This is a genomic window from Streptomyces sp. NPDC058683, from assembly GCF_042716195.1.
Taxonomy (GTDB): Bacteria; Actinomycetota; Actinomycetes; order Streptomycetales; family Streptomycetaceae; genus Streptomyces.
The window spans coordinates 114,247-156,291 of sequence record NZ_JBHXSK010000026.1; the positions used below are offsets into that span (position 1 = coordinate 114,247).

General features: G+C 70.0%; 26 protein-coding genes and 1 pseudogene (1 of these 27 only partly in view). 19 read left to right on the forward strand and 8 right to left on the reverse strand.

The features are described from left to right. Positions 1-2,567: the 3' portion of a GH92 family glycosyl hydrolase gene (locus tag ACFWXC_RS27880; RefSeq protein ID WP_384483028.1), read on the forward strand. It extends 709 nt beyond the left edge of the window; 2,567 of the gene's 3,276 nt are visible here — the last part of the coding sequence; the start codon falls outside the window, past its left edge; the stop codon is at positions 2,565-2,567. Positions 2,568-2,628: 61 nt separating this feature from the next. On the opposite strand, the gene ACFWXC_RS27885 is transcribed toward ACFWXC_RS27880, so the two are convergent. Continuing rightward, on the reverse strand, positions 2,629-6,372 hold the full coding sequence (locus tag ACFWXC_RS27885; protein WP_384483055.1) for a GH92 family glycosyl hydrolase: 3,744 nt from the start codon (positions 6,370-6,372) through the stop codon (positions 2,629-2,631). Between the two features lie 424 nt (positions 6,373-6,796). Here ACFWXC_RS27885 and ngcE point away from each other — a divergent pair, with 424 nt between their 5' ends. The 10 genes from ngcE (at position 6,797) to ACFWXC_RS27935 (ending at position 20,792) form a co-directional block, all read left to right on the forward strand. Next, positions 6,797-8,248: an N-acetylglucosamine/diacetylchitobiose ABC transporter substrate-binding protein gene (gene ngcE, locus ACFWXC_RS27890; RefSeq protein ID WP_384483029.1), complete on the forward strand. Its 1,452-nt coding sequence runs from the start codon at positions 6,797-6,799 to the stop codon at positions 8,246-8,248. Between the two features lie 30 nt (positions 8,249-8,278). Continuing rightward, positions 8,279-9,205, forward strand: a complete 927-nt coding sequence (locus ACFWXC_RS27895; protein WP_384483030.1) for a carbohydrate ABC transporter permease — start codon at positions 8,279-8,281, stop codon at positions 9,203-9,205. A 4-nt stretch (positions 9,206-9,209) separates the two neighbouring features. Next, positions 9,210-10,109, forward strand: a complete 900-nt coding sequence (locus ACFWXC_RS27900; protein ID WP_384483031.1) for a carbohydrate ABC transporter permease — start codon at positions 9,210-9,212, stop codon at positions 10,107-10,109. Positions 10,110-10,426: 317 nt separating this feature from the next. After that, positions 10,427-11,626, forward strand: a complete 1,200-nt coding sequence (locus ACFWXC_RS27905) for an ROK family protein (protein WP_384483032.1) — start codon at positions 10,427-10,429, stop codon at positions 11,624-11,626. A 133-nt stretch (positions 11,627-11,759) separates the two neighbouring features. After that, positions 11,760-12,854 (forward strand): substrate-binding domain-containing protein, encoded by a 1,095-nt coding sequence (locus ACFWXC_RS27910; RefSeq protein WP_351728966.1) that lies wholly within the window; start codon positions 11,760-11,762, stop codon positions 12,852-12,854. A gap of 322 nt (positions 12,855-13,176) precedes the next feature. Further along, a complete protein-coding gene (locus ACFWXC_RS27915; RefSeq protein ID WP_384483033.1) occupies positions 13,177-13,968 on the forward strand; it encodes an ATP-binding cassette domain-containing protein in 792 nt (263 codons plus the stop codon). A 44-nt stretch (positions 13,969-14,012) separates the two neighbouring features. Continuing rightward, positions 14,013-15,323 (forward strand): sugar ABC transporter permease, encoded by a 1,311-nt coding sequence (locus ACFWXC_RS27920; protein WP_384483056.1) that lies wholly within the window; start codon positions 14,013-14,015, stop codon positions 15,321-15,323. A gap of 287 nt (positions 15,324-15,610) precedes the next feature. Then, positions 15,611-17,527: a 1-deoxy-D-xylulose-5-phosphate synthase gene (gene dxs, locus ACFWXC_RS27925; protein ID WP_384483034.1), complete on the forward strand. Its 1,917-nt coding sequence runs from the start codon at positions 15,611-15,613 to the stop codon at positions 17,525-17,527. A gap of 247 nt (positions 17,528-17,774) precedes the next feature. Continuing rightward, positions 17,775-19,271 (forward strand): amino acid permease, encoded by a 1,497-nt coding sequence (locus ACFWXC_RS27930; RefSeq protein WP_384483035.1) that lies wholly within the window; start codon positions 17,775-17,777, stop codon positions 19,269-19,271. A 72-nt stretch (positions 19,272-19,343) separates the two neighbouring features. After that, positions 19,344-20,792: an ArnT family glycosyltransferase gene (locus ACFWXC_RS27935; RefSeq protein WP_384483036.1), complete on the forward strand. Its 1,449-nt coding sequence runs from the start codon at positions 19,344-19,346 to the stop codon at positions 20,790-20,792. A 265-nt stretch (positions 20,793-21,057) separates the two neighbouring features. Here ACFWXC_RS27935 and ACFWXC_RS27940 read toward each other — a convergent pair whose 3' ends face one another. Beyond that, entirely contained in the window at positions 21,058-21,429 is a 372-nt protein-coding gene (locus ACFWXC_RS27940) for an NTP pyrophosphohydrolase (RefSeq protein ID WP_384483037.1), read from the reverse strand. A 65-nt stretch (positions 21,430-21,494) separates the two neighbouring features. On the opposite strand from ACFWXC_RS27940, the gene ACFWXC_RS27945 reads away from it, so the two are divergent. Continuing rightward, the gene (locus ACFWXC_RS27945; RefSeq protein ID WP_384483038.1) at positions 21,495-22,511 is read left to right on the forward strand and encodes a hypothetical protein; all 1,017 of its coding nucleotides are present in this window, start codon (positions 21,495-21,497) and stop codon (positions 22,509-22,511) included. A gap of 7 nt (positions 22,512-22,518) precedes the next feature. Here the strand turns inward: ACFWXC_RS27945 and ACFWXC_RS27950 are convergent, their stop codons facing one another. Further along, positions 22,519-23,622 carry an LCP family protein gene (locus ACFWXC_RS27950; protein ID WP_384483039.1) on the reverse strand — a complete coding sequence of 368 codons (1,104 nt, stop codon included), beginning with the start codon at positions 23,620-23,622 and terminating at the stop codon, positions 22,519-22,521. A gap of 184 nt (positions 23,623-23,806) precedes the next feature. On the opposite strand from ACFWXC_RS27950, the gene galE reads away from it, so the two are divergent. The 5 genes from galE (at position 23,807) to ACFWXC_RS27975 (ending at position 33,553) form a co-directional block, all read left to right on the forward strand. Continuing rightward, positions 23,807-24,793 (forward strand): UDP-glucose 4-epimerase GalE, encoded by a 987-nt coding sequence (galE, locus tag ACFWXC_RS27955; protein ID WP_384483040.1) that lies wholly within the window; start codon positions 23,807-23,809, stop codon positions 24,791-24,793. Beyond that, positions 24,793-25,893 (forward strand): hypothetical protein, encoded by a 1,101-nt coding sequence (locus ACFWXC_RS27960; protein ID WP_384483041.1) that lies wholly within the window; start codon positions 24,793-24,795, stop codon positions 25,891-25,893. The genes galE and ACFWXC_RS27960 overlap by 1 nt, the downstream gene beginning before the upstream one ends. 37 nt (positions 25,894-25,930) lie before the next feature. Further along, entirely contained in the window at positions 25,931-27,502 is a 1,572-nt protein-coding gene (locus ACFWXC_RS27965) for a hypothetical protein (RefSeq protein ID WP_384483042.1), read from the forward strand. Between the two features lie 334 nt (positions 27,503-27,836). Next, complete coding sequence (locus ACFWXC_RS27970) at positions 27,837-29,054, forward strand: CDP-alcohol phosphatidyltransferase family protein (protein WP_384483043.1); 1,218 nt, start codon at positions 27,837-27,839, stop codon at positions 29,052-29,054. After that, positions 29,051-33,553 (forward strand): glycosyltransferase, encoded by a 4,503-nt coding sequence (locus ACFWXC_RS27975; RefSeq protein WP_384483044.1) that lies wholly within the window; start codon positions 29,051-29,053, stop codon positions 33,551-33,553. Before ACFWXC_RS27970 ends, ACFWXC_RS27975 begins: the two co-directional genes overlap by 4 nt. 65 nt (positions 33,554-33,618) lie before the next feature. Here the strand turns inward: ACFWXC_RS27975 and ACFWXC_RS27980 are convergent, their stop codons facing one another. Further along, on the reverse strand, positions 33,619-35,748 hold the full coding sequence (locus tag ACFWXC_RS27980; RefSeq protein ID WP_384483045.1) for a 3-hydroxyacyl-CoA dehydrogenase NAD-binding domain-containing protein: 2,130 nt from the start codon (positions 35,746-35,748) through the stop codon (positions 33,619-33,621). Further along, positions 35,745-36,962 (reverse strand): thiolase family protein, encoded by a 1,218-nt coding sequence (locus tag ACFWXC_RS27985; RefSeq protein WP_384483046.1) that lies wholly within the window; start codon positions 36,960-36,962, stop codon positions 35,745-35,747. Before ACFWXC_RS27985 ends, ACFWXC_RS27980 begins: the two co-directional genes overlap by 4 nt. Before the next feature lie 274 nt (positions 36,963-37,236). Between ACFWXC_RS27985 and ACFWXC_RS27990 the strand changes: the two are divergent. Further along, positions 37,237-37,410: pseudogene (locus ACFWXC_RS27990) on the forward strand (carbohydrate ABC transporter permease); the annotation flags it as partial. On the opposite strand, the gene ACFWXC_RS27995 reads toward ACFWXC_RS27990, so the two are convergent. Next, on the reverse strand, positions 37,377-37,640 hold the full coding sequence (locus ACFWXC_RS27995) for a hypothetical protein (RefSeq protein ID WP_384483058.1): 264 nt from the start codon (positions 37,638-37,640) through the stop codon (positions 37,377-37,379). The pseudogene ACFWXC_RS27990 and the gene ACFWXC_RS27995 sit on opposite strands and share 34 nt — an antisense overlap. Positions 37,641-37,708: 68 nt before the next feature. Continuing rightward, positions 37,709-38,947: a hypothetical protein gene (locus tag ACFWXC_RS28000; protein ID WP_384483047.1), complete on the reverse strand. Its 1,239-nt coding sequence runs from the start codon at positions 38,945-38,947 to the stop codon at positions 37,709-37,711. A 772-nt stretch (positions 38,948-39,719) separates the two neighbouring features. On the opposite strand from ACFWXC_RS28000, the gene ACFWXC_RS28005 reads away from it, so the two are divergent. Continuing rightward, positions 39,720-40,517: a TetR family transcriptional regulator gene (locus ACFWXC_RS28005; protein WP_384483048.1), complete on the forward strand. Its 798-nt coding sequence runs from the start codon at positions 39,720-39,722 to the stop codon at positions 40,515-40,517. Between the two features lie 132 nt (positions 40,518-40,649). On the opposite strand, the gene ACFWXC_RS28010 is transcribed toward ACFWXC_RS28005, so the two are convergent. Next, complete coding sequence (locus ACFWXC_RS28010) at positions 40,650-41,930, reverse strand: HRDC domain-containing protein (protein ID WP_384483049.1); 1,281 nt, start codon at positions 41,928-41,930, stop codon at positions 40,650-40,652. Positions 41,931-42,045 lie beyond the last annotated feature (115 nt).

The window sequence follows — 42,045 nt, forward strand, 5'->3', positions numbered from 1 at the left end:
TCGACCGCGCCTTCAAGGCGACCGGCACCTGGCAGGACGACAAGCTGACCCCGGGCTCCACCTCCGCGACCGGCGGCACGGGCGGCTTCACCACCGGCGGGCGGCCCGTCGCGGGCAAGGGCGCGGGCGGCTACGTCGAGTTCGAGCCCGGCAGCGGCCCGGTCGGCGTCAAGGTCGGTATCTCGTACGTCAGTCAGGCCGGCGCGAAGGCCAACCTCGCGGCGGAGAACCCGCCGAAGCGCTCCTTCGACGCGGTCGAGGACGCGGCGCACCGCGCCTGGCGCGACCAGCTCGGCGCGATCAAGGTCGGCGGCGGCACCGACGCCGAGCGCACCACCTTCTACACCGGGCTCTACCACTCCCTCCTGCACCCGAACGTCATCAGCGACGCCGACCGCAGATACACGGGCAGCGACGGCAAGGTGCACAAGGTGAGCCGGGGCCACCAGGCGCAGTACGGCACCTTCTCCGGCTGGGACATCTACCGCTCCCAGGTCCAGCTCCTCACTCTCCTCAACCCCCGCACCGGCTCGGACATCGCGCAGTCCCTCTACGAACTCGCCCAGCAGAACGGCGGGATCTGGGACCGCTGGCTGCACGGCGCGAGCGGCACCCACGTCATGAACGGCGACCCCTCGCCCACCGCCCTGGCCGGCATCCGCGCCTTCGGCGGCACCGACTTCGACCTGAAGGGGGCGCTGGCCTCCCTCGTCAAGGCGGCGACGGTCCCGACCGCCCAGGACCTGTCCTCCTCGGGCAAGCCGGTGCTCTCGGCGGGCCAACGCCCCTCCCTCGACAAGTACTTGAAGCTGCACTACATGCCGTCCGTGTCCAACGCCTGGGGCGGTGCCGCCGAGACGCTGGAGATGTCCACGGCGGACTTCGCGCTCTCCCAACTCGCCACGGCGGCAGGGAAGAAGAACACGGCGGCCGACTTCGCCAAGCGCGCCCAGTGGTGGCAGAACAACTTCAACATCGCCGCCGACCCCACCGGCGGTTACATCGCCAACCGCAAGGCGGACGGCAGTTGGGTCACCGGCTTCACCCCGGGCACCGGCAACGGCTTCGTGGAGGGCACGGCCGCCCAGTACACCTGGATGGTCCAGCACAACCCGGCGGGCCTCTTCGCGGCGATGGGCGGCACGGACAAGGCCCTGGCCCGCCTCGACTCCTTCTTCCATGAGGCGGACGGGAGTTGGGCCTTCACGGGCAGCGGCGGCGACAAGTCGGAGCTGGACAACGAGCCGTCCGTCAACGTCCCCTACCTGTACGACTACGCGGGCGCGCCCTACAAGACGCAGGAGACGGTCAGGGCGGCCATGAAGCAGCTCTGGACGACCGACCCCGCCGGTATCCCCGGCAACGACGACCTCGGCGAGATGTCGTCCTGGTACGTCTTCTCCGCGCTCGGCATGTACCCCCAGGTCCCCTCCCGCGCCGAACTCACCCTTGCCTCACCGCTGTTCGAGCGCATCGAGATCAGGCGCCCGGGCGCCAACGACATCTCCATCCGCGCGAAGGGCGCGGCGACCGACGCCCCGTACATCCAGTCCCTGAAGGTCAACGGCCGTAGCAGCGACCGCCCTTGGCTCTCCTCCTCGATCGTCAGGAAGGGCGGCACCCTCGACTACACCCTCTCCACCACCCCGAACCGCACCTGGGGCAGTGACCCCGCCGACGCCCCACCGTCCTTCCGCACCGGCGAGCAGCCGTACCAGATCGGCGTCGGCCCGACCACCGCGACCCTCGCCCCCGGCGCCACCACCAAGGTCAACATCCGGGCCCTGTCCCTGAGCGGCGGCACCGGCCCCGAGGTCCGCTACAGCGTCGAGACCCCCACCGGAGTCACGGCGACGCCCGCCCAGGGCACGGTCGTCGACGGCTCGCAGGACATCACCCTCACGGCCGCCGACGACGTCACGCAGGGCTTCTACGACGTGAAGGTCACCGTCACCTCGGGCGACACGTCGTACGAGCAGCCGGTGTCCCTCACGGTCGCCGCGCCCGGCACCCTCCTCGCCGCCTACGACAACACCGGTGTCTCGGACGACGTCGGTGACCACGACGAGGCCGACTTCGACGGCGGCGGCTGGAGCTACTCCCGCCAGGCCCTCGCGGCGGCCGGCCTCACCGCGGGCGCCCAGGGCACGGTCGACGGCCTGGCCTACACCTGGCCGAACGCCCCCGCGGGCCGCCCCGACAACGCGACGGCAGCGTCCCAGACCATCGAACTCACCACCCCCGCAAGCAAGTTGTCCTTCCTCGGCAGCGCCACCAACGGCAACCAGTCCGCCCGCGCGACCGTCACCTACACCGACGGCAGCACCGGCACGGCCGACCTCTCCTTCACCGACTGGACCGTCGGCGGCGGAGGCGGCACCGTCCAGTACGGCAACGAGACCGTGGCGAGATCCGCGTACCGCAACGTCGCGGGCGCCGACAAGGACCCCGTGGCGACCTACGTCTTCGCGACCAAGCCGTTCGAGGCGCCGGCGGGCAAGAGCATCAAGAGCGTCCGGCTCCCCGGGAACACCGACCTGCACGTGTTCACCCTCGCCACCGGCTGAGACGGAGAGACAGAGGGGGGCGGGCCCGAACGGGCCCGCCCCCTTTTCCGTTGCCGCTGTCTCAGGCCAGCAACTCCACCTCCGCCAGCGTCGATTCACCGTCCAGGACGAGCCGGTAGTGCGCGTACGTCCCGGGCGTGCGGACCGTGAACGCCCGGGTCTGCAGGTTCCAGGCGAAGGCCTCGCCCGAACGCCGGTCCACGGTGCGCCAGGTGGTGCCGTCCGTCGAGGCCTGAAGGGTCCAGCCCGTCGGGGCCCTGGTGTGGTCCGCCGGTGAGGTGAGCGTGTACTGGATCCCCTTGACCGACCGGGACACCGGCAGGTCCACCGACGTCACCGTCTGCTCCGTCGCCGACGTGTTGTCGAACAGGGAGCCGTCGCCCTTCAGGACGTCCGCGCGCGGGGTCGGGATCTTGTCGTCCTTGGCGATCGAGACCGGGCCGGCGCTCTTGCCCGTGCCCCACGTCGACGGCTTCGGGCCCATCGTGAAGTCGATGACCCCGCCCTTGGAGATGAGCGAGTGGGGGAGCGAGGTCGACGTCCAGATCCGGCCGTTGACCCGCACGCCCTGCACGTAGACGTTGGTCGCGCTGTTGCGCGGCGCCCGGATCACCAGGTCCCGGCCGTTCTCCAGGTGGACCGTCGCCTTCTTGAACAGGGGGGAGCCGATCGAGTAGTCGCCGCTGCCCATCACCAGCGGGTAGAAGCCGAGGGCCGAGAAGAGGTACCAGGCCGACTGCTCGCCGTTGTCCTCGTCGCCGTGGTAACCCTGGCCGATCTCGCTGCCCAGGTAGAGCCGGGAGACCGCCTCGCGGACGTAGGCCTGCGTCTTCCAGGGCTCGCCGGCCGCGTCGTACATGTAGATGACGTGGTGGGCGACCTGGTTGGAGTGGCCGTACATGCCCATCCGGACGTCCCGGGCCTCGGTCATCTCGTGGATGACCCCGCCGTAGGAGCCGACGAAGTCGGTGGAGGCCGTCTCGGGCGTCGCGAAGTACTCGTCCAGCTTGTCGGCGAGTCCGGACCGGCCGCCGTACAGGTTGGCCAGGCCCCGGCTGTCCTGCGGGGCCGTGAAGGCGTAACCCCAGCCGTTGGTCTCGGTGTAGTCGTAGCCCCACACCCGCGGGTCGTACGACGACGAGTCCACCCGCCACCTGCCCTGGGCGTCCTTGCCCTGGAAGAAGCCGGCCTTGGAGTCGAAGAGGTTCACATAGTCCTGGGCGCGGTTGAGGAAGTAGTCCGACTCCTCCTTGTAGCGCTTCTCGCCGGTCTTCTTGTACAGGGCCAGGCCCATCTCGGCGATGCCGTAGTCGTTGACGTACCCCTCCATCGCCCACGACAGGCCCTCACGGGTGTCGTCGCTGGTGTAGCCGAGGAAGGGGGAGGTCGACATGCCCTTGCGGCCCACGCCGGAGGAGGGCGGGACGACCGTCGCGTTCTTCACGGCCGCGTCGTAGGCCGCCTTCGCGTCGAAGTTCACGCCCTTGACGTACGCGTCCGCGAACGCCACGTCCGAGGAGGTGCCGGTCATCAGGTCGGCGTACCCGGGGGAGGACCAGCGCGAGGTCCAGCCGCCGTCCTTGTACTGCTGCACGAACCCGTCGACCATCTCGCCCGCCTGACTCGGCGTCAGCAGTGAGTACGCGGGCCAGGTCGTGCGATAGGTGTCCCAGAAGCCGTTGTTGACGTACACCTTGCCGTCCACGATCTTCGCGCCGGTGTGCGTCGGGGTGTCCTGGCTGGTCATCGGCGAGAAGGGGGAGGCGTACTGGTACTTCGAACCGACCTTCTCGAAGCCGGAGTTGGGGTACAGGTACAGCCGGTACATGCTGGAGTAGAGGGTGGTCAGCTGGTCCGCCGTGGCGCCCTCCACCTCGACCTTGCCGAGCAGCTTGTCCCAGGCCTTGCGGGCGTGCGCCTTGACCGTGTCGAAGGTGGCGCCGTCCGGGATCTCCTGGCGCAGGTTGTCCGCGGCCTGGTCGACGCTGATCAGGGAGGTGGCCAGGCGCAGGGTGACGGTGTGGTCGGAGCCGGCGTCGAAGCGGAGGTAGCCCTTGACCCCGCTGGAGTCGCCGCCCGTCACCGGCTTGTCGAATACGCCGTAGACGAACAGGCGGGTCGCGCCCGTCGACAGCCCGGACTTCACATCCGAGTAGCCGGTGACGACCCCGTGCTCCTTGTCGAGCGTCAGGCCCGCCTGCTCGGTGACGTTGTCGAAGATCACGCTCGTGTCGTCGCCCGGGTAGGTGAAGCGCAGCGCGGCCGCGTGATCGGTCGGCGTTATCTCGGCCTTGAGGCCGTTCTCGAAGCGCACCCCGTAGTAGTAGGGCCGCGCGGTCTCGTTCTCGTGCCGGAAGGCCAGCTCGCGTGCCTCCCGGCCGGTGTCCGGGGTGCCCGCGGCGACGGACGGCATCAGCTGGAAGGTCTGCCGGTCGCCCATCCAGGGGCTGGGCTCATGGCTCGCGCTGAACGCCTGGATCGTCGGCAGGTTGTCGTCGTTGTTCGCCCGTGCGTATTCGTACAGCCAGCTCTCCGAGGACGCGTTGGTCACCGGCGTCCAGAAGTTGAAGCCGTGCGGCAGGGCGGTCGCCGGGAAGTTGTTGCCGCGCGAGAAGCTGCCGCTGGAGTTGGTGCCGCGGGTGGTCAGCGCGTAGTCGGACAGATGCGCCTTGGGCTTCTCGGGGGCGACCCGTTCGATGTTCACGTCGTCGATCCAGCCCCGGAACTTGGCCGGGCCGGCGGGCGAGTCGTAGCCCAGCAGGATCCGGTCGACGGTCTTGCCGGACGCGACCGAACCGATCACCGACGAGACGGCGTTCCACTGGTTGACGTACAGCCCCTTCGATGCGCCCTGTCCGCGCGGGGACAGCGCGAACCCGTGCTGGTCCACCGCCCCGAGGCCGCTCAGATAGGTGCCGTCGGTGAAGGCCAGGTCCACGGAGACGTTGGTGGCGTCGTAGTCGAGGTCGCCGTCGGCCATCGAGGGGAAGATCCGGTACGACAGCTGCGTGTCCCGTCGGACCTTCACGTTCACGTCGAAGACCTTGTTGTACGAGTACGCCCGCCCGCTCGCCGTGTGCCGGCCCGCGTAGCGCAGCGCATGGGTCCCGGTGAAGCCGGCCCGTGCCTTCGCGGTCGGCGAGCCGCTCGGTCCCTTGTCGACCAGCGAGAGCATGTCCTGGGGGACCGGACCGCCGCTGCCGCCCGTGGAGAACTGGACGTCGGCGATCTGCAGGATGTCCGGCGCGCCGTTGTTCTTCGTGACGTCGAGCCGGAAGTGCCGGTACTCGGCGGGTGCCGAGAGGTCGTACGACCTGGTCTGGAACCGCTCGGTGAAGCCTTCGCCCGTGCGGGTGTCGACGGTCTTCCAGTCCTTGCCGTCCGCCGAACCCTGGAGGGTCCAGTCCGCGGGGTCGCGCTCGGCGTAGTCGTTCGCCGAGGTGACGGCGTACGTCACCAGCTTGATGGGCTTGTCGAAGTCGAACTCCGCCCAGCCGGTGGGCTGGAAGGTGAGCCACTTGGTGCCCGGCTCGCCGTCGACGAGGTTCTCCTTGACCTCCCCGGCGCCGGTGTTCTCGCCGCTGGCCCGCATGTCGGTCACATGGTCGGTGACATTGCCGGGGATGCCGGTGCTGTAGCCGCCGTCGACGCCGGAGGCGCGCGGGGCGCCGGCGGGGTCCGTGTCGACCGTGTCGGTCCAGTCCGGTGACGGATCGCCAGACTCGAACGAGGATGCGAACTGTGTCGCGGCGGTCGGTGCCTTGGCCGGCAGGGCGACCGCGGCCCCCTGGGAGCCCAGGGTCATGACTACGGCGGCCGCGATCACGACCGCCGTACCAGATCTGTGTCCTGTTCTTCGCTGCGTTCTCCGCTGCATCACAACGGGTACCCTCCCTGCCACATGAGACAACGTTGTCAGATCCGTGGCGCAGGAACCAGTAGGTGGTCAAGTGGTCCGTGATGTCAAGGGTGTTGGCTGCGGCATTCAGGGGTCTATGTCGGCTCTTTTTCCGGTAAGGCGTACACAGGTCGCTCAGATTTCCGACAGGTCTCAACTAGGAAAAGACCCATGGCCAACCTTGCATTCGATCTTGCCCCGCTGGCGTGAAGTGGACTATACCTGTCGGCGTTTCCTGAGTGACTTCCTGCACGGCCCAGCACTACCCGACCGCGGTGCCGGGGAGGATCCGGTTCACCGCCTGAGTCCTGGAGAGGGCGAGGACTTGAGCATGGGATCCACATCCGCAGCCAGTCATGGTTCCGAAGGCGTCGGCCGCCGCGATCTGATCAAACGGTCAGCCGCACTCGGCCTGATTTCGGTCCCCACCGTCGGTTTTCTCTCCGCCTGCGCCAGCAGTGGCGGAGGCGGCCAGTCCAAGGACAAGGCCGGCAAGAAGACGTCCAAGAACCCGCTCGGCGTCAACGACACCGCCCAGATGGAATTCGTCCTCTTCGACGGCGGTTTCGGCAAGGAGTACGCCGAGGACGCGGTGAAGATCTATGAGAAGGACTTCCCGAAGGCCAAGGTCAAGTTCGCCGCCACCCAGAAGATCCAGTCCACCCTGCAGCCCCGCTTCAACCAGGGCACCCCGCCGGACCTCATCGACAACTCCGGCGCCGAGCAGATGGACATGGGTGTGCTCGTCGGCAAGAAGCAGCTGGCCGATCTCACCCCGCTCCTCGACGCGCCGTCGTACGACGACCCGAACAAGAAGGTCCGCGACACGCTGCGCCCCGGCATCGTCGAGATGGGCCAGTTCGACGGCGACCCGGTCTGGATCATGTACTACGCCTACACCGTGTACGGCGTCTGGTACTCGCAGAAGGCCCTGGACTCGCTCGACGCGGAGTACCCGCAGACCTGGGACCAGATGATCGCCGTCTGCGAGAAGGCCAAGAAGAAGGGCATGGCCGGCTGGACGTACGCGGGCAAGTACCCGTACTACATCCCCTTCTCGCTGTACCCGATGATCGGCAAGGTCGGCGGCGTCGAGGTCCTGGACGCGATCGACAACCTGGAGCCCAACGCCTGGAAGCATCCGGCCGTCAAGGCGTGTTTCGAGGCCTACTACGAGCTCTACAAGAAGGGCTACATCCTCCGGGGCACCCCGGGCCTGGACCACATCCAGTCGCAGACCGCCTGGGCCCAGGGCAAGGCGCTGTTCATCCCGAACGGCTCCTGGGTGGAGAACGAGTCGGCGAACGTCATCCCGTCCGACTTCAACCTCGCCGTCTCCGCGCCCACGGGCATCGACAAGAGCGACAAGATGCCGTTCGGCACCATCTGGGCCTCCGGCGGCGAGCCCTTCATCGTCCCGGCCAAGGCCGCGAACGCCGAGGGCGGCATGGAGCAGCTGCGCATCATGCTCAGCGAGGCGTCCTCCAAGAACTTCACGGCGAAGGTGAAGTCGCTGACCGCGTACAACGGCGGCACCGACGGCATCACCCTCACCCCGGGCCTCACCTCCGGTGTCGCCGCCCTGAAGCTGGCCGGGTCGAACGTGGTCAACCCGCGGATGCAGGACTGGTACGTGCAGCTTCAGAAGGAGAAGATCGGGGTCGGCGGCCTCGGCGAGATGATGGCCGGCCGGCTCACCCCGGCGGAGGCCATCAAGAAGATCCAGGGCTATGCCGACGAGGCCGCCAAGGACGACTCGATCAAGCACTACAAGCACCAGTAATCAGAAACCCCTGACCGCACCGGAGTGGCGATGCAGCACGGCAAGTACCGGTTCATTGTGGGATTTCTGACGTTGCCCCTCGGACTGTACGCGCTCTTCGTGGTGTGGCCGTTCATCCAGTCCATCTACTACTCGTTCACGGACTGGACCGGCCTGAGCCCCGAATTCAAGATGGTCGGCCTGGACAATTACCAGAGGATGCTCCACGACGACATCTTCTGGAAGTCCTTGCAGCACAGCTTGATGTTCGCGGTCGTGCTGCCGCTGGTGACGATCAGCCTGGCGCTGTTCTTCGCCTTCATGATCAATGTGGGCGGTCGCAGAAGGAAGGGCGGCCCGGTCGTCACCGGTGTCCGCGGCTCCTCCTTCTACAAGATCGTCTATTTCTTCCCGCAGGTGCTGTCGATCGCGATCGTCTCGCTGCTGTTCGCCTTCGCGTACAACCCGGACAGCGGCGCGATCAATTCACTGCTTCGAGGCATTGGTCTGGACAATATCCAGCCGCTCTGGCTCGGCGACCCGAGTCTGGCGCTGTGGTGCGTGATGGCCGTACTGGTCTGGTCCACGGTCGGCTTCTTCGTGGTCCTCTTCTCGGCGGGCATGGCGTCCATCCCCACCGATCTCTACGAGGCCGCCCTGCTCGACGGCGCCGGCCGTGCGACGACCTTCTTCCGCCTCACCCTGCCGCTGCTCTGGGACACCGTGCAGTCCGGCTGGGTCTACATGGGCATCCTCGCGCTCGGTGCCGAGTCGTTCGCAGTCGTACAGATCATGACGACCGGACCGGGCGGCCCCGACTACTCGACGACCGTGATGGTCCTGTACGTGTACCAGAAGGCGTTCCGGGACGGTCAGGCCGCCTACGCCACCACCATCGGCGTCGCCCTGCTGGTCGTCACGCTCGCCTTCGCGGCGATCGTGATGCGGCTGGGCCGTCGCGAGCGGCTGGAGTACTGAAGCGATGACGACGACCGAGACCGACACCACCGTCACCAAGATCGACGTTCCCGCACCGAAGCCGCCCCGGCGCAAGCGCGAGGGCGGGGTCCTCAACGTCTTCTCCCACGGCGTCCTGGTCATCTGGGCGTTCATGGTGGCCACGCCCCTGCTGTGGGCGGTGATGACGTCCTTCAAGGACGACCGGTCCATCTTCAGCTCGCCCTGGGCGCTCCCCGACAAGCTGCACTTCGACAACTGGTCGCGGGCGTGGACCCAGGCCAACATGAGCGACTACTTCCTGAACACCATCCTGGTGGTGGGCGGTTCGCTGATCGGCACGCTGGTGCTCGGTTCGATGGCGGCCTATGTCCTGGCCCGCTTCGACTTCCCGGGCAACCGCTTCATCTACTTCCTGTTCGTCGGCGGCATGAGCTTCCCGATCATGCTCGCGCTGGTCCCGCTGTTCTACGTCGTGAACAACATGGGCCTGCTGAACACCATCCACGGCCTGATCCTGGTCTACATCGCGTACTCGCTGCCGTTCACGGTCTTCTTCCTCACGGCGTTCTTCCGCACCCTGCCCACCTCGGTGGCCGAAGCGGCCTTCGTCGACGGCGCCTCCCACACCCGCACGTTCTTCCAGATCATGCTGCCGATGGCCAAGCCCGGCCTGATCAGCGTGGGGATCTTCAACTTCCTGGGGCAGTGGAACCAGTACATGCTCCCGACGGTCCTCAACACGGACCCCGACAAGCGCGTCCTCACCCAGGGCCTGGTCCAGCTGGCGGTCAGCCAGGGCTACAAGGGTGACTGGTCGGGCCTCTTCGCCGGCCTGGTGATGGCGATGCTCCCGGTCCTGGCGGCGTACATCATCTTCCAGCGCCAGGTGGTGGCGGGGCTCACGGCGGGAGCTTTGAAGTAACGGAACGTTTGCTCCCCGAAAGGGGCGCGGGGCTGTGTTCCCATGCGGCTCCGCCGCGTCGGCGCGACCAGCCACGGCGGCGCCGCACCCACCCTCCACGCGCCCCGCGCCCCACTGACCAGTGGCCTAGACATGTCGAAAGCATGTCCCTCAGGCGACCCCCGAACCGCCAACGATTTCTGTCAAGGACTTGACGGCGGTAACCCGTTCAGCAGAGCTTGGAGTTCATAACTTGTAAGTGACCCGGTCCCAGTGATGTGACTTGGGTCACGTTGGCGGCGCCGTGGCCGCCTCCGATGGCGGGAGTGGATGGGTCGATGGAGACTCCGGGGTCGCAGTCGTCGCTGCACCGAGCCAACCTGGAACGTGTCGTACGGGCCGTACGTCTGGCCGGATCGCTCACGCAGGCGGAGATCGCGCGCACGACCGGCCTGTCGGCGGCGACGGTCTCCAACATCGTGCGCGAGCTCAAGGAAGGCGGAACCGTCGAGGTCACGCCCACGTCGGCGGGCGGCCGCAGGGCCCGCAGCGTGAGTCTGAGCGGTGACGCAGGCATCGTCATAGGGGTCGATTTCGGCCACACCCACCTGCGCGTCGCGATCGGGAACCTCGCCCACCAGGTGCTGGCCGAGGAGTCCGAGCCGCTCGACGTGGACGCGTCGTCCAGTCAGGGCTTCGACCGGGCGGAAGAGCTGGTCAACCGCCTGATCGCGGCGACCGGCGTGGACCGCTCGAAGATCGCCGGTGTGGGCGTGGGCGTCCCCGGCCCGATCGACGTCGAGTCGGGCACCCTCGGCTCCAGCGCCATCCTGCCCGGCTGGATCGGCGCGAGACCCGCCGAGGAGCTCAGACTCCGCCTCGGCGTCCCCGTGCACGTGGACAACGACGCCAACCTCGGCGCCCTCGGCGAGCTGGTCTGGGGCAGCGGCAAGGGTGTCCGTGATCTCGCGTACATCAAGGTCGCGAGCGGTGTCGGCGCCGGTCTGGTGATCAACGGGAAGATCTACCGGGGCCCCGGCGGCACGGCAGGCGAAATCGGACATATTACACTTGACGAATCCGGCCCGGTCTGCCGCTGCGGCAACCGCGGCTGCCTGGAGACCTTCGCGTCGGCCCGCTACGTGCTGCCGCTGCTCCAGCCCAGTCACGGCACCGACCTGACCATGGAGGGCGTCGTGCGGCTGGCCCGGGACGGCGACCCCGGATGCCGTCGGGTGATCGCCGACGTCGGCCGGCACGTGGGCAGCGGAGTGGCCAATCTCTGCAACCTGCTGAACCCGAGCCGGGTGGTGCTCGGCGGCGACCTCGCCGAGGCCGGAGAACTGGTCCTGGCGCCCATCAGGGAGTCCGTGGGGCGCTACGCGATCCCCAGCGCCGCCCGGCAACTCTCGGTGCTTCCCGGGGCACTTGGCGGCCGCGCGGAGGTGCTCGGCGCGCTCGCTCTCGCGCTCAGCGAGATGGGCGATTCGACCCTTTTGGACGGCACGTTGCCTGCCGTTGCACCTGCCTTCACTTAGAGAACGAATAGCGCCGTTGCCATCTCGTTAAGTATTTACTTCTTGACGCCGCAGTCACGGCCGAGTTGACTTCCAGCCACCTCGGCCGCAGCGTTGCGGCCCTGTCAGGGAGGCACCCCCAATGAACGCAACGATGCGTAGAGTCGTGATCGGCACCGCCGCGGTTTCCATGGCGCTGTCGCTCGCCGCCTGTGGCAAGGCCGGCGATGACAAGAAGAGCGACTCGTCGAGCAGCAGCTCTTCCGGTGGCAGCAAGACCATCGGCCTGCTGCTCCCCGACAGCGTGACCGCGCGCTACGAGAAGTTCGACAAGCCGTACTTCGAGGCGAAGGTCAGCTCGCTGTGTGCCGACTGCAAGGTCGAGTACGCGAACGCCGCCGGTGACGCCGCCAAGCAGGCCCAGCAGGTCAGCAGCATGATCACCAAGGGCGTCAAGGTCATCGTGATCTCGTCCCAGGACGCTGCTGCCATCAAGTCCTCCGTGCAGGCCGCTGTCGACAAGGGCATCAAGGTCGTCGCGTACGACCGCCTCGCCCAGGGCCCGGTCTCGGCCTTCGTCTCCTTCGACAACGTCAAGGTCGGCGAGCTGCAGGGCCAGGCCCTGCTGGACTCCCTCGGCTCCAAGGCGACCAAGAAGTCGAAGGTCGTCATGATCAACGGTGACGACGCCGACCCGAACGCCGCGCAGTTCAAGGAAGGCGCCCACAAGGCGCTGGACGGCAAGGTCGACATCGCCTACGAGCAGTCCGGCCTGTGGAAGGACACCGTCGCCGCGCAGAAGGTCAAGGCGGCCATCACGCAGCTCGGCGCCAAGAACATCGCGGGCGTCTACGCCGCCAACGACGGCATGGCCGGTGGTATCGCCACCACCCTCAAGGGCGCCGGCATCAGCGGCATCCCGCTGACCGGTCAGGACGCGGAGCTCGCGGGCATCCAGCGCATCGTCGCCGGCACCCAGTCCTCCACCGTCTACAAGGCGTTCAAGCCGGAGGCCGAGGCCGCCGCCACGATCGCGGTGGACCTGCTCCAGGGTAAGAGCATCGACTCGCTCGCCACCAGCACGCAGACCAGCGGCTCCGGCGACAAGGTGCCCTCGCAGCTGCTGACCCCGGTGTCGGTCACCAAGGCCAACATCACGGACACCGTGATCAAGGACAAGCTGTACACCGTCGCGGACATCTGCACCGCCGAGTTCGCCAAGGCCTGCAAGGCCGCCGGCCTGCAGTAGTCCCGCCCTGGAGCCGTCCGGCTCCGGCCTCAGCGCCCGGGTGATCGCAGTACGACACCCGGGCCCCGGCCGCCCGGCGCATCCGGCCCTTCCGCAAGGGCCCCGTCCGTCCGGCGGTCTCGCGAAACCCCTCCGACGCCCGCTCCGGCCTTCATACCCCGCTGCCGGAGCGGGCGTCGGACGGACCCGTTGCCAAGCGCAGCGGATTCGCGCATGTTCATCTTGTAAACCACGTGCGTACACCGACCAACCTGAGGTACCGCACGGCCCTCCGCGCCTGGTTGCCAGGCGCGGCATCCCCGCCGGTCAGGCGGCGAAGGAGATGGTTCACGTGTCCGCTACGCCCGTGCTGGCGTTGCGCGGAGTCTCCAAGCGATTCGGTGCGGTCCAGGCCCTCACCGAAGTCGATCTGGAGGTCCACGCCGGAGAAGTGGTCGCCCTGGTGGGCGACAACGGCGCAGGAAAGTCGACCCTGGTCAAGACGATCGCGGGTGTCCACCCCATCGATGAGGGCGTCATCGAATGGGAGGGCAACTCCGTCAGCATCAACAAGCCGCACGACGCCCAGGGACTCGGCGTCGCGACGGTCTACCAGGACCTCGCCCTCTGCGACAACCTCGACGTGGTCGGCAACCTCTTCCTCGGCCGTGAGCTGCTGCACCGCGGCGTCCTCGACGAGGTGACGATGGAGAAGCAGGCGCGCGAGCTGCTGAGCACGCTCTCCATCCGTATCCCGAGCGTCCGCATCCCGATCGCCAGCCTCTCCGGCGGTCAGCGTCAGGTCGTGGCCATCGCCCGCGCCCTGATCGGCGACCCCAAGGTCGTCATCCTCGACGAGCCCACCGCGGCCCTCGGTGTCGAGCAGACCGCGCAGGTCCTCGACCTGGTCGAGCGGCTGCGCGAGCGCAACCTCGCCGTCATCCTCATCAGCCACAACATGGCCGACGTGAAGGCGGTCGCGGACACCGTCGCCGTGCTGCGTCTGGGCAAGAACAATGGTTTCTTCCCCGTGAAGAGCACCAGCCAGGAAGAGATCATCGCGGCGATCACGGGTGCCACGGACAACGCCGTGACCCGTCGTTCGGAGCGTCGCACCCCGGAGGCGGCAAAGTGAGCGAGACGTCGAACAAGACCGTAGCGGGCGACGAGTCGCCCAAGATCGAGAAGGCCGAGGCGGCCGAGGCGGCCGAGGCCCCGACCACGGTGGCCCCCGCCGACGACCCCACGGCCGCGCCGGTCACGGTCGTCGACCCGCGCCTGCTGGTCCGTGAAGAGGGCTTCAAGGGCTACCTCACCGAGTTCAAGCGCCGGGTGAAGGGCGGCGAGCTGGGCTCGCTGCCGGTGGTCATCGGCCTGATCATCATCTGGACCATCTTCCAGCTGAAGAACAGCCTGTTCCTCAGCGCGGACAACCTCTCCAACATCAGCTACTTCCTCGCGGCCACCGGCATGCTCGCCATCGGCCTGGTGTTCGTGCTGCTGCTCGGTGAGATCGACCTGTCCGTCGGCTCGGTGAGCGGACTCGCCTCCACGGTGTTCGCCGTCTTCGTGGTCAACCACGGAATGAACCAGTGGCTGGCGCTGATCCTCACGATCATCACCGGTATCGGCATCGGCGCGCTGCACGGCTGGTTCTTCGCGAAGATCGGTGTACCCGCGTTCGTGGTCACCCTGGCCGGCTTCCTCGGCTGGAACGGTCTGATGCTGTGGCTGCTGGGCGACAGCGGCACGATCAACATCCCGGCCGACAGCGGTCCGGTGCACGTCCTCGGCCAGAGCTCCTTCTTCATGGACCAGGCCATCATCGGTGCGTACCTGCTGGCCGGTCTCGGTGTCGTGCTGTCGGCCCTGGGCCAGTTCAACGAGCAGCGCCGGCGCCGCGCGGCCGGTGTGCCGTTCCGGCCCACCAGCGAGATCCTGGTCCGCGTCGCGCTGCTCGCGATCGCGTCCTTCGTCGCCGCGGCCGTGCTGAACAACGCGTCCGGTGTCTCCAACGCGCTGGTGATCTTCCTCGCGTCCCTGGTGGTCGTCGACTTCGTGCTCCGTCGTACGACCTACGGCCGTAAGGTCTTCGCGGTCGGTGGCGGCATCGAGGCGGCCCGCCGTGCGGGTATCAGCGTGCCGATGGTCCGGATCACCGTGTTCGCGATCTCCGGTGGTTTCGCGGCCATCGGCGGTATGTTCTTCGCCGGTCAGACGGCGAGCGCCACGCTCAACGCCGGTGGTGGCAACACGCTGATGCTGGCGATCGCGGCCGCGGTCATCGGTGGTACGTCGCTGTTCGGCGGTCGCGGTACCGTCTGGTCCGCCCTCCTGGGCATGCTGGTCATCCAGTCCATCCAGACCGGCCTCGACCTGCTGAACATGAACACGTCGATCCAGTACATGATCACCGGTGGTGTTCTGCTGGGTGCGGTCGTCATCGACTCCGTCTCCCGCAGGAGCCAGAAGGCGGCGGGGCGCGGATAGCGCCGACCGTTGGGGGGTGCGGTGGGATTGTGGGTGATCTGCCGTCGTGGCTGGTCGCGCCCACGCGGCGGTAGCCGCAAATGAATACAGCCCCGCGCCCCTGAGGTTTCCGACTGTGCCCGGCACTGGACAGTGCCGGGCACAGTCGTGTCATAAGAAGGGCTCTCGGTGGGTACGGCCGTTCGCGTGACGTATGACCCACAGCCCGCGCGTCGGCCGCCCGGGCGGAACATTAGACTCGACAAGCCCGGCAACAGCTCGATCAGCTCTACTGCAAGGAGGCACGGGTGCCGCTGCTGACCCGTATCAGGGGACCGCGCGATCTGGACGGGCTCAGCCCCGAGGAGCTGGTCCAGCTGGCAGAGGAGATCCGGAGCTTCCTCGTGGAGGCGGTCTCCAAGACCGGCGGACACCTGGGTCCCAACCTGGGCGTGGTCGAGCTCACCATCGCCCTGCACCGCGTCTTCGACTCGCCGAAGGACAAGGTGCTGTGGGACACCGGCCACCAGTCCTACGTGCACAAGCTGCTCACCGGCCGGCAGGACTTCTCCCGGCTGAAGCAGAAGGGCGGCCTGTCCGGCTACCCCTCGCAGGCCGAGTCCGAGCACGACGTCATCGAGAACAGCCACGCCTCCACGGTCCTCGGCTGGGCCGACGGCATCGCCAAGGGCAACCAGCTGCTCGAACGCGACAGCCACGTCGTCGCCGTGATCGGTGACGGTGCCCTCACCGGCGGTATGGCCTGGGAGGCGCTGAACAACATCGCCGACGCCAAGGACCGCCCGCTGGTCATCGTCGTGAACGACAACGAGCGGTCGTACGCCCCGACCATCGGCGGCCTCGCCAATCACCTGGCGACCCTGCGTACGACGGACGGGTACGAGCGGTTCCTGGCCCGGGGCAAGGACCTGCTGGAGCGCACGCCGGTCGTCGGCAGGCCGCTCTACGACACCCTGCACGGTGCCAAGAAGGGGCTGAAGGACTTCATCGCCCCGCAGGGCATGTTCGAGGACCTGGGCCTGAAGTACGTCGGCCCGATCGACGGCCACGACATGGAGGCCCTGGAGTCCGCCCTCGCCCGGGCCAAGCGGTTCGGCGGCCCGGTGATCGTGCACTGCCTCACCGAGAAGGGCCGCGGCTACCAGCCCGCCCTCCAGGACGAGGCCGACCGCTTCCACGGCATCGGTCCCATCCACCCCGACACCGGCCTGCCGGTCAAGGCCTCCGGCGCCGACTGGACCTCCGTCTTCGGCGACGAGATGGTCAGGCTCGGCAAGGAGCGCGAGGACATCGTCGCCATCACGGCGGCCATGCTCCAGCCGGTCGGCCTGAAGAAGTTCGCGGACGCCTTCCCGGAGCGGATCTACGACGTCGGCATCGCCGAGCAGCACGGCGCCACCTCCGCGGCGGGCCTGGCCACGGCCGGGCTGCACCCGGTCTTCGCCGTGTACGCCACCTTCCTGAACCGCGCCTTCGACCAGGTGCTGATGGACGTGGCCCTGCACAAGTGCGGGGTGACCTTCGTCCTGGACCGGGCCGGCGTCACCGGCACCGACGGCGCCTCCCACAACGGCATGTGGGACATGTCGATCCTCCAGGTCGTCCCCGGTCTGCGGCTCGCCGCCCCGCGCGACGCCGACCAGGTCCGCGCCCAGCTCCGCGAGGCCGTCGAGGTCGACGACGCACCGACGGTCGTCCGCTTCTCGAAGGGCGCGGTCGGCCCGGCCGTACCCGCCGTCGGCACGGTCGGCGGCATGGACGTGCTGCGCGAGCCCGGCACCGACACTCCCGACGTGCTGCTCGTCTCCGTGGGCGCGCTCGCCCCGATGTGCCTGGAGATCGCCGGTCTCCTCGACAAGCAGGGCATCTCCACCACCGTCGTGGACCCGCGCTGGGTGAAGCCGGTGTACGAGGCGATGGCCCCGCTGGCCGAGCGGCACCGGGTGGTCGTCACCGTCGAGGACAACATCCGCGTCGGCGGCGTGGGCGCCGCGGTCGCCCAGGCCCTGCGCGACGCCGGCGTCGACGTCCCCCTCCGCGACTTCGGCATCCCGCCCCGCTTCCTCGACCACGCGACGAGGGCCGAGGTCATGACCGAGATCGGCCTGACGGCCCCGGACATCGCCCGCCAGGTCACCGGTTTGGTCGCGAAGCTGGACGGTACGACGACGGAGGTCGACTCGGTGGAGCCCGCTAGGGATTGAAACGTCCTAGCTGAGGCGCCCCTCCAGGGGCGCGGGGCCGTATCGATATGCGGCTCCGCCGCGTGGGCGCGACCAGCCCCCACCGTCCCGCACCTCCCGACGCACCTCAAACCACCCCAACGGGTCGGTCTCCCCACTCCTTCAAGTGGCGAGACCGACCCGTCTGCGTGAACCTGCCCTTGCCGGGGCATACGCATCCCCGGCCCTCTCGATCATGTCGAGGACGACAAACGTGGGAGGTAGGCACGTGGCCAGCACGCTCTTCAGGACCAAGAACGTCGAACAGTCCATCAAGGACACCGAGGAACCGGAGCACGCGCTCAGGAAGTCCCTGTCGGCCCTGGACCTCACGGTCTTCGGCGTGGGTGTCATCATCGGCACCGGCATCTTCGTCCTGACCGGCACGGCCGCCAAGAACACCGCCGGCCCCGCCGTCGCCCTCTCCTTCGTCGTCGCCGGCGTCGTCTGCGGCCTCGCGGCGCTCTGCTACGCCGAGTTCGCCTCCACCGTCCCGGTGGCCGGCTCCGCGTACACCTTCTCGTACGCCTCGCTCGGCGAGTTCCCGGCCTGGATCATCGGCTGGGACCTGGTGCTGGAGCTGGCGCTGGGCACGGCGGTGGTCGCCGTCGGCTGGTCGGGGTACATCCACTCGCTGCTCGACAACGCGGGCTGGCAGCTGCCCGAGTACCTCAGCGGCCGGGACGGCGCCCACGGCTTCGGGTTCGACATCCTCGCCGCCGCCCTGGTCCTCGTCCTCACCGCGATCCTGGTCGTCGGCATGAAGCTCTCCGCCCGGGTCACCTCGGTCGTCGTCGCCATCAAGGTGGCCGTCGTCCTGGTCGTCATCATCGCGGGCGCCTTCTTCATCCACAGCGGCAACTACGACCCGTTCATCCCGAAGGAGCAGCCGGTCCCGGCGGGCGGCAACCTCAAGGCTCCACTGATCCAGCTGATGTTCGGCTGGGCGCCCTCCAACTTCGGTGTGATGGGCATCTTCACCGCCGCGTCCGTCGTCTTCTTCGCCTTCATCGGCTTCGACGTCGTCGCCACCGCCGCCGAGGAGACCCGCAACCCCCAGCGGGACGTGCCGCGCGGCATCATCGGCTCCCTGATCATCTGCACCGCGCTGTACGTCGCCGTGGCGATCGTGGTGACCGGCATGCAGAAGTACAGCTCGCTGTCCGTGGACGCCCCGCTCGCCGACGCGTTCAAGGCCACCGGGCACCCCTGGTTCGCGGGCCTGATCAGCTTCGGCGCGGCCGTCGGCCTGACCACCGTGTGCATGATCCTGCTGCTCGGCCAGTCCCGGGTGTTCTTCGCGATGAGCCGCGACGGGCTGCTGCCGCGGTTCTTCTCGCACACCCACCCCAAGTTCCGCACCCCGTACCGGCCCACCATCCTGCTGGGCGTCGTCATCGCGATCGTCGCCGGCTTCACCAGCCTCAGCGAACTCGCCGAGCTGGTGAACATCGGCACCCTCTTCGCCTTCATCATCGTCGCGATCAGCGTGATCATCCTGCGCAACACCCGGCCCGACCTGGAGCGGTCCTTCCGCACCCCCTGGGTACCGGCGCTGCCGATCGTCTCCGTGCTGGCCTCGCTGTGGCTGATGCTCAACCTGCCGGCCGAGACCTGGCTGCGGTTCGCCATCTGGATGGTCATCGGCTTCGTCGTCTACTTCCTCTACGGCCGCTCGCACAGCCGCCTCGCCGGACAGCAGCGGACCCCCGCCGACGCTCCGTAATCGTCAGGCTCGCCACCCCGGCCCCGTATGTCCCGTCCAGGTGGGACTGCGGGGCCGGATAGCGTGCTCCCCATGCTTGTCACCCCCCTCGTCCCGTCACGGTCCGTAGGCGTACGGAAGGGGTACTGGCCGCGGCTGCTGCCGCTGCTCGCCGTGCTGGCCTGCGTCACCCGGGTGCCGTCCTTCCGCCGGCCGCTGTGGAACCCGGACGAGGGCTTTCTCGCCGTACAGGCGCGCATACTGGCGAGCGGCGGCCGGCTGTACGAGACGGTCGTGGACCGCAAGCCGCCGCTGCTGCCCTGGCTGTACGAGGGGGTGTTCGCGGTCTTCGGATCCGGGTCGCTCACCCCGGTCCGGGTACTCGCCGTGCTCGCGCAGCTGGCCACCGCCGTACTGCTCGCGTCGATCGCCCGACGGCGGTGGGGCGACCGTGCGGGGTGTACCGCCGGGGCGCTGTACCTGCTGGTCTCCGTGGGGCTCAACCCCGAGGACGCGCAGGCGGCCACCTTCGAGGTGTTCATGCTGCCCGCCACGGCCGCCGCGATGTGGTGCGCCGACCGCCGCCGCTGGGGCGCCGCCGGAGCGGCCGTCGCCTGCGCCTTGCTCACCAAGCAGACCGGCGGCGCGGTCCTGCTGCCGGTGGTCTACCTCCTCAACCGGTACGGCGGCCCGCGCGCCGGCCTGCTCCGGCTGGCGGCCGGCGTCGCCCTGCCCGTACTGGGCGCGGCCCTGCTCACCGACCCGGCCGGCTTCGCCTTCTGGACGGTCACCGGATCCGGCGCCTACGCCTCCTTCACCGGCTCCGAACTCCACGTCCTGGCACGGGCGTTGACCAACACGGCGATCCTCGTCGTGGCCTGCGCCGGGCTGCTCCCGCCGGTCGCCCGCGCCCTGCGCATCGCCCGTACCGGTGCCGCCGACCTGTGGCTGTGGCTGGCCGCGTCGGCAGCCGCCGTCACCCTCGGCTTCCACTTCTTCGGCCACTACTTCCTGCAGCTCACCCCGCCGCTCGCCCTGCTCGCCACGGGCGCGCTGCAGATCCTGCCCAGGGAGCGCACCTCGGCCGCGATCCGCACCTCGGCCTGTGTCTGCGTGCTGTTCCTGACCTGGGGACTGCTGGCCCCGCGCCCCGAACTCGCGCACGCCCAGCGGCTCGCGCTCGCCCTCGCCCACCGCACCGGCCCCGGCGACCGGGTGCTGGTCTGGGGGATACACCCGGAGACGTACTGGCTCGCCGACCGCACCCCCGCCACCCGCTATCTCACCGCCGGCCTCCTCACCAACTTCAGCGGCGGCCGCGACGGTCCGCAGGTCGGCGAGAAGTACGCGGTCGAGGGCACCTGGCCGGTCTTCCGCGCCGAGCTGGCCGACCGGGCACCGGCCCTGGTGATCGACGACTCCCGGGGCAATCCCTACGGCCCCGACCGAGTCCCCACCCTGCGCCGGCTGCTCGCGGCCGACTACGAACAGGTGGACGAGGTGGACGGGGCGTTGCTGTACGCAAGGGTGCCGGCGGAGTAGGACCGGGGAACGACGGGCGCGGGCAGGCCCGGCTCCGCGGAGCGGCGGGTGTGGCTGGGCTCGACTCAACGGAGTGGCAGGTGTGGGCGGGGCCGGTTCCGCGGTGCGGCGGGTGTGGCTGGGCTCGACTCAACGGGGTGGCAGGTGTGGGCGGGGCCGGTTCCGCGGTGCGGCGGGTGTGGCCGGTGGCCGGCTCGATGGTGCGGCGGGTGTGGGCAGGCCCGGCTCCGCGGAGCGGCGGATGTGGTCGCGGTGCAGTGTCGGTTCAGTGGAGCAGCGCGCTCGGGCCGATCACCTCGGCGCCCAACTCCGTCACTCGGCGCCGTAGTTCGCGGTCGGCGGTGACGACGAGGCGGGGGCGGCCGGGGTCGTCGGCGGTCAGCTCGACGATCCGGTCGTCGCCGCTGCCGGACGCCGGCTCCACCCGTACCCCGGGCACCGACTGCACCCCGCGGGCCGCGCCCTCGACGACGAGCACCAGTTCCACCGGGGTCGGATGGCCGGGCAGGCCCCGCTCGGCCAGCCGGTCGCGCAGCCGCTCGGCGGCCCCCTTGCGGTCCCGCCACCAGCCGTCCGGCCGCGACCCGACGACGTTCGCGCCGTCGACGATCACCAGCAGGGGAGCTTCGTCATCCATACCCCCAGCCTCGCACGCCCGGGGCCCGGGCCACTGCCCCGAACGGCCCCGCTTAGAGTGAAGCGGTGAACGGCGACTGGCTCCTTCGCGGCCGTGACGGCCGGCTCAGTGTCTATCTGCCGTCGGGCGATGCGGTGCTGTGCCGGGCGGAACGCGGCCCCGGCGGTCCCTGGGGCGCCCCCCGGAAGATGGGCGGCGACCAGCGGCTGCACCCCGGTTTCTCGGTGGGCCGGGGTGCCAACGGATACGCCCACCTGGTCGCCTGGCGGCCCACGGTGAAGGGCGAGTCGGGGCTGGTCCACGCCACCCACTACCAGCCGCGTCTGGCCGCCCTGGACTGGCAGCCGATCGGCCACCCCGGCAAGAAGGGCGAGGTCACCGGCGCCCCGGCCGTCGCGGTGGACGCGCGGGGCCGTGCCCATGTCTTCGTCCGCAACCGGGGGCGCGGGGTGAGCATGGTCGCCCAGAAGGAGAAGGGCGGCTGGGAGCCGTGGCGCGATCTGAAGGGCCGGCTGGTCGAGGACGGGCTGGCGGCGGTGACCGGCGAGTCGGGGCGGGTGGAGGTGTACGCGGCCGTACCGGGCGGGATCGTGTACTGGCGGCAGGAGGAGGCGGGGAAGCCGCCCGTACAGCTGGAGGCGCTGGAGGCCCCGGTCCGTCCGGGCACCCTCGCCGCCCTCGCCACCTCCCCCGAGAGCACGACCCTCTACTACAGCGACGAGGCCGGTGACCTCTGCGCCTGGCGTCCCGGCGGCAAGCCCTACACCCTGCTGCCCTCCGCCGGGCCCGGCCCGGTCGCCGCGGTCCGCTGCGAACTCGACGGATACGACTGCACGCTGCTCGCCCAGCGCTCGGCGAGCGGCCGGGTGGCCTTCGCCGCGTACCCCACGGAGGACGAGCGGGCCGGTGCCTGGTGGACCGAGTCGGGGCCGCAGCTCCCGGCCGACGCGACGGTCGCCCTGACCACGGACGAGGACGACCGGGTCACCGCGGCGGCCCTGTCCCCGTCCGCCGGGCAGCTTCTGCTCACCCGCCGCAAGGACGAACCGGGGCTGGCGCTGGAGGCCTGGCGCGAGGTCTGACGTGACGTCAGCTGCCGCCGGTGGCGGGGGACTTCTTCGCCGACCCGGGGATCGCGGTGTCGGTGCGGATCGCCTTCCACAGCGTCGAGGCCTGTGGTTCGGCGGCCACCACGCGGTTCGGGTCGACCTTGTCGTACGCCACCGGGAGCATGATCGTCTCCATGGTGGAGGGGTTGACGCCGTTCAGGCTGCGGCCGAACTCCGCGAGCTTGGTGAGCGAGGCGAGTTCGGAGTCGGTGGTGAGCGCGGCGGTCAGCTTGTCGGCGATCTTGTACGCCTTGACCGGGCTGCCCAGCAGGTCCTGCCGCTGGATCTCCGTGAGCAGGGCGATCATGAACTGCTGCTGGAGGCCGATACGGCCGAGGTCGCTGCCGTCGCCGATGCCGTGCCGGGTGCGGACGAACTGCAGGGACTCGGTGCCGTCCAGCCGGTGGGTGCCCTTGGTGAGGTCGAGGCCGCTGGAGGTGTCGTGGATGTCCTGGTCGACGGTGACGGTCACCCCGCCTATCGCGTCCACCAGGTCCTTGAAGCCGGCGAAGTCGACCTCGACGTAGTGGTCCATGCGGACCCCGGACATCTGCTCCACCGTCTTGACCACGCAGGCGGGACCGACCTGGGAGTAGATGGAGTTGAACATCACACGCTGTGCGGAGGCGACCGTGGAACCGTGCGGACTGGTGCACTTCGGGCGGGTCACCAGGGTGTCACGGGGGATGCTGACCGCGACGGCCTGCTTGCGGCCCTCGGGTATGTGCATCACCAGCGCGGTGTCCGAACGGGCCCCGGAGACCTTCCCGGTGTTCAGCTTCGCGTTGGCGCCGGCCCGCGAGTCCGAGCCGAGGATCAGTATGTTCTGTCCCGAAGTGGGGAGTTTCTCCGGGCGGTCGTCGCCGATCGCCCTGTCGATGTCGACGCCCTTGATGTTGCCGTCGATGCCGCTGTAGAGCCAGTAGGCGGTGCCCCCTCCGGCGGCCACCAGGACGGCCAGTGAGATCAGGATCCAGCGGCCCCTGCGGCGCCCGCCGGTGCGCTCGCGCTTGCGGCCTCGCCCGCCGCCGCGCCCGGGAGGCGCGTCGGAGTCGCTGAGCTGGGGCGTCGAGACATGACTCATCCTGCTTCGAATCCTCAAAGTTCGTGCCCCGGCGGGGCGGTGCTGTGGCGTGAGGACTCGGGTGGGGGGAGGCCGGTCCGGTGGTGCTGCCCGGTCGAAACCGCACAAGGGGCGGACGACCGCACGATCATGCACAACCCGTGATGTATTTGTAAACAGCAGCCAAAGAAATAGTATGCGCGCCATGACGTGGCTGATAACAGGCGGTGCCGGCTTCATCGGCGCCCATGTCGTCCGCGCGATGCTCGCCGCCGGTGAGCGTGTCGCGGTGTACGACGACCTCTCGACGGGCGACCCCGCCCGCGTCCCCGACGGTGTGACCTTCGTCAAGGGCTCGGTGCTCGACGGCACCCTCCTGCGGCGCACCCTGTCCGACCTCGGTATCGACGGCGTGGTCCACCTGGCGGCCAAGAAGCAGGTCGGCGAGTCGGTGGAACGGCCGCTGCACTACTACCGCGAGAACGTGCACGGCCTGGAGACCCTGCTGGAGGCGGCCGCCGGGACCGGCGTGCGGCACTTCCTGTTCTCGTCCTCCGCCGCCGTGTACGGCATGCCCGACGTGGACCTGGTGACCGAAAACACCCCCTGCGCCCCGCTCAACCCGTACGGCGAGACCAAGCTGGCGGGGGAGTGGCTGGTGCGTGCCGCGGGCCGGGCGCACGGGATGACCACCGCCTGCCTGCGGTACTTCAACGTCGCCGGGGCGGCCGACGAGCACCTCGCGGACACGGGCGTCTCCAACCTCGTCCCGATGGTCTTCGAGAAGCTCACCGACGGCAGCGCACCCGTGATCTTCGGCGACGACTACGACACCCCGGACGGCACCTGCGTACGGGACTTCATCCACGTCGAGGACATCGCCGCCGCCCATCTCGCCGCCGCCCGTGCGCTGCCCGGCCGGGAGCCCGGCAGCGACCTGACGGTCAACGTCGGGCGCGGCGAGGGGGTTTCCGTCCGCGAGATGATCACGCTGATCGGCGAGGTCACCGGCTACGGCCCGGCGGCCGACCCGGTCCGCGCCCCGCGCCGCGCCGGGGACCCGGCACGGGTCGTCGCCTCGGCCGACCGCATCCGCGCCGAACTGGGCTGGACGGCCCGCCACGACGCCCGCACCATGGTCGCCTCGGCCTGGGCGGGCTGGTGCCGGCGCCATCCGGAGGCCCGGCGCTGATGGCCGCTCCCGTGCGCGACCGTGCCGTCGGGGTGCGGCCGGCCGGTCGAGCCCCGGCGAGCCGCACGGTGCGGTCCGGACCCTGGCTCCTCACCGGGCACGACGGCCGGCTCATCGCCTACGCGCAGGTCGACGACGCCGTGCTGCGCTGGACGGAGACCCGCCCGGGCGGCCCCGACTGGACCGGCCCGGACGTGCTGCCGGTCAGGAACATGACCGAACTCACCGTCGCCCAGGGCCGCAACCGCTACGCCCACCTCGTCGGCCGCCGGGCCCGCTCCACCGGGGACGCGCCGCCTGCCGTGGACCTGGTCTACGCGATCCAGTACCAGGCGGGCCGCCCGCTGAGCGAGTGGCGGTCCGCCGGCAACCCGCACGCCAAGCGGGAACGCACCGCCCAGATGGGCACCCCCGCCGCCGTCGTCGACGCCTCGGGCGCCCTGCACATCCTGGTGGCCACGGCGGAGGGGCGGCTGGCCCTGCGGCGCGAGGACGCCCGGGGCCGCTGGGAGCCCTGGCTGGACCTCAAGGTCGCGGCCGTCCTCGACACCCCGGCCGCGGTGGCCACCGACACCGGGCAGCTGCACCTCCTGGCCCCCACCCGCACCGGCGCCCTGACCTGGTGTCAGCCCAGGCCGGGCGCCGTACCGGAGCGGGGCCCCGACCTCGCCGTCGTACCGCTGCCCGGGTCCGCCTGCGGCCTGGAGACCTCGCCGGGCCGGATCACCTACTACCTCACCGACGCGGTGGGCGGCGGTGCCGTCGCCGTACGCCCCGGCTCCTGGCCGGTGCCGCTCGGCGGGAACCCGGGCGACGGACGGCACGCCGCGCTCGCCACCACGCTCGACGGACACCCCTGCACGGTGCTGGCCCACCGCGACACCGAGGGCCGGATCGTGCTGGGCGCGTGCGGTGCCGAGGAGGAGCACCACGGCGTCTGGTGGACCGACACCGGCACCGTCTGCCAGGGCGATCCCGTACTGGCCCGCGACGGCCTCGGACGGGTGGTGCTGCTGGCGCTGACCGAGGACGGCGGGCTCGCGCTGGCCCGTCAGGACGACGGCCCGGGGCTGAGCCTGGGCGACTGGAGCCTGCTGTGAGCGCACGAGGCGACGGACACGAGAAGGACGTGAAGGCATGACGCGCAGGTCCGGCCGGACCGGGCCCGGACCCGCGGGCCGTACCCCGGACGGCCGCGGGCACCTGGTCGCCGTCGTCGTACCGGAACCCCGGGACGCGGTGGCCGTGGTCGAACGGGAGGCGCCCGGCAGCGAGATCGCCGTGGTCTGCCTGCGGCCCGGCGGCAAGGACGGCCGGGCGGCCCTCGACCGGGCGCTCGCCGCCGCCGAGAGCCGGGGCTGCCGGGTGCGCGGCGGCCCGCGGGTGCTGGACACCGACCCCCGGCAGGCACTGCCGGCCTTGCGGGAGGAACTGCGCGCGCTCGATCCGGAACGGCTGCACACCCTCGACCCCGACCCCGTGCACACCTGCCTGGACGAGGCGAGCGGGATGCCCTCCTACGGGGTGCCGGACACGCACGCCGAGACCGCGGCCGTCGCGCTCGCCGCGGCCCGGGCCCATCAGGCCGGGACGGGACGGCCGTTGTACGTCGACTGCCTGCGCGCCGAGCAGGGTCCTGGCGGCGACGGCGCCCCGCGCCACCCGGCGCCGGTGAACTGGCTCTCGGCCGGCTTCGACGGCCGGCTCACCGCCTTCTGGCCGACGGCCGCGGGGCTGGTGCGCTGGTACGAGGAACTGCCCGGCGGCCGGTGGCGCGGCCCGGAACTGCTGGAGGGACCGGGGCTGCTGCCCGGTCTGCTCGTGCTCCGCGATCCGCACGGGCTGCCCCATCTGCTGGGGCTGCGCAGGACCGCGCGCGGTGACGGCGGGGTGGACGTCGAGGTGGTGCATGCCGCCCAGTACCGCACCGGGCGACCGCTCACCCCCTGGCACTCGCTCGGCGGCCCGAACGCCGCCGCCTGGCGCAAGGGACGCGAAGTGGGCTTCCCCGCGGCCGCGTTCGACGCCGCCGGGGACCTCCTGGTCTTCGTGCGCAACTTCGGGCACAGCGTCAGCCACCGCCGCCGGTCGGCGGACGGCACCTGGACGCCGTGGCAGCACCTGAGCGGGCTGCGGGTCGCCGACGACCTGGTCGCGGTGACCGCCGAGCACGGCGGGGTCGAACTGTTCGCCCGGGCCCGGGACACCTCGGCCGTGCTCCGCTGGTTCCCGGGCCCGGACGGCACCTGGAGCGAGGACCGCACCCTGCCGTTCGCCGCCCGCCCGGGCAGCCTGGCCCCGGCGGCCGAGCCGGGCGCGGTCCTCTTCCGCGACGCCCGTACCGGCCGGACCTGCTTCTGGCGGCCGGGTGCCCCCGGCCCCTACCCGCTCGACGACCAGGAGAGCGGCTCCGGCGCGCCGTCCGCGGCCAGGGGCGCCGAACTCGCGGGCTGGGGCTACTCCGTGCTGGTCGGCCGCGGCGCCGACGGGACCTGCTCGCTCGGCGCGCATCCCGCGGGCCGGCCGGACACGGGGGTGTGGTGGCAGGACGCTGGCGCGCCCTCGTACGGCGCTCCGGCCGCGGCCGTCAGCCGTGCCGGACAGCTCGCCGTGGCGACCCGGATGCCCGGCGGGCGGCTGCTGGTGGCCCGCCGGGACGAGAGCCGGGACGGGCTGGTGCTGGACGGCTGGCGCCCGGTGGGGGACTGAGCCCGGCCTGTCGGACCGCCAAGCGGATGGCTGGATTCCCACCCCGTCCGAGGGCGGGCGGATGGCTTGATTCCGCCCGGAAAGCCCTTGCCGCGGCAGCCCTCCAAACCGTTCGCAAGGCCCGAGCCAAGCCTGCCCCAAGAGCAGCCCATGGTTCCCCGATGTGAAGATCGCAAATAGTTGTACGGGTTGCCTGTGATCAACGTCGCGGTCAATCCCAGGTCAATGCACGTCGACACGTAAGTGAAGGATTGTTAAAGTTCGGGTCGCTTATGTGATTGGCCTGTGAAATCAGTAGGTCAATGTGTCCTGTTTAAGGGGTGACTGGGGGGTTATGGCCAGGCTTTCGCTGCGGGCTGTCCAAAAACTGACCTGCAAGAAACGAGACGCCTGGTGGACGGTCTTCCTCGTCGACCCCGTCGCCACCCGACTGCTGCTCGTCGTCGCCCGCTTCCGCTTCATCACCCCGAACCGGGTCACCTGGGCGGCGCTGTTCATCGGCCTGGCCGCGGGCGGCTTCTTCCTGGAGGGTGACCGGCAGTCCCTGATCATCGGGGCGCTGCTCTACCACCTGAGCTTCATCCTCGACTGCATCGACGGCAAGCTGGCCCGCCTCAAGGGCAACGGCACCGTCTTCGGCGGCTGGCTCGACTACGTCTTCGACCGCATCCGGGTGCTGTTCTGCGCCCTCGCCCTGATGGGCGGTCAGTTCCTGCCGCACGACGACGAGCGCTACCTGGTGGCCGCCCTCGTCGTGGTCTTCCTCGACATGCTCCGCTATGTCGACGCGCTCCAGATCTACAAGATGCGCATGTCGATGCGGACCAGGATCGAGAAGGTCACCCGGACCCGCGCCGAGGCCGAAGCTGAGGCTGCGGTTGCGGCTGCGGCTGTGCAGGAACGTTCCGTCAAAGAGCGGGAGACCGCCGACGGCTCGCCGGTCGTCTTCATGGAGGACCTGCTCCGCGACAACCCCCACACCTCCGCCGAGACCCTCCGCGCCGAAGCCGGCACCGGCAACGTCGTCGACCTGCACGAGCAGTTCCGCGGCCAGTTCCCCTGGTACACCCGGATCCGCCGGGCCATGCTGCGCACCCGGATCCGTCCGCACCTCATCAGCGGCATCGAGTTCCAGATGTTCGTCTTCATCGTCGGCCCGCTGATCGGCCAGATCCTGTGGACCACCGCCGTCTCGGCCGCCCTGCTGCTGCTCTTCGAACTCGTCATCATGTACAAGTTCTGGCTCTCCACCCGCGACTTCACCAGGGTCATGGAGGAGCTCAGCCCCGCCTCCGGCACCACCGGCACCATCGCCCCGCAACTGCACCGCGGCCGCCACCGCCGCGCCGAGGCCGACGCCCTGCTCGCCGACGAGCGTTACCAGGCCCCGGCGCCGGAGGACGACCCGTTCTTCCAGCCGTACCCGAAGCCCAACACCGTGCTCGAAGGGCTCCCGCACATCCCCGTACCGCACGGCGACACCATGCCCCTGACCCAGATCGGCAGGGGCGCGGCCCGCCGGATCCCGGCGGGCCGGGAGGAGTACCGATGAGACCCGGAGCAGAGACCACCCACGCCGACGACGACGGCGGCAACTTCCGGGTCACCGTCGTCATCCCCGCCCACAACGCGGCCACCACGATCGGCAAGGCGCTCCAGTCGGCCCTGAACCAGACCTACGAACCGGTCGAGGTGATCGTCGTCGACGACGCCTCCACCGACGGCACCATCGAGGTCGTCGCAAGCTTCGCGGGCACCGACCCCCGGGTCCGGGTGCTGCGCCGCAAGGAGAACAGCGGCGGGGTCGGCGCCCCGCGCAACTGGGGCATCGCCCAGGCCGAGGGCCGCTGGGTGACGTTCCTCGACGCGGACGACGAACTCCCGCCCCGCGCCTGCGAACGGCTGGTCGCGAGCGCCCTGGAGACCGGCAGCGACATCACCGCCGGCCAGGCCGTCCGGGTCAACCGGGCCACCGGCGACACCGAGCCCTGGGCGCCCGAGGTCTACGCGATGGGCCGAACCGTCTCCGGTCTGGAGGAGTTCCCGCTCCTGCTCTCCGACCCGATCGCCGCCGCCAAGCTCTACAGCGTGGAGTTCCTGCGCTCCTGCGGCGTCTGGTTCCCCGAGGGCGTGTTCTACGAGGACACCTACTTCTCCACCGTCGCCGGCTGCCTCGCCCGGGGCATCACGGTGATCACCGAGCCCGTCTACCGCTGGATGTGGGAGCCGGACGGCACCTCCATCACCGGCCGCACCGGCGAACTGCGCAGCATCACCGACCGGATCGCGGTGCACCGGGCCACCGACCGGTTCCTGCTGGAGCGCGGGCTGTGGCAGCTCAAGGTGCGCAAGGACGCCAAGTTCCTCACCCACGACCTCAGGCTGTACATGCGCGCCCTCGCCGAGGGCGACGCCGGGTTCCAGCAGCGCTTCGCCGACATCGTCAGCTCCTACCTGTTCTCGCTCAGCGAGGAGGCCTTCGGGCTGTGCGGCCCGGTCGACCGGGTGCGCGCCTACTTCCTGATGTACGAGGAGATCGAGGCCGCCCTCACCACGTTGGACTACACCCAGCGCAAGAGCGTCTTCTCCTCCCACCTGGTCGAGGAGGACGGCCGGGTCTACTGGTCCGCCGACCATCTGCACCTGCCCGACGCCCGCCGCATGCTCGACGTCACCGAACTGGGCCTGGCCGCCGCCCCGGTCACCCAGCTCCCGCTGTTCGCGCAGCTCACCGGCTGGCGGGTGGCGCGCACCGAGCTGTCGTACACCGGCGAACTGGTCAACCGCTTCGGCCGGATCGCCCCCGGCGACCCGGTCTCCCTCTCCCTGGCGGTCCGCAACCGGCACACCAAGAAGGACGTGGTCGTCCCGGTCGGCAAGGTCTCGGTCGGCGAACGCCTGCTGACCTTCGAGGGCAGCGCCGACCTGGTGAAGCTGCTCGGCGACGACCTCGCCGACAGCACCGTGTGGAACGTCTCGGTGATCGTGGAGTGGAAGCGCAGCCGCTCCCGCTCCGCGCTCAACGTCCGCGACCTCGCGCTGGAGGGCCTCACCTTCGACCGGGACGGCGAGGAGTACGAGGGCTACCGCACCGTCAGCGGCAACCTCGCCCTCCGCTCCGCCACCGCGGGCCGGCGCACCTTCGAGACCGAGCAGAACGACCCGAACGCCCCCTGGATGTGGTGGCGGGACCGCGTCCACCCGCCGATCGGGCAGCTCACCGGCCCCTTCCAGCTCGCCGTCGTCGTCCCCTGCTACAACGTGGCGCAGTACCTGGACGACTGCCTCGGCTCCCTCGCCGCCCAGCGCGGCTTCGCCGAGACCCAGGTCATCCTGGTCGACGACGGCGCCACCGACGAGACGCCCCGGATGCTGGAGCGGTTCGCCGCCCACTACGCCAACGTCACCGTCGTCCACCAGCCCAACGGCGGCCTCGGCAACGCCCGCAACACCGGCCTGGACCGGGTCGTCGCGCCGTACGTCACCTTCCTCGACTCCGACGACATCCTCGGCGAGGACGCCCTCGCCGCGATGCTCGAAGCCGCCCACCGCGACGGCTCCGAGGTCGTCATGGGCGACCTCGTCAACTTCCCCGACCGGCCCTACGGCCCCTGGAAGGACTACTTCGGGCAGGGCGACCGGCTGGTCACCGACTTCGCCGAGATCCCCGACATGATCTTCAGCGGCTCGGCCTGCAACAAGCTCTTCTCCACCGCCCTGCTGCGCCGGCTCGGCCTGCGCTTCGGCGAGGGCGTGCACTTCGAGGACGCCTGGCTGACCCTGCCCGCCCTGCTCCGCGCCGGCTCGCTGAGCATCGTGGACCGGCCCGTGTACTGGTACCGGGGCCGCCCCGACGGCTCGTCCATCATGGACTCGCTGTGGAGCAAGCCCGCCAACTACCGCGACCACCTGCGGCTCAACCACTTCCTGCTGCACTACAGCGCCGAGGAAAGCCCCGAGATCCGCCGCATGTTCCAGCGCTACGCCACCCGCACCTACAAGGGCTTCCTGTGCAACGCCCGCAACGTGATGGGCCGTGCGCAGCTCGCCGAGATGTTCCCGGACCTGCACCGGCACTACGCGCAGATCCCCGACGACGTCATCACCGAGTTCGTCACCAGCCCCGCCCAGCAGCTCGACCACTACGCGGCCCGCACCGGCAACTTCGCGCTGTTCGCCGACCCCGAACCGGCCCTCGCCGCGGCCCCGCCGGTCCTGGAGATCGACGACGACGGCTTCTACCGCACCTTCCCCGGCGGCCGGCTGCACAGCGGCGCGGCCCGGGTCAAGGACCCCAACGTGGTGGTGGAGAGCGTCCGCACCCGGGACGACGTGCTGGTCCTGGAGGGCTCCATGGCCTTCCCGGGCCTGGACCTCGGCGGCCCGATGGGCAACCGCCTCGAACTCGTCCACCAGGTCCGCGACACCAAGGTCACCGTCCCGCTGACCCAGGTCTACCGCCGCGACCTGAGCAACGCGCGCGGCGGCCGGGACCTGTACGCCGGCTGGTACGCGGAGATCCCCGCCGCCCGGCTCGCCGAGACCGGCTTCGGCGTCGGCGACTTCCGGCTGCGGGTGCACCGCCCGGACGGCACCCGGCACCGCAACGTCGTCATGAAGGCCCGCCTCGCCCTGCACCGGCTCAAGGGCCCGGGCAAGGTCGGCCGGTACCCCTACATGCTGACCATCGGCGCCCAGGACGCCCTGCATCTGCGCCTGGTCGCCCCCGGCCGCACCGCCCGCCTCAGGCACGCGATGTGGCGGACCGGCCGCGAACTGCGCATCCTGCGCACCCGCAACCCCGGCTGGCGGATGCGCCTCGCCTACTGGCTGACCTATCCCTTCCTCAACGGCAAGGAGATCTGGCTGGTCGGCGAGCGCTCCGACACCGCGCAGGACAACTCGTACCACTTCTTCAAGTGGGCCCGGATCTACCGCAAGCGCCGCAACGTCCACTACGTCATCGACGCGGCCTCGGCCGACCACGCCAAGGTCGCCCCGTACGGGAACGTCCTCAAGCTGGGCTCCTTCAAGCACCGCATGTACCTGCTCCATGCGACGAAGCTCATCGGCTCCTACGACTCCGAGTCCTATCTCGTCCCCGAGGGCTACAAGAAGGCGCTCTTCCTGCACCGCTTCGGCGAACTGGTCAAGTACCAGCGGGTGTTCCTCCAGCACGGCGTCACCTACAACGACGTGACCTCGGGCGCGGACCAGCGCATCGCGAGCTACGACCTGCTGGTCACCGCCGGCCGCCAGGAGCGCGACTTCATGGCCCAGGAGGCCGGCTACGGCGACCGCGCCCAGCCGGTCGGCTTCCCGCGCTTCGACGCCCTCCAGCGCGAACGCCGCGACAAGCCGCGCATCCTGCTGATGCCCACCTGGCGGCAGTGGATCGTCACCGCGTCCTACAAGAAGTCCGCGGGACCGGCGAGGACCAGCTTCACCCAGTCCGAGTACTACCGCTTCTACCGGACCCTGCTCTCCGACCCCCGCCTGGGCCGCGCCCTGGACCACTTCGGCGTGGACCTCGAGTTCTTCCCGCACTACGAGATCCGCCCCTACCTGCACACCTTCCAGTTCTCCTCGCCGTCCATCCACGTCGCCGACCCGCACACCCGCAATGTGCAGCAGGCGATGAAGGAGTGCTCGCTGATGGTCACCGACTACTCGTCGGTGTTCTTCGACGTGGCCTACATGGGCATCCCGCTGGTCTACGTCCCCTTCGACGAGGAGGACTTCTACGGCCGGCACTACAAGCGCGGCTACTTCAACCTCGCGGAGGACGGGTTCGGCCCGGTCTGCCGGACCGTCGACCAGGCCGTCGACGAGATCATCGCCGCCATCGGCCGCGACTTCACCGTCCAGCCAGAACACCGGGCCCGGGTCGAGGAGTTCTTCGTGCACCGCGGCGGCGGCAACTGCGAGCGCGTCTTCGACGCCATCGACGCCCTGGGCACCGCCTCCGCGGCCGCACTGGCCCCCGGACGCCCGATCGGCGCCCTCCCGGCCCCGCTGCCCACCCTCGCCGAGTGGATCGACGCGGCCTGAGCCGTTCCACGGCATGCGAAAGGGGGCCTCCGCGGATCGCGGAGGCCCCCTTCTGCTGTCGGCCGTTACGCCGGGACCGACGCCACGCCCGGCGCCAGGAACTTCTTGCCGTTCACGCGCTCGGAGACACCCTCGCGGTCCAGGTACGGCGTGATGCCGCCCAGGTGGAAGGGCCAGCCGGCGCCCGTGATCAGGCAGAGGTCGATGTCCTGAGCCTCGGCGACGACACCCTCGTCGAGCATCAGCCCGATCTCCTGGGCGACGGCGTCCAGGACGCGGTCACGGACCTGCTCCTCGGTGAGGACCACGTCACCCTGCTTGAGCAGCGCGGCGACCTCGGGGTCCAGCTCCGGCTTCCCGCTGTCGTACACGTAGAAGCCGCGCTTGCCCGCCTTGACGACGGCGGCGAGGTTCGGGGAGACCGTGAAGCGGTCCGGGAAGGCCCGGTTGAGGGTCTCCGAGACGTGCAGGCCGATGGCCGGGCCGACCAGCTCCAGGAGCACCAGCGGGGACATCGGCAGACCGAGCGGCTCGACCGCCTTCTCCGCGATCTCGACGGGGGTGCCCTCGTCGATGACGTTCTGGATCTCGCCCATGAAGCGGGTGAGGATGCGGTTGACGACGAACGCCGGGGCGTCCTTCACCAGCACCGCGGTCTTCTTCAGCTTCTTGGCGACGGCGAAGGCGGTGGCCAGCGAGGCGTCGTCGGTCTGCTCGCCGCGCACGATCTCCAGGAGCGGGAGGATCGCGACCGGGTTGAAGAAGTGGAAGCCCACGACCCGCTCGGGGTTCTTGAGCTTCGACGCCATCTCCGTCACCGACAGCGAGGAGGTGTTGGTGGCGAGGATCGCGTGCGCCGGGGCGACCGCCTCGACCTCCGCGAACACCTGCTGCTTGACGCCGATCTCCTCGAACACGGCCTCGATGATGAAGTCCGCGTCGGAGAAGCCCTCGGCCTTGTCCAGCACACCGGTGACCAGGGCCTTGAGGCGGTTGGCCTTGTCCTGGTTGATACGGCCCTTGCCGAGCAGCTTCTCGATCTCGGCGTGGACGTAGCCCACACCCTTGTCGACGCGCTCCTGGTCGATGTCGGTCAGCACGACCGGCACCTCCAGGCGGCGCAGGAAGAGCAGGGCCAGCTGCGAGGCCATCAGGCCGGCGCCGACGACACCGACCTTGGTGACCGGACGCGCCAGGTTCTTGTCCGGCGCACCCGCGGGCCGCTTGCCGCGCTTCTGCACCAGGTTGAACGCGTAGATGCCGGCACGCAGTTCGCCGCCCATGATCAGGTCGGCGAGCGCCAGGTCCTCGGCGTCGTAGCCCTGCTGGAGGTCGCCGTTCTTGGCGGCGGCGATGATGTCCAGGGCGCGGTAGGCGGCCGGGGCCGCGCCGTGCACCTTGGAGTCCGCGATGAAGCGGCCCTTGGCGACGGCCTGGTCCCAGGCCTCGCCGCGGTCGATCACCGGGCGCTCGACCTCGATGTCGCCCTTGAGCACCTGGGCGGTCCAGATCAGGGACTGCTCCAGGAAGTCGGCGCCCTCGAAGAGGGCGTCGGCGATGCCCAGGTCGAAGACCTGCTGGCCCTTGAGCTGCTTGTTCTGGTTGAGGCTGTTCTCGATGATGACCGAGACGGCCTTGTCGGCGCCGATCAGGTTCGGCAGCAGCGCGCAGCCGCCCCAGCCCGGGACCAGACCGAGGAACACCTCGGGGAGCGAGAACGCCGGGATGGCCTTCGATACCGTGCGGTAGGTGCAGTGCAGACCGACCTCGACGCCACCGCCCATGGCGGCACCGTTGTAGTACGTGAAGGTCGGCACGGCCAGACCCGCGAGGCGCTTGAAGACCTCGTGGCCGCCCTTGCCGATGGCGAGCGCGTGCTCGTGCTCCTTGAGGAGCTCGACGCCCTTGAGGTCCGCGCCGACGGCGAAGATGAACGGCTTGCCGGTGATACCGACACCGACGATCGTGCCGTCGGCCGCCTCCTTCTCCACCTGGTCGATCGCGGTGTTCAGGTTCGCCAGCGAGGCCGGGCCGAAGGTGGTCGGCTTGGTGTGGTCCAGGCCGTTGTCCAGGGTGATCAGCGCGAAGCGGCCGGCCCCGGACGGCAGGTCGAAGTGGCGTACGTGCGCCGACGTCACGACCTCGTCGGGGAACAGGTCCGAGGCCTGCTTCAGAAGCTCGGCGGTGGTGCTCACTTGTCCCCCTCGAAGTGCGGGTTCTCCCAGATGACCGTCGCGCCCATGCCGAAGCCGACGCACATGGTGGTCAGGCCGTAGCGGACGTTCGGCTGCTCCTCGAACTGACGGGCCAGCTGCGTCATCAGACGCACACCCGAGGAGGCCAGCGGGTGACCGAAGGCGATGGCGCCGCCGTACTGGTTGACGCGCTCGTCGTCGTCCGCGATGCCGTAGTGCTCCAGGAAGGCCAGCACCTGCACGGCGAAGGCCTCGTTGATCTCGAAGAGACCGATGTCGGAGATGCTCAGCCCGGCCTGGGCGAGGGCCTTCTCGGTGGCCGGGATCGGGCCGTAGCCCATGACCTCGGGCTCGACACCGGCGAACGAGTACGACACGAGCCGCATCTTGACCGGCAGGTTGTTCTCGCGGGCGAAGTCCTCGCTCGCGATCAGCGAGGCGGTGGCGCCGTCGTTCAGACCGGCAGCGTTACCCGCGGTGACCCGGCCGTGCACACGGAACGGCGTCTTCAGACCCGACAGGTTCTCCAGGGTGGTCCCCGGCCGCATCGGCTCGTCGGCGGTGACCAGACCCCAGCCGGTCTCGCCGCCCTCGGGGTTGGTCCGGCGCACCGAGATCGGCACCAGGTCGGCCTGGATCTTGCCGTTGGCGTACGCCTTGGCGGCCTTCTCCTGCGACCGCACCGCGTACTCGTCGGTACGCAGCTTGGAGATCCCCGGGTAGCGGTCGTGCAGGTTCTCGGCGGTCATGCCCATGAACAGTGCCGACTCGTCGACCAGCTTCTCGCTGACGAACCGCGGGTTCGGGTCGACGCCCTCGCCCATCGGGTGGCGGCCCATGTGCTCGACACCGCCGGCGATGGCGATGTCGTACGCGCCGAAGGCGACGGAACCGGCGACCGTGGTGACGGCGGTCAGCGCGCCGGCGCACATGCGGTCGATGGAGTAGCCGGGCACGGAGGTCGGCAGGCCCGCGAGAATGCCCGCGGTACGGCCGATGGTCAGACCCTGGTCACCGATCTGGGTGGTCGCGGCGATGGCGACCTCGTCGATCTTCTTGGTGTCCAGCCCGGGGTTGCGGCGCAGCAGCTCCCGGATCGCCTTCACGACGAGGTCGTCGGCGCGGGTCTCGTGGTAGATGCCCTTCGGGCCCGCCTTGCCGAACGGGGTACGGACGCCGTCGACGAAGACGACATCCCTGACGGTACGAGGCACGATTGGCTCTCCTCCAGGGTGCGGGATGGCACTGCTGCATGCGCTGAGCGCGCGCTCAGGCCCATGCTACTTATGAGTAACGTGACTGCCCACCCCTGACGGTCGGAGCGGCGAAGGTCACATAAGAAGGTGCCGTCGCTGGAGCGCCCCGTCAGGGGCGCGGGGCTGCATCGATATGCGGCTCCGCCGCGTGGGTGGGCACAAGACCGCCGCGGAACTCGAAGCCGCACAGCAGGCGCTCTCCCGGTTCCCGCGCCGCAAGGCCCTGCATGCCGCCCAGAATCTTGGCGTGATCTCGACGTCCCTGTTCCGCTTCCGCGGCCCCTGCGGAGCGCACGGGGAGATCATCTAGGCGGCAGCGATCCTGGTCATCCCGCCGACGCTGGTCGTCGTGCTGTGCCTGCAACGCTTCGTCTACAACGGCTTCATGCGGGGAGCGGCGCGGTGAGCGCCCCGCAGCGCCGGGGCTTGCGGCCGACGCCGCTGGTGCGGGTCGGCGTGCCGTACGCCCAGCTCCAGGATGCGGGCGTTCTGCGTCATCAGGCGTGGGCCGTGCGGGCCTGAAGCGTGGATGGGGCGGCCGCGTCTCGCGTACCGGCCGGATGTCGCCGGCTGCCCGCTGCCGCAGGTCTCCGGGGCGTGGGCGTGGACGGGGCGGGACCGGGGTGATGTGAGCACGGGGGCTCCTCTCGGGTGGTGGTGTGCGCAGGAGGGCGGAGGTGGGGTCATGGACGGCCCGGAGAGCGTCATCCGTGGTGCTCCAGCGCACGGATGACGCGGTAGTCCCGTTCGATGGCCCGCGGCTCGCTGCTGCTGAGCACGGCCTCGGCGGACACGGGCGCACCCGGCACGCGGATCTCGCTCGCCGCGACCACGGTGGGCAGCGAGCGCAGGACGGCTCCCAGCCACGGGGCGATCCCGGCGGCCGGACGCATGTGCACCCGCACGATGTGCTGTCCGCTCGGAGCGGGCGTGAACCGGGCGGTGGCGGCCGGCGGTATCCAGGTGCCCAGCGCGTCGGCGGCGCGGTTGCGGCCGGTCGCCGTCCGCAACGCCTCGTCGGCCGGTGTCACGACGGGCGCCGCCAGCGCACACACCACCAGCAGCTCGTCATCGGCGCCGTACGCGAGCCGGGTGGTGACCGGGCCGCACACCACGCCGAGGGCGTCGAGCGCCCGGTTCGTGCGGAGCGCGAGGGTCTGTGCCAGTGGGCCGCCCGGAGGGAGCAGGTCGGTACGGTCCAACCGGCCGTCACCGGTGTGGACGTCCGCCCACAGGTCGGTGACGACGTGCTCGGGGCGGCCGTCCGGACCCGGACGAGTGGCGGTGTTGACCGTGTACTGGAGCCGGGAGGGCCGCTCGCTCAGCACCAGGTGCGCGCTGCCGGAGTGCAGCACGGCCGCGTGCCGCATGGCCGGCCAGGCAGCGCTGATCCGGCGTTCGTCACCGCACTCCACCGGGTCGACCGGGGTTCCGGTGGCCGCCGGGGCGAGCAGGTAGCCGGGCCCGGGGTGGGTGCGCGCCCAGGCCACGGCGTCGGCCGGACTCGTCGTGCGGATGCCCCGCAGAGCGGGGATCCCGGCGCGTGCCAGGCGGTCCGCCTGCGCCCCGCGGTCGTACCTCAGCGGTGAGCACGCCGGATCGGCGCCGGGAAGGCCGAGCTGCCAGGCGATCCGCTCGGCCGGCTCGATGCCCCCGGTGCTGCCCGCGACGACGGCCGACACCCCCAGCGCCCGCAGCGCCTTGACCGTCTGCCGGACCCCGCGGTGCACGACCGTGCCGGTGTATCCGGCGGGTATCGGCGAGCTCTGGTACGCGGCTGGCCGCAGGCGGCGCTCCGGGACGACGGCCACCGTCCGCCAGCCGTGCCGGGCGAACGCCACCGGATACGGAACCCCGCCGTCGTACGGGGCGATCACCGCCGCGATGCCGGCGGCGGGGTCGGTCCGTACGACGGCCGCGGCGGGGGCGGCGGGGATGGTCATCGGTGCGAGCTCCCAAGCAGACGGGTGTGAGGCCGAAGGGGGTCAGCGGGTACGGGCGGACATCCGGCCGCCCGGGTTACTCACGCGCACGTGACGGACGAGGAAATCGCGTCGGATATCCGCGCGTCTGCTCCACGGATGCCGCCCATAGGGGCCGGAACCGAATACGGATCGCGTCGAGGACAAAGCCGGCCGTACACCGACGCCGACGGCTCGGCGGACCGTGTCCGAACGCGATCGGAATACATGTGACCCCCCGTGCGGATGGGTGTGATGCGGCGGCGTGTCCGCTGGACCGCCCGACCCGTCATACGACGCCACCTGGTCTTGTTGGGACCGAACGGTCTCTTCTGCTGTGACCGTCTCCATCCGCAGGGAGAGCGTCGACCATGTCCTCGGAGTACAGGACGGGCCGTTCGCTTCTGGGATGTGGTCAGCGTGAGAAGGGACTACTCGGTCTGTTCTGTCGGCGCCAAGTCTGGAACTCAGGCGCTGTGACGTCAAGCAAGCACGGGTGGCAGTGCTGTCAGGGCCGCGGTCGTGGGGCGGGAGCCCGTGTCCCGCTTAACGAGGGAGGTCATGGTCGAAAGGCGCTAGTGGCCATTACATGGGGCTGCCCTGCCCCTTCGGGGTAGTATCGGGAGGCTGATTGGCGCGTACGCGGTATTTTCCGGCTTATTGCGAAGCCCTGGAATTCCCTGGCCTGCGAATGTGGTGCGGCTTTTCGGGGCTTCGAGTTCAACCGGCGAATGGGACTCGAAGGCGAGATCGAATGAGCAACCTGCGTAGGCCGCGACGGCGGCAACAGCGCGCCATTGACACGAGGCAGCGAATCCTCGACAGTGCCGGCGCACTCTTCGTGGCGGACAGTTACGAAGGGACTTCGGTAAGCGACCTGATCACCGCCGCACGGACGAGCAAGGGGGCCTTCTACCGGCATTTCCCCGGCGGAAAGCTCGAAGTGGCGTCGGCCATCATGGAGGACACGCTGAGCATGGACGGGCTGCAGAAGCAGCGGATCATGCTCCAGGAAATGGTCGACATCGGCATGATCCTGGCCCATCGCATCTCCAGGGAGAGCGCTCTCCAGGCCGCCTTGATGCTGTCGTTTCACGGCAACGCACCAGAAACCTACGGAACGCCCTGGCCGGACTGGATCGCGTTCAACACAGGGCAGTTGACCGAAGCCCGGCGACGAGGAGAGCTGAAACCCTTCGTCGATCTGGAGGAACAGGCACACCAGGTCGCGGGGGGCTGGGCCGGATTGGTGCTGATCTCGAACACCCTCGATCGGCACATGGGGAACGTCGAGGCGCGGGTCTCGCGCATGTACCGCAATCTGGTGACCACGATCGCGGTTCCGGAACTCCTGCCGGAGATCGACCTGTCGGTGGACCGAGGCAAGAACCTGTACGCCGTGTTCCTCGAAGGCGCACCCGACCCGGACCTGCCGCCGGGCCGAACGGCGGACGAACTCCCGGATCAGGACGAAGAACTCGAAGAGCTCTCGGAGCACGCCGAAAAAGCCGCCCCGGAGCACGCCGGAAAACTCCTGGACCAGCGGGATTAGCGGGATCACTGCGGACGTCGGCTCTTCAGCTGTGCCGTGGTGCGCGCTGGAGGGCCGAGTCCGGAGTCCGGCCGTCGGTACCCGGTGGGCCGGAAAGGGAACGGGCCGGGGGAGCGGCCCGGGGAGACCCGCCTAGGCGGACAGCGCCGTCACCAACGCCGTCGTCACCTGCTCCACCTGCCACGGCCGCGCACCGTACCCCGCCAGGGTCGCTCCCACCGTCTCGGCGTCCATGACCTTCGGCGGCTCCCAGCAGAGCCTGCGCACCGAGTCCGGCGCGATCAGGTTCTCCTGCGGCATGTTGAGCTGCTCGGCCAGCGCCGACACCGCGGCCCGCGCCGCGGACAGCCGAGCCGCCGCCTCGGGATCCTTGTCGGCCCACGCCCGTGGCGGAGGCGGCCCCGTCACCGGCTGCCCCGGCAGTGGCAGCCCGGCGTCCGGCAGCGCCTTGGCCCGGTCCACCGCCGCCTGCCACTGCTCCAGCTGCCGCCGCCCCATCCGGTGCCCGAAGCCGTTCAGCCCCGAGAGGGCGTGCACGTTCGCCGGCAGTGCGAGCGCGGCCTCCACGATCGCCGCGTCACTGAGCACCTTGCCGGGCGACACGTCCCGCTTCTGCGCGATCCGGTCGCGCGTCTGCCACAGCTCCCGCACCACGCCCAGCTGCCGGCGCCGCCGCACCTTGTGCATCCCCGACGTCCGGCGCCAGGGATCCTTTCTCGGCTCGGCCGGCGGCGCGGACGCGATCGCGTCGAACTCCTGCCGTGCCCACTCCAGCTTCCCCTGCCGGTCCAGCTCCTTCTCCAGGGCGTCCCGCAGATCCACCAGCAGCTCGACGTCGAGCGCCGCGTACCGCAGCCACGGCTCGGGCAGCGGCCGGGTCGACCAGTCGACGGCGGAGTGGCCCTTTTCGAGGACGAAGCCGAGGACGCTCTCGACCATCGCGCCGAGCCCGACCCGCGGGAAGCCAGCGAGCCGCCCGGCCAGCTCGGTGTCGAACAGGCTGCTGGGCATCATGCCTATCTCGCGCAGACAGGGCAGATCCTGGGTGGCCGCGTGCAGTACCCACTCGACGCCGGCCAGGGCCTCGCCGAGGCCGGAGAGATCGGGGCAGGCGACGGGGTCGATCAGCGCGGTACCGGCGCCCTCGCGGCGCAGCTGGACGAGGTAGGCGCGCTGCCCGTACCGGTAGCCGGACGCGCGCTCGGCGTCGACGGCGACGGGACCGGAGCCGGCGGCGAACGCCGCGATCACCCGGGCGAGTGCATCCTCGTCCGCGACCACGGGCGGAATGCCCTCACGCGGCTCCAGCAGGGGAGTCGGCGCCCCCGTCACAGAAGATCCGGCGTCGTCCGGGGGAGTGCCCCCGGTGGTGCGCAGTGAACTGTCTGCTGCGGTGTCTTGGGCGTCGGTCACATGTCAAGGGTATCTGTGTGTGGACGGGGCCCCCCCCGCGGCGCGTACCGCGACGCGGGCCCCGCGGGGGTGATAAAAAAGCAAGATGGGAATATAAGTTAGACAGAACAGGGGC

Excerpts from the sequence above, each read along its gene's own strand:
- ACFWXC_RS27885 (WP_384483055.1), bottom strand. The coding sequence starts at position 6,372 with ATGACCCTGGGCTCCCAGGGGGCCGCGGTCGCCCTGCCGGCCAAGGCA.
- ngcE (WP_384483029.1), top strand. The coding sequence starts at position 6,797 with ATGGGATCCACATCCGCAGCCAGTCATGGTTCCGAAGGCGTCGGCCGC.
- ACFWXC_RS27895 (WP_384483030.1), top strand. The coding sequence starts at position 8,279 with ATGCAGCACGGCAAGTACCGGTTCATTGTGGGATTTCTGACGTTGCCC.
- ACFWXC_RS27900 (WP_384483031.1), top strand. The coding sequence starts at position 9,210 with ATGACGACGACCGAGACCGACACCACCGTCACCAAGATCGACGTTCCC.
- ACFWXC_RS27905 (WP_384483032.1), top strand. The coding sequence starts at position 10,427 with ATGGAGACTCCGGGGTCGCAGTCGTCGCTGCACCGAGCCAACCTGGAA.
- ACFWXC_RS27910 (WP_351728966.1), top strand. The coding sequence starts at position 11,760 with ATGCGTAGAGTCGTGATCGGCACCGCCGCGGTTTCCATGGCGCTGTCG.
- ACFWXC_RS27915 (WP_384483033.1), top strand. The coding sequence starts at position 13,177 with ATGGTTCACGTGTCCGCTACGCCCGTGCTGGCGTTGCGCGGAGTCTCC.
- ACFWXC_RS27935 (WP_384483036.1), top strand. The coding sequence starts at position 19,344 with ATGCTTGTCACCCCCCTCGTCCCGTCACGGTCCGTAGGCGTACGGAAG.
- ACFWXC_RS27940 (WP_384483037.1), bottom strand. The coding sequence starts at position 21,429 with ATGGATGACGAAGCTCCCCTGCTGGTGATCGTCGACGGCGCGAACGTC.
- ACFWXC_RS27950 (WP_384483039.1), bottom strand. The coding sequence starts at position 23,622 with ATGAGTCATGTCTCGACGCCCCAGCTCAGCGACTCCGACGCGCCTCCC.
- galE (WP_384483040.1), top strand. The coding sequence starts at position 23,807 with ATGACGTGGCTGATAACAGGCGGTGCCGGCTTCATCGGCGCCCATGTC.
- ACFWXC_RS27960 (WP_384483041.1), top strand. The coding sequence starts at position 24,793 with ATGGCCGCTCCCGTGCGCGACCGTGCCGTCGGGGTGCGGCCGGCCGGT.
- ACFWXC_RS27965 (WP_384483042.1), top strand. The coding sequence starts at position 25,931 with ATGACGCGCAGGTCCGGCCGGACCGGGCCCGGACCCGCGGGCCGTACC.
- ACFWXC_RS27970 (WP_384483043.1), top strand. The coding sequence starts at position 27,837 with ATGGCCAGGCTTTCGCTGCGGGCTGTCCAAAAACTGACCTGCAAGAAA.
- ACFWXC_RS27975 (WP_384483044.1), top strand. The coding sequence starts at position 29,051 with ATGAGACCCGGAGCAGAGACCACCCACGCCGACGACGACGGCGGCAAC.
- ACFWXC_RS28000 (WP_384483047.1), bottom strand. The coding sequence starts at position 38,947 with ATGACCATCCCCGCCGCCCCCGCCGCGGCCGTCGTACGGACCGACCCC.
- ACFWXC_RS28005 (WP_384483048.1), top strand. The coding sequence starts at position 39,720 with ATGAGCAACCTGCGTAGGCCGCGACGGCGGCAACAGCGCGCCATTGAC.